The organism is Allomuricauda sp. CAU 1633, assembly GCF_017313225.1.
Lineage (GTDB): Bacteria > Bacteroidota > Bacteroidia > Flavobacteriales > Flavobacteriaceae > Flagellimonas.
The window spans coordinates 458,983-516,653 of record NZ_JAFLNE010000002.1; the positions used below are offsets into that span (position 1 = coordinate 458,983).

General features: G+C 41.4%; 54 protein-coding genes and 1 other RNA gene (2 of these 55 only partly in view). 15 read left to right on the forward strand and 40 right to left on the reverse strand.

Features of this window, described 5'->3' with window-relative positions; translation table 11 throughout:
* A protein-coding gene (locus J0X14_RS07040; protein WP_207097062.1) for a hypothetical protein crosses the window boundary here: on the forward strand, positions 1 to 560 show its 3' portion. It extends 895 nt beyond the left edge of the window; the window shows 560 of its 1,455 coding nt (coding positions 896–1,455); its start codon lies beyond the left edge, outside the window; the stop codon is at positions 558 to 560.
* A 93-nt stretch (positions 561 to 653) separates the two neighbouring features.
* On the opposite strand, the gene msrA is transcribed toward J0X14_RS07040, so the two are convergent.
* The gene (gene msrA / locus J0X14_RS07045) at positions 654 to 1,346 is read right to left on the reverse strand and encodes a peptide-methionine (S)-S-oxide reductase MsrA (protein WP_207097063.1); all 693 of its coding nucleotides are present in this window, start codon (positions 1,344 to 1,346) and stop codon (positions 654 to 656) included.
* A 405-nt stretch (positions 1,347 to 1,751) separates the two neighbouring features.
* Here msrA and J0X14_RS07050 point away from each other — a divergent pair, with 405 nt between their 5' ends.
* Positions 1,752 to 1,988 (forward strand): hypothetical protein, encoded by a 237-nt coding sequence (locus J0X14_RS07050; RefSeq protein WP_207097064.1) that lies wholly within the window; start codon positions 1,752 to 1,754, stop codon positions 1,986 to 1,988.
* Between the two features lie 165 nt (positions 1,989 to 2,153).
* On the opposite strand, the gene J0X14_RS07055 is transcribed toward J0X14_RS07050, so the two are convergent.
* From J0X14_RS07055 to J0X14_RS07090, 8 genes are all read right to left on the reverse strand, one after another.
* The gene (locus J0X14_RS07055; protein ID WP_317194428.1) at positions 2,154 to 3,197 is read right to left on the reverse strand and encodes a sensor histidine kinase; all 1,044 of its coding nucleotides are present in this window, start codon (positions 3,195 to 3,197) and stop codon (positions 2,154 to 2,156) included.
* Between the two features lie 339 nt (positions 3,198 to 3,536).
* A complete protein-coding gene (gene secA / locus J0X14_RS07060) occupies positions 3,537 to 6,899 on the reverse strand; it encodes a preprotein translocase subunit SecA (protein WP_207097066.1) in 3,363 nt (1,120 codons plus the stop codon).
* Positions 6,900 to 7,034: 135 nt separating this feature from the next.
* Entirely contained in the window at positions 7,035 to 7,259 is a 225-nt protein-coding gene (locus J0X14_RS07065) for a DUF2795 domain-containing protein (RefSeq protein ID WP_013551418.1), read from the reverse strand.
* A gap of 125 nt (positions 7,260 to 7,384) precedes the next feature.
* On the reverse strand, positions 7,385 to 7,942 hold the full coding sequence (locus J0X14_RS07070) for a cob(I)yrinic acid a,c-diamide adenosyltransferase (RefSeq protein WP_207097067.1): 558 nt from the start codon (positions 7,940 to 7,942) through the stop codon (positions 7,385 to 7,387).
* Positions 7,943 to 8,016: 74 nt separating this feature from the next.
* Positions 8,017 to 8,178 (reverse strand): hypothetical protein, encoded by a 162-nt coding sequence (locus J0X14_RS07075; protein WP_207097068.1) that lies wholly within the window; start codon positions 8,176 to 8,178, stop codon positions 8,017 to 8,019.
* Between the two features lie 16 nt (positions 8,179 to 8,194).
* The gene (locus tag J0X14_RS07080) at positions 8,195 to 8,578 is read right to left on the reverse strand and encodes a hypothetical protein (RefSeq protein ID WP_207097069.1); all 384 of its coding nucleotides are present in this window, start codon (positions 8,576 to 8,578) and stop codon (positions 8,195 to 8,197) included.
* A 169-nt stretch (positions 8,579 to 8,747) separates the two neighbouring features.
* Positions 8,748 to 10,619, reverse strand: coding sequence for an ABC-F family ATP-binding cassette domain-containing protein (locus tag J0X14_RS07085; protein WP_207097070.1), 1,872 nt, complete (start codon positions 10,617 to 10,619; stop codon positions 8,748 to 8,750).
* A gap of 21 nt (positions 10,620 to 10,640) precedes the next feature.
* A complete protein-coding gene (locus tag J0X14_RS07090) occupies positions 10,641 to 11,810 on the reverse strand; it encodes a DUF4105 domain-containing protein (protein WP_207097071.1) in 1,170 nt (389 codons plus the stop codon).
* 100 nt (positions 11,811 to 11,910) lie between these two features.
* On the opposite strand from J0X14_RS07090, the gene J0X14_RS07095 reads away from it, so the two are divergent.
* A complete protein-coding gene (locus J0X14_RS07095) occupies positions 11,911 to 12,642 on the forward strand; it encodes a CDP-alcohol phosphatidyltransferase family protein (protein ID WP_207097072.1) in 732 nt (243 codons plus the stop codon).
* Positions 12,632 to 13,066, forward strand: a complete 435-nt coding sequence (locus J0X14_RS07100; protein WP_207097073.1) for a PH domain-containing protein — start codon at positions 12,632 to 12,634, stop codon at positions 13,064 to 13,066. The genes J0X14_RS07095 and J0X14_RS07100 overlap by 11 nt, the downstream gene beginning before the upstream one ends.
* A gap of 4 nt (positions 13,067 to 13,070) precedes the next feature.
* Here the strand turns inward: J0X14_RS07100 and lptB are convergent, their stop codons facing one another.
* From lptB to J0X14_RS07120, 4 genes are read right to left on the reverse strand one after another with little or no spacing between them, the layout of a single operon-like run.
* Positions 13,071 to 13,811, reverse strand: coding sequence for an LPS export ABC transporter ATP-binding protein (gene lptB, locus J0X14_RS07105; RefSeq protein WP_207097074.1), 741 nt, complete (start codon positions 13,809 to 13,811; stop codon positions 13,071 to 13,073).
* 57 nt (positions 13,812 to 13,868) lie between these two features.
* Complete coding sequence (locus tag J0X14_RS07110; RefSeq protein ID WP_067033472.1) at positions 13,869 to 14,222, reverse strand: carboxymuconolactone decarboxylase family protein; 354 nt, start codon at positions 14,220 to 14,222, stop codon at positions 13,869 to 13,871.
* The gene (gene tatC / locus J0X14_RS07115) at positions 14,209 to 15,051 is read right to left on the reverse strand and encodes a twin-arginine translocase subunit TatC (RefSeq protein ID WP_207097075.1); all 843 of its coding nucleotides are present in this window, start codon (positions 15,049 to 15,051) and stop codon (positions 14,209 to 14,211) included. Before tatC ends, J0X14_RS07110 begins: the two co-directional genes overlap by 14 nt.
* On the reverse strand, positions 15,051 to 16,016 hold the full coding sequence (locus J0X14_RS07120) for an SIS domain-containing protein (RefSeq protein ID WP_207097076.1): 966 nt from the start codon (positions 16,014 to 16,016) through the stop codon (positions 15,051 to 15,053). The genes tatC and J0X14_RS07120 overlap by 1 nt, the downstream gene beginning before the upstream one ends.
* Before the next feature lie 186 nt (positions 16,017 to 16,202).
* Here J0X14_RS07120 and J0X14_RS07125 point away from each other — a divergent pair, with 186 nt between their 5' ends.
* A complete protein-coding gene (locus J0X14_RS07125) occupies positions 16,203 to 18,404 on the forward strand; it encodes an ATP-dependent DNA helicase RecQ (RefSeq protein WP_207097077.1) in 2,202 nt (733 codons plus the stop codon).
* On the opposite strand, the gene J0X14_RS19235 is transcribed toward J0X14_RS07125, so the two are convergent.
* The 4 genes from J0X14_RS19235 to J0X14_RS07145 form a co-directional block, all read right to left on the reverse strand.
* Positions 18,401 to 18,799 (reverse strand): DUF2752 domain-containing protein, encoded by a 399-nt coding sequence (locus J0X14_RS19235; protein WP_410548700.1) that lies wholly within the window; start codon positions 18,797 to 18,799, stop codon positions 18,401 to 18,403. The genes J0X14_RS07125 and J0X14_RS19235 overlap by 4 nt on opposite strands.
* Positions 18,783 to 19,070 (reverse strand): CD225/dispanin family protein, encoded by a 288-nt coding sequence (locus J0X14_RS07135; RefSeq protein ID WP_242527945.1) that lies wholly within the window; start codon positions 19,068 to 19,070, stop codon positions 18,783 to 18,785. The genes J0X14_RS19235 and J0X14_RS07135 overlap by 17 nt, the downstream gene beginning before the upstream one ends.
* Positions 19,071 to 19,198: 128 nt before the next feature.
* Positions 19,199 to 19,531 (reverse strand): CCC motif membrane protein, encoded by a 333-nt coding sequence (locus J0X14_RS07140; protein ID WP_207097079.1) that lies wholly within the window; start codon positions 19,529 to 19,531, stop codon positions 19,199 to 19,201.
* Positions 19,532 to 19,546: 15 nt separating this feature from the next.
* A complete protein-coding gene (locus J0X14_RS07145) occupies positions 19,547 to 19,864 on the reverse strand; it encodes a DUF2752 domain-containing protein (RefSeq protein ID WP_317194436.1) in 318 nt (105 codons plus the stop codon).
* Between the two features lie 76 nt (positions 19,865 to 19,940).
* On the opposite strand from J0X14_RS07145, the gene J0X14_RS07150 reads away from it, so the two are divergent.
* A complete protein-coding gene (locus J0X14_RS07150) occupies positions 19,941 to 20,483 on the forward strand; it encodes a Smr/MutS family protein (RefSeq protein WP_207097080.1) in 543 nt (180 codons plus the stop codon).
* A 5-nt stretch (positions 20,484 to 20,488) separates the two neighbouring features.
* On the opposite strand, the gene J0X14_RS07155 is transcribed toward J0X14_RS07150, so the two are convergent.
* Positions 20,489 to 21,007, reverse strand: a complete 519-nt coding sequence (locus J0X14_RS07155; RefSeq protein ID WP_207097081.1) for a hypothetical protein — start codon at positions 21,005 to 21,007, stop codon at positions 20,489 to 20,491.
* A gap of 110 nt (positions 21,008 to 21,117) precedes the next feature.
* On the opposite strand from J0X14_RS07155, the gene J0X14_RS07160 reads away from it, so the two are divergent.
* A complete protein-coding gene (locus J0X14_RS07160; RefSeq protein WP_207097082.1) occupies positions 21,118 to 22,266 on the forward strand; it encodes a cysteine desulfurase family protein in 1,149 nt (382 codons plus the stop codon).
* Here the strand turns inward: J0X14_RS07160 and J0X14_RS07165 are convergent, their stop codons facing one another.
* The 3 genes from J0X14_RS07165 to J0X14_RS07175 are packed head-to-tail and all read right to left on the reverse strand — an operon-like array spanning position 22,267 to position 27,091.
* Positions 22,267 to 22,917, reverse strand: a complete 651-nt coding sequence (locus J0X14_RS07165) for a hypothetical protein (RefSeq protein ID WP_207097083.1) — start codon at positions 22,915 to 22,917, stop codon at positions 22,267 to 22,269.
* A gap of 9 nt (positions 22,918 to 22,926) precedes the next feature.
* A complete protein-coding gene (locus tag J0X14_RS07170; protein ID WP_207097510.1) occupies positions 22,927 to 25,359 on the reverse strand; it encodes a TonB-dependent receptor in 2,433 nt (810 codons plus the stop codon).
* A gap of 40 nt (positions 25,360 to 25,399) precedes the next feature.
* Positions 25,400 to 27,091, reverse strand: coding sequence for a M23 family metallopeptidase (locus J0X14_RS07175; RefSeq protein ID WP_207097084.1), 1,692 nt, complete (start codon positions 27,089 to 27,091; stop codon positions 25,400 to 25,402).
* 167 nt (positions 27,092 to 27,258) lie between these two features.
* On the opposite strand from J0X14_RS07175, the gene J0X14_RS07180 reads away from it, so the two are divergent.
* From J0X14_RS07180 to rny, 4 genes are all read left to right on the forward strand, one after another.
* The gene (locus tag J0X14_RS07180; protein WP_207097085.1) at positions 27,259 to 27,549 is read left to right on the forward strand and encodes a hypothetical protein; all 291 of its coding nucleotides are present in this window, start codon (positions 27,259 to 27,261) and stop codon (positions 27,547 to 27,549) included.
* A gap of 14 nt (positions 27,550 to 27,563) precedes the next feature.
* Positions 27,564 to 27,857 carry a cell division protein ZapA gene (locus tag J0X14_RS07185; protein WP_036379142.1) on the forward strand — a complete coding sequence of 98 codons (294 nt, stop codon included), beginning with the start codon at positions 27,564 to 27,566 and terminating at the stop codon, positions 27,855 to 27,857.
* A gap of 54 nt (positions 27,858 to 27,911) precedes the next feature.
* Positions 27,912 to 28,021: non-coding RNA, 6S RNA (gene ssrS / locus J0X14_RS07190), on the forward strand.
* A 54-nt stretch (positions 28,022 to 28,075) separates the two neighbouring features.
* Complete coding sequence (rny, locus tag J0X14_RS07195) at positions 28,076 to 29,647, forward strand: ribonuclease Y (protein WP_207097086.1); 1,572 nt, start codon at positions 28,076 to 28,078, stop codon at positions 29,645 to 29,647.
* 1 nt (position 29,648) lies between these two features.
* Here rny and J0X14_RS07200 read toward each other — a convergent pair whose 3' ends face one another.
* The 16 genes from J0X14_RS07200 to J0X14_RS07275 all read right to left on the reverse strand — a co-directional run bounded on the left by J0X14_RS07200 (position 29,649) and on the right by J0X14_RS07275 (position 49,456).
* Positions 29,649 to 30,473, reverse strand: coding sequence for a class I SAM-dependent methyltransferase (locus tag J0X14_RS07200; protein WP_207097087.1), 825 nt, complete (start codon positions 30,471 to 30,473; stop codon positions 29,649 to 29,651).
* Positions 30,474 to 30,522: 49 nt separating this feature from the next.
* A complete protein-coding gene (locus J0X14_RS07205) occupies positions 30,523 to 31,188 on the reverse strand; it encodes a cation transporter (RefSeq protein ID WP_242527946.1) in 666 nt (221 codons plus the stop codon).
* 35 nt (positions 31,189 to 31,223) lie between these two features.
* On the reverse strand, positions 31,224 to 33,281 hold the full coding sequence (locus J0X14_RS07210) for a DUF349 domain-containing protein (protein ID WP_207097512.1): 2,058 nt from the start codon (positions 33,279 to 33,281) through the stop codon (positions 31,224 to 31,226).
* A gap of 142 nt (positions 33,282 to 33,423) precedes the next feature.
* Complete coding sequence (locus J0X14_RS07215; RefSeq protein WP_207097088.1) at positions 33,424 to 34,176, reverse strand: shikimate dehydrogenase family protein; 753 nt, start codon at positions 34,174 to 34,176, stop codon at positions 33,424 to 33,426.
* Positions 34,130 to 35,167 carry a DUF368 domain-containing protein gene (locus tag J0X14_RS07220; RefSeq protein WP_207097089.1) on the reverse strand — a complete coding sequence of 346 codons (1,038 nt, stop codon included), beginning with the start codon at positions 35,165 to 35,167 and terminating at the stop codon, positions 34,130 to 34,132. The genes J0X14_RS07215 and J0X14_RS07220 overlap by 47 nt, the downstream gene beginning before the upstream one ends.
* 17 nt (positions 35,168 to 35,184) lie before the next feature.
* Positions 35,185 to 36,102, reverse strand: a complete 918-nt coding sequence (locus J0X14_RS07225) for a DUF368 domain-containing protein (RefSeq protein ID WP_207097090.1) — start codon at positions 36,100 to 36,102, stop codon at positions 35,185 to 35,187.
* A 27-nt stretch (positions 36,103 to 36,129) separates the two neighbouring features.
* The gene (locus J0X14_RS07230) at positions 36,130 to 37,530 is read right to left on the reverse strand and encodes a tetratricopeptide repeat protein (protein ID WP_207097091.1); all 1,401 of its coding nucleotides are present in this window, start codon (positions 37,528 to 37,530) and stop codon (positions 36,130 to 36,132) included.
* A gap of 86 nt (positions 37,531 to 37,616) precedes the next feature.
* A complete protein-coding gene (locus J0X14_RS07235) occupies positions 37,617 to 38,813 on the reverse strand; it encodes an aspartate aminotransferase family protein (RefSeq protein WP_207097092.1) in 1,197 nt (398 codons plus the stop codon).
* Positions 38,814 to 40,508 carry an OstA-like protein gene (locus J0X14_RS07240; protein WP_207097093.1) on the reverse strand — a complete coding sequence of 565 codons (1,695 nt, stop codon included), beginning with the start codon at positions 40,506 to 40,508 and terminating at the stop codon, positions 38,814 to 38,816.
* A gap of 90 nt (positions 40,509 to 40,598) precedes the next feature.
* Positions 40,599 to 41,075, reverse strand: coding sequence for a Dps family protein (locus J0X14_RS07245; RefSeq protein ID WP_207097094.1), 477 nt, complete (start codon positions 41,073 to 41,075; stop codon positions 40,599 to 40,601).
* 96 nt (positions 41,076 to 41,171) lie between these two features.
* Positions 41,172 to 43,286, reverse strand: coding sequence for a glycoside hydrolase family 97 protein (locus J0X14_RS07250; protein WP_207097095.1), 2,115 nt, complete (start codon positions 43,284 to 43,286; stop codon positions 41,172 to 41,174).
* A gap of 107 nt (positions 43,287 to 43,393) precedes the next feature.
* On the reverse strand, positions 43,394 to 44,662 hold the full coding sequence (locus tag J0X14_RS07255; protein WP_207097096.1) for an adenylosuccinate synthase: 1,269 nt from the start codon (positions 44,660 to 44,662) through the stop codon (positions 43,394 to 43,396).
* A gap of 12 nt (positions 44,663 to 44,674) precedes the next feature.
* Complete coding sequence (locus J0X14_RS07260) at positions 44,675 to 45,130, reverse strand: Fur family transcriptional regulator (protein WP_207097097.1); 456 nt, start codon at positions 45,128 to 45,130, stop codon at positions 44,675 to 44,677.
* Positions 45,131 to 45,170: 40 nt separating this feature from the next.
* Entirely contained in the window at positions 45,171 to 47,375 is a 2,205-nt protein-coding gene (locus J0X14_RS07265; RefSeq protein ID WP_207097098.1) for a RelA/SpoT family protein, read from the reverse strand.
* Positions 47,376 to 47,419: 44 nt separating this feature from the next.
* Positions 47,420 to 48,652: a M48 family metallopeptidase gene (locus J0X14_RS07270; protein ID WP_207097099.1), complete on the reverse strand. Its 1,233-nt coding sequence runs from the start codon at positions 48,650 to 48,652 to the stop codon at positions 47,420 to 47,422.
* A 3-nt stretch (positions 48,653 to 48,655) separates the two neighbouring features.
* Complete coding sequence (locus J0X14_RS07275; RefSeq protein WP_207097100.1) at positions 48,656 to 49,456, reverse strand: TrmH family RNA methyltransferase; 801 nt, start codon at positions 49,454 to 49,456, stop codon at positions 48,656 to 48,658.
* A gap of 68 nt (positions 49,457 to 49,524) precedes the next feature.
* On the opposite strand from J0X14_RS07275, the gene J0X14_RS07280 reads away from it, so the two are divergent.
* Complete coding sequence (locus tag J0X14_RS07280; protein WP_207097101.1) at positions 49,525 to 50,328, forward strand: DUF6503 family protein; 804 nt, start codon at positions 49,525 to 49,527, stop codon at positions 50,326 to 50,328.
* 12 nt (positions 50,329 to 50,340) lie between these two features.
* On the opposite strand, the gene J0X14_RS07285 is transcribed toward J0X14_RS07280, so the two are convergent.
* On the reverse strand, positions 50,341 to 50,838 hold the full coding sequence (locus J0X14_RS07285; protein WP_207097102.1) for a hypothetical protein: 498 nt from the start codon (positions 50,836 to 50,838) through the stop codon (positions 50,341 to 50,343).
* A 302-nt stretch (positions 50,839 to 51,140) separates the two neighbouring features.
* On the opposite strand from J0X14_RS07285, the gene J0X14_RS19195 reads away from it, so the two are divergent.
* From J0X14_RS19195 to J0X14_RS07300, 3 genes are all read left to right on the forward strand, one after another.
* Complete coding sequence (locus tag J0X14_RS19195; protein WP_207097103.1) at positions 51,141 to 51,998, forward strand: helix-turn-helix domain-containing protein; 858 nt, start codon at positions 51,141 to 51,143, stop codon at positions 51,996 to 51,998.
* A gap of 68 nt (positions 51,999 to 52,066) precedes the next feature.
* Positions 52,067 to 52,936, forward strand: coding sequence for an SDR family oxidoreductase (locus tag J0X14_RS07295; protein WP_207097104.1), 870 nt, complete (start codon positions 52,067 to 52,069; stop codon positions 52,934 to 52,936).
* Between the two features lie 230 nt (positions 52,937 to 53,166).
* The gene (locus J0X14_RS07300; protein WP_207097105.1) at positions 53,167 to 53,538 is read left to right on the forward strand and encodes a hypothetical protein; all 372 of its coding nucleotides are present in this window, start codon (positions 53,167 to 53,169) and stop codon (positions 53,536 to 53,538) included.
* Between the two features lie 94 nt (positions 53,539 to 53,632).
* Here the strand turns inward: J0X14_RS07300 and J0X14_RS07305 are convergent, their stop codons facing one another.
* Positions 53,633 to 54,919 (reverse strand): amidohydrolase family protein, encoded by a 1,287-nt coding sequence (locus J0X14_RS07305; protein WP_207097513.1) that lies wholly within the window; start codon positions 54,917 to 54,919, stop codon positions 53,633 to 53,635.
* A gap of 72 nt (positions 54,920 to 54,991) precedes the next feature.
* Positions 54,992 to 57,671 carry the 3' portion of an amidohydrolase family protein gene (locus J0X14_RS07310; protein ID WP_207097106.1) on the reverse strand. Its footprint extends 260 nt past the window's final position, so 2,680 of the gene's 2,940 nt are visible here — the last part of the coding sequence; its start codon lies beyond the right edge, outside the window; the stop codon is at positions 54,992 to 54,994.

Consider the following 57,671-nt stretch of genomic DNA (forward strand, 5'->3'; position numbering starts at 1 on the left):
TTAAAATGGACGTAAGGCACGGAGAGGTAAAATTGGCAGCAAATACAAAGAACATTAATGCAAGCTTGTCTTACGCAAGCTTGCATGCTTCTACGATTGATGGTGACAAAACCAATATTAGAGCCTCGTATTCGCCCGTTGAGGTGCAACAATGGAACTACGGGCAGTTAAAAACCGATTATTCGGATAGGGTAAACCTTAGGGAAGTAAAAGACTTGAAACTAAATTCCGTCTCATCCAATGTAAGTATTGGGAAATTGATGAACAATGCCTTTGTAACCAATAGTTTGGGTGCCTTGAACATTGATTCTGTCTCTTCAGGATTTTCCAATATCGACATTACTGTGGAAAATGGAGAGGTGGACTGTGCGGTACCTTCAGTACCTTTTACAATTTATGTGAATGAAACCGCTTCTGAATTTAGTTACCCGAAAAGCATGGCTATAGGCACCTCCAAAAACTACAATACCAATGTGCACAAAGGCTATCACATTGCCAATACAGGTGGAAAATCCATTACCATCAATTCCAAGTATAGTGATGTGGTGCTAAAAGAATAGTACGGTTTTTTGTGTTCGTGTCCCAATAACTACTCCCTTCCCCGACCAAATCCTTGGTCCAAAAACAACAACAATAGTTTCCTTTTGGTTTACTTAATGGGCATCCTCTTTTAAATAGGATTGAAAATTGGCTTTAAACCGATTTAATCTAGGGATGGAAACATTCCGGATATACGAATTGTTGGGATGGTTCCTCTCATAATCCTGATGGTAGTCCTCGGCCCTATAAAATTTGTCAAATTTCTTCACTTCGGTGACAATGGGCCTATCATACACAAGCTCGGATTTCAACTTGGCCATATAATCGGTAATGATTTTTTGTTCCGACTCATTCTTATAAAATGCTATGGAGCGGTATTGGGCACCTCTATCCGGCCCTTGACGATTGAGCGTAGTGGGATCATGTGAACCAAAAAACACCTGTACCAATTGGGTAAATGAAATGACTTTTGGGTCATAGTATACTTCAACGGCTTCGGCATGTGTGGTCTTGCCATAGGAAACCTGCTCATAAGTGGGATTTTTTTCAGTGCCACCGGAATAGCCCGAGTAAACTTCCTTTACCCCTTTTACGCTTTCAAAAATGGCCTCAACGCACCAAAAACATCCACTGGCGAAATAAGCGGTTTCGTATTCCTGCAATTCCGTTTCGGTGAAAGATGCTTTTACAGGAGCTTCCGATTGTTCTTTTTGGGCCAGTTCTTGTTTTTCTGATTTGTTTTTGGATTGACATCCGAAAGAGGTCAATAGTAGTAGCAGTAAAAAAGGAATTCCCACGGTTTTCATTTTAGAGTTTTTTGTTTAGTGGGAATAAGGTAGCAACTATTACTTGGAACCATGTTAAAATTTGTTAATCCTGATGACTTATTAGAAAGATTCACGGTTCACCAATTAGGAAGTTGAAGGATTATATTTCATTGAATATTACATCTTATTCTTACAAAATGTATTCTTTTTCCTACAAATAAATCATTTTATATCAGTGAGTTACAGATGAACGGTCATTTGAATGATCGATGAAATGCACATGTGGTCGGCATGTTGTTTTTAACCCTAAAAACGTTCATCGACAATAAAAAACACTTCACCCGAAAAAAGTTTTTACACCGAAAAAAAAGGAGGGTTAAACGACACAAATCTGTCTTGGGGGTCATGTGAGGGTAGCTTTACCATGTAAATAAAACCCAAGTCATGAAAACAATTTTAACCATCATCGCAGTAACTTTTTTCGGAACAATGGCCATGGCCCAAGATATTTCTAAAGAGGTAAAGGTTGAAACCGTATCTGCTGATGTAGAGTTGAACGTTGCAATTCAAAATGAAATTAAGAAGGACAGAAAAATGACCAGATTGTACAAGTTCAAAAACTCTAGGGTTAAAAAGGAGCTTTCTTTCACCACTAAAAGAAATAAAGCAAAATTGGCTTAATTATGATTACAGGACTACTTATCCCATTCACGCTTTTCTTAAGTTTTGCTTTTGTTGTAGCCTCGATAGTGTTTTCGTTTCGGGCTAAAAAGTTTAGGTAATACTTCCTAAACAGCCTTGTCTGTAGAGATACACTAATAAACTTGTAGAGGTCTTTTCAAGAAATCAATCTACCGAATTAAAGTCTTCAATGACTTCTTCAAACTCAATACGATAATAGGTGCCCTTTTTGTCGTAATCCCTTGTTATGGAACCCCGTAGTTGCCTTGCTAGGTTATAGATTAACTTTAGGCCCAGGGAATTGGAAGTCCTGGGATTGATATCCTCCGAATAGCCAATGCCATTATCCCCAAGGTACATTTCATAGCGGTTATCGGAAAGTTTGCGCAATGAAACATGTATCTCGCCATTACTGCCTTCAGCAATTCCATATTTTAGGGCATTGGTAATAGTTTCATTTATGATAAGCCCAAGGGGGATTACGGTATCAATACTGAGCTTATTGTCATCAATATCCAAGTCCACTTTAACCGTATTGGTGCTTCCTTTTACAGAGCGTACTAAATAGTCGCAAAGCTCTTTCACATACGGTTTTAGCTCTACTTTTGAAAGGTAGTCATCACGTTTATAGAGCATTTCGTGTACCATGGCCATGGAAACCACCCTATTTTGACTGCTCTTTATGATGTTGCTGATTTTTTCATCATCAAGGGCCCTGGATTGCAAGCTCAAAAGACTGGAAACGGTCTGCAGATTGTTCTTTACCCGATGGTGTACCTCTTTCAATAACATTTCTTTTTCCACAATGCGCTCCTGTATCTCATTCCTGGATTTATAAAGCTTGTGATGTGCCATCAAAAGATTTTTTCCAAAAACGCCTCCCAATAGGTAGACTGCAAAAACGGCACTTAAAAAGGCAAACCAGCTTCTGGATTCCAATGGAACCGTATTTTCCGAAATCTGAAAATCCCCGGTGTCATATAAAAATAAGATAGCAAGCACAGATAGGTTGACAATGAGGTAGAGTTGTCCAAAAACCTTGGTGGTCACATATCCGGCAAAGACCACAATGGCCAAAACAAATATAAACGGACTCTGTATTCCACCACTATAGATGGTGACAATGGTTGCCCCTATCATGGAGAGGATAGTGGTGATATTGTATGTTAAAATTAACCTTTTATGTTGCTTGTAAAGGAGTGTGTTCACCAAATTCAAAAACGCGTATATAAAACAAGCATAGGGTATAACGCCTTCAATATTTAAAAAAAATAGGCAAAGAAGGCCCAAAATGAACGCAAATAACGAAGAATTATAGTTAACCTTAAGTATCAATTTAGCTTTGTCTTGCAAAAGTTGTCTATCCTTAATAGGAGTCTTCATATACTGCGCTTGGTTGTTCTTCTCTACTACGATAAGGGTTGAAAAGGAGTAGTAAAAGTAGCTTGTTACGGGGTGTTTTCGTTGTAAATCTAAATATGTTTTTTGATATAATCAAAAGCGGCAGCTATAATTAGCTGCCGCTTTACTGAAGTATTTTATTTGGAATCAATCCTCAATGAGTACCCATTCACCCTTGTCAATAAGAGGTTCTGCTTGTTTGTACTTGCAGGTTTTACTCTCTCCGGACATGACATTTTTTATGGTGACGCGGTCGTTTCTGCCAATTTTCGGCTTTTCACGAACAATGGTCTCGGTTATTTGTGGTCTTTGCCGCTGGGTCTGTCCTGCAGCCCTGTTCTGGGCGGCCAGCTCATCGCTGTTTGGAATTTCTTCCTTAGAGGTTTTGATATTTTCCTTGGGTCTGCGCACATTTCTAGCCTCTTGGATTTGATTGGTGTTCTCTGATGGCAATTCTCCTTTGAACAGGAATGAAATCACTTCTTTGTTCACCTTATCAATCATCTCTTTAAAGAGTTCGAAAGCCTCAAATTTATAGATTAACAAAGGGTCTTTTTGCTCATGTACGGCCAATTGCACGGACTGTTTCAATTCATCCATCTTACGCAAATGGGTCTTCCAAGAATCATCGATGATGGCCAAAGTGATGTTTTTCTCAAAATCAGTGATCAACTGTTTGCCATCTGTGTTGTAGGCCCTTTCCAAATTGGTGACCACATTCAAAGTTTTAATGCCATCGGTAAAGGGTACCACAATGCGCTCAAACTTATTGGTCTGATCCTCATAGACCTTTTTGATGACCTGAAAGGCCACCGTGGCACTACGCTCCATTTTTTGCTTATAAAAATCGTAAGAAGCTTTATAAATGGTATTGGCAATGTCTTGGAAGTTCATTTTTTTGAACTCCTCTTCGCTAATGGGGGAGGTTATGGAGAAGTATTTGATCAACTCAAACTCAAAGTTTTTGTAATCATCGGCCATTTTATTGGTCTCGGCAATTACCTCGCAGGTATCATAAATCATGTTGGCAATGTCCACTTTTAGACGTTCGCCTTGCAGGGCGTGCCTTCTTCTCTTGTAAATCACCTCACGCTGGGCGTTCATGACGTCATCATACTCCAACAGACGTTTACGGATACCAAAGTTGTTTTCTTCAACCTTTTTCTGGGCGCGTTCTATGGATTTGGTCATCATGGAATGTTGAATAACTTCACCATCTTCCAAGCCCATGCGATCCATCATTTTGGCCACACGGTCCGAACCGAACAAACGCATCAAATTATCTTCCAAAGAAACGTAGAACTGTGAACTTCCCGGGTCTCCCTGCCGTCCAGAACGACCTCTCAACTGTCGGTCTACGCGTCGGGAGTCGTGACGTTCTGTACCCACAATGGCCAAACCGCCAGCTTCTTTAACCACCGAGCTTAGCTTAATATCAGTTCCCCTACCGGCCATGTTGGTAGCAATGGTAACGACCCCTGCATTTCCTGCTTCGGCTACAATATCAGCCTCCTTTTTGTGCAATTTGGCGTTCAATACATTGTGTGGTATTTTACGAACACTCAACAATTTGGACAATAATTCAGAAATCTCAACCGATGTGGTACCGATCAATACAGGTCTTCCTGCTTTTGAAAGGTCTGTGACTTCATCAATAATGGCGTTATATTTTTCACGTTTGGTTTTGTAGATCAAATCGTGTCGGTCATCCCTTGCAATAGGTCTATTGGTTGGAATTTCCATCACATCCAACTTGTAGATTTCCCAAAACTCACCTGCTTCGGTAACGGCGGTACCTGTCATCCCTGCAAGTTTGTTATACATTCTAAAGTAGTTCTGCAGGGTGATGGTGGCGAAGGTTTGGGTCATGGCCTCAATCTTCACATTTTCCTTGGCCTCAATGGCTTGGTGTAATCCGTCAGAATAGCGTCTACCGTCCATGATACGGCCGGTTTGCTCATCCACGATCATTACCTTGTTATCCATGACCACATACTCCACATCTTTTTCAAAGAGGGTGTAGGCTTTCAACAATTGGGTCATCGTGTGGATACGCTCACTCTTTACGGCAAAATCCTTAAAGAGGTCTTCTTTAAGTTCGGCCTCTTTTTCAATTTCGAGGTCCTGATTTTCAATTTTGGCGATTTCACTACCAATATCGGGCATCACAAAGAAATCTTTGTCCTGATCCCCGGAAATATAATCCACACCTTTATCGGTCAATTCTATCTGGTTGTTCTTCTCATCAATCACAAACAACAAATCGGCATCTACCTTGGGCATTTCCCGGTTATTGTCTTGCATGTAGAAGTTTTCCGTTTTCTGCAACAACTGTTTTACCCCTTCTTCACTCAAAAATTTAATGAGTGCCTTGTTTTTAGGTAATCCACGGTGTACCCGAAGCAAGAGGAATCCTCCTTCTTTGGTATCTCCAGAGGCAATGAGTTTTTTGGCTTCGGCCAAAACCCCTGTTAAATGTTGTCTTTGTTTTTGTACGATGTCCGAAACCTTTGGTTTCAGCTCGTTGAATTCGTGTCGGTCACCTTCAGGAACGGGACCGGATATGATCAAAGGGGTACGGGCATCATCAATCAATACAGAATCCACCTCATCCACAATAGCATAGTGGTGGGGACGCTGCACCAAATCTCCTGGGGTGTGTGCCATGTTATCACGCAGGTAGTCAAAACCAAACTCGTTGTTGGTTCCGTAAGTGATGTCGGCGTTATAAGCAGCCCTTCTTCCATCAGAATTGGGTTGATGCTTATCAATACAATCTACCGAAAGTCCATGGAATTCAAAAATGGGTGCCATCCATGCACTGTCCCTTTTGGCCAAGTAATCGTTCACGGTCACCAAATGGGCTCCTTTTCCGGCCAATGCGTTCAAATAGAGCGGGAGTGTGGCCACCAATGTTTTACCTTCACCGGTCTGCATCTCGGCAATTTTTCCTTGGTGGAGACATATACCACCTATCAACTGCACATCATAATGAACCATATCCCAGGTGACTTCCTTGCCTGCAGCATCCCAGGAATTGTTCCAAATGGCTTTGTCGTCTTCCAAGTTGACGTAATCCTTGGTTCCTGAAATGGCACGGTCAAACTCCGTGGCGGTAACCGTAAGAGTTTCGTTGGCGGCAAAGCGTTTGGCGGTTTCCTTCACCACGGCAAAAGCTTCGGGGAGTATGGTGTTGAGCGTCTTTTCCGAAATTTGATAGGCTTCTTCGTTGAGCTTGTCTATTTCGGCGTAGATTTCTTCATTTCGGTCTATGTCGTTGGAGTTTTCCACTTCTTCCTCCAAGCTTGCAATCTTGTCATTGATTTCTTTGCAATCTTCTGCTATCTGGGCCTTAAAGGAAGCGGTTTTTTGTCTCAGTTCATCGTGGCTCAACCCTTCAAGTGCTTGCTCAAAGGATTTTATCTCTTTTACCAAAGGTTGTAGGGCCTTAACGTCCTTTTCCGATTTATCTCCTACAAAAACCTTTAGTACGGAATTAATCAAACTCATGAAATGTCTTTTCGTTAGAATGGCAAAAGCTGTTCCATTGATGGGAATATGGCGGAATTCTTTTGCTGGGCTGTCAAAATTACATAAAAAAAAGCCTCTGATGAGACTTTTTAACGTGCTTTGTGTTTTCCAAAATTAATATTCATCCTCATTCCAAAGATAGTCTTCTTCGGTAGGATAGTCGGGCCATATTTCCTCAATGGACTCATATATCTCGCCGCCCTCTTCTTCCATGGATTGCAAGTTTTCTACAACTTCCAATGGTGCTCCGGTACGGATTGCGTAATCTATCAGTTCGTCTTTGGTGGCTGGCCAAGGCGCATCACTTAAATATGAAGCTAGTTCTAGTGTCCAGTACATAGTAACGGTTTGATTTTAAATTTTTTGCAAAAATAATTTTTAAACTCAATTAGTCAAGTAAAAACAGTATTAATTAAAAATTATTTTGGAGTTGACAAAACTATTGCGTTAAAAAAACGATTTTTTTAGTCCTTCTCCTTCGGAATCCACTTTACTTCTTGGGCTTTTAAGTCGTTTGACAACTTCCGTGCCAATACAAACAAATAATCGGAAAGACGGTTGATGTAGGACAGCAATGCTGCTGGAACGGGTTCATTTTCGTGTAAATAGGATATCATGCGCTCTGCCCGGCGGCAAACGGTTCTGGCAATATGACAGTATGACACGGTTGTGTGACCGCCTGGAAGGATAAAATGTGTCATTTCAGGAAGACTTTCGTTCATGTGGTCTATTTCCTTTTCCAAAAGCTCGATATCCTCCTCACTAATTCTGGGAATCTTGAGTCGATGGTCCCTTTTAGGTTCGGTGGCCAAGATAGAACCGACTGTGAACAACTTTTCTTGGATGAGTATTAAAATTTCTTTGGAATGACCATCTATTTCTTGATCCCTGAGCAACCCCAAATAAGAATTAAGCTCATCAATGGTGCCATAGCTCTCAATACGGATGTGATGTTTGGGTACCCGGGTGCCGGTGAACAATGATGTGGAGCCTTTATCTCCGGTTTTGGTGTATATCTTCATTTTTCAGTAATCAATTAGCAATTATCAATTAACAATTACCCATTGTTTATTGTTTACTGCCCATTGTAAATTGTTTATTGTTCATTGTCTCGATCACGTTTTCGTTTTCCTTCCATGAACCTACGGGATTTTCTGCGACGGGTAGCTCTTTTGTTTCGGTATAGCACAATTAAGTAGATCAGTCCCAAAACTACGAGTACATACCAAATGGTGTTATCTGTTGCTGCACTTTCCATACTTAAAGTTACTTTTTTAAATTCGAATAGTGAAATGTTCTTTCACCTGCTCCTTACGGATGAATAGGGCGCCGCAGTGGAACATATCTATACTTACCGTGATATTGGGTGAAGCAATCAGATTTTCCCACTCCTGTTGTTTTTGTCTGTCTTGATGTATCCCGTTGATTAAAATCATACTGCCATTATGAAGCCTTCCTTCGGAAAAAAGCGTAGCAAACTTTGATGCATTCATTTGTTCCGTAAATAGGAAGTCAACTTGTATCTCATCAAAATTTATATTCTGGAATGTATCCTTTACAAGCGATTCAATCTCTTGGGAACTCTCGATTTCCACATTTTTAAAATTGAAGTGACTGATACTTTTCAACAACACATTCACGGTCTTTTTGTCGTTCAAATTTTGTTTGGAATACAAACATTTTGTTACAAAATTAAAGACGAAAGGGGAGTGGACCCCATGTGCATTGGTAGATTTGAGTAGAAATTTGAAATAAGACATCAACTTGTAGTACATAAAACACCCCTTAGGTCCCCTGCCTGCCGTGGGCAGGCCTCAAGGGGACAATTCATCCCTCTAAAATGGCAGAAAGTTCAAACCAGCGCTCTGTTTTTGTTTCTATACCGTCCTCCACTTCCTTCAGTTCAATGGATAATTTTGCAATAGCATCGCCATCCAATTCGGGATTCATAAATTGACTTTGAAGCTCAGCTTTCTTTTCTTCCAGTTTTTGAATATCCTTTTCCAACTGCTTGTATTCTTTCTGTTCCAAATAAGAAAGTTTGCCCCCGCTAGTGTCCCTCCAATTGTTTTCTGTCTTTTCCGAAGAAGCGGTTTTGTTCTCCCGTTCTTCAATGACTTTACTGTTCTCGTAAACCCGATAATCGGTATAGTTGCCAGGGAAATCTTCTATCACACCATCGCCTTTGAAGACAAACAAATGATCTACAATCTTGTCCATAAAATAGCGATCGTGAGATACTACAATCAAGCATCCGGGAAAATCCAATAAAAAGCTTTCCAATACATTTAGAGTAACAATATCCAAATCGTTGGTAGGCTCATCCAGAATCAAAAAATTTGGATTTTGGATAAGCACAGTACAGAGATAGAGTCGTTTTCGTTCCCCGCCGCTAAGTTTTTCCACAAAGTCGTACTGCTTTTTTCGATCAAAAAGAAACCGTTCCAGCAATTGCTGTGCAGAAATTTGTCGTCCCTTTTTCAAGGGAATATAGTCCCCAAATTCCCGGATGACATCAATGACCTTTTGCCCTTCTTTGGCTGGAATTCCTTTTTGGGTATAGTAGCCAAATTTTAGCGTGTCGCCTACCACTACTTTTCCACCATCAACAGGTTCTTGCTGGGTGAGGATATTTAAAAAAGTGGATTTCCCGGTGCCATTTTTTCCGATGATTCCAACTCTTTCACCCTTGTTAAAGTTGTAGTCAAACTTGTTCAGGATGATTTTGTCATCATAGGATTTGGAAACATTGTGTAGTTCCAAAATCTTGCTGCCCAAGCGTTCCATGTTCAGTTCCAGCTCTACTTCGTGATCCTTTCTCCGTTGGTGGGCCCGTTTTTTGATTTCAGTAAAATCATCAATTCGGGATTTGGATTTGGTAGTTCGCGCTTTGGGTTGTCTGCGCATCCAATCCAGTTCCTTTTTGTAAAGTTGTTTGGATTTGTGTTGCTCAACAGCTTCGCGCTCCATTCGGGCATCTTTCTCTTGCAAATAATACGAATAGTTCCCTTTATAGGTGTACAGCTGATTGTTGTCCAACTCAATAATTTCATTGCAGACACGATCCAGAAAATAACGGTCATGCGTCACCATAAAAAGCGTAATGTTCTCCTTTGAGAAATAAGCCTCCAGCCATTCAATCATTTCCAAATCCAAATGGTTGGTGGGCTCATCCATAATGAGCAAATCTGGTTTGTTTAGCAATACATTGGCCAACGCCAAACGTTTTTTCTGGCCTCCAGAGAGGGTGCTGACCTTGGCATCCAACTTGGTCAGTTGCAATTTGAACAGAATTTGCTTGTATTGGGTCTCAAAATCCCAGGCATTATGACGCTCCATGGCTTCAAAGGCTTTTTGGTAACGAGCCGTATCCTCAGGATTTTCCATGGACTTTTCATAAGCGGCAATTACCTTAAGGGTTTCGTTGTCCGTGGTAAAAATGGTCTCTTCAATGGTCAAGTTGGGGTTCAGATTGGGTTCCTGTTCCAAAAAGGCCACTTTGGTGTCCTTTCTTACAGTTACTTGACCTGTTTCTGAGGTATCCTTGCCGGACATGATGTTGAGAATGGAGGTTTTTCCACTTCCATTTTTGGCAATCAGTGCAATTTTTTGGTCCTTATTTATTCCGAAGGAGATGCCGGAAAAAAGAACCAATTCCCCATAAGATTTAGATATGTTCTCTACCGTTAGTAAGTTCATGGTATGGATTATAAGCCAATCCTAAAGTTTGGAATATCGAATCAGATAGACGTATCGGATGGCAAGGGTCAAAAGTAAGGGAATCACCACGGGTGAAAAAATTTGGACACGGAATATCCATAAGACCAACATAAGTCCAATGAGACCTAAGGCACTATACAAATATTTGGCAGACCATTCTGGCAGTTTGACCTCAAAGGCAAAAATAAAGGCCACAACAGCATTGAGCGGAAAAGCCCACAGAATATTGAAATTGTTAGGGGTTGAGGTATGGTCGGTGGCAAACCACAGGAAAAATAGAAATATTCCAATCAATCCGGTAATGAGGAATAGTGAAAAGTCTAACCAACGGCTTCTGACCTTGTGCTTGTAATCAAAATACGTGACGATGCCCGTGAACACCAAAAGCAACATAAACCAGAACAGTGGTGAAAGTGGAAAAAAGCTTTGTCCTGTATGTTCATTATAGTCTAAAATGGTGCGTTCCCTTTTTAAAAGGGGCTTTCCATCTTTAGATGTATGGCGTATTTGAATCATCGCATAATACGGTAGAAACATGTGCTCCTGAACGGTTGCCGTTCGGTCCACTCTAGATCCAAAAGCGAGGTCTATACCAAACATGGACCAAGAATTCGTATCCATAAACTGTCTCACCAATTGTCTGAAACTATATGGCTCTTCCAAATAGGAACCATCAAAGTCGATAGTTTCGCCAAACTGTTCCTTTAAAATGGTTCCCGTAATACTGGAGCAATTATTCAGCAAAGGGTCGTACAAATAATCCCGGTTTTGCGGTAGGTAATTTTCCTCAAAAAAAGCGAGCATCTGGTTTCTTTCTTCCAGAGTTAAGTCAAAAATCTGTTCTTTCACCCATCTTTTTTCCAGTTCATACTCAAAAAGAAAATTGTCAAAGCTTCTTCGCGAAAGGGAGTAAATCATTCGTCCTTTAACAAAATTGAGGTAGAAATTAGGCTGATTGAAATCAAAGGTCCCATAGTTGTAGACCACATCAATGCCCAATTCGGGATCCTGAACCCGGAACGCACTGTGGCCAAAGGCATAGTACAGTTCATCCCCAGCAGCACAGGTAAGTAAGCTTATTTGGGATTTCTCAGAGAGTTGGGGGGTCTGGGAAAATGATCGGAACCCAACTCCGAGTAACACTAAAAAAAAGAAAAGCTGTTGTTTCATTTTTATTGTTGTCCCGCAAATATCAGAATAAATACGACTCAGCCGAAGATCAAAATCCAACAGTTTGTTTTTTACTGTATTTTTACGGAAACCGAACCGTATGAAGTCCTATATTCCCAATTTGCTAACCCTGCTGAATGTTTTTAGTGGTTGTGTGGCCACTGTTTTTGCCGTGCTCAACCATTTGGAATTGGCGGCGCTCTTTGTTTTTATCGGTATATTTTTTGACTTTTTTGATGGATTGGCGGCACGCGCACTCAAGGTTCAGAGTGAAGTTGGGGTGCAGTTGGATTCTCTGGCCGATGTGATCACTAGTGGATTGGTGCCGGGCATTGTCATGTTTCAATTGTTGAATATCGCCGAGCGGGGTGGATGGAACCTTGGTTTTTTTGGGCATGATGATGATATGACCGTGATGCCTTTTTTTGGGTTTGCCATTACGTTGGCCTCTGCCTATCGATTGGCTAAATTTAATGTGGATGAGAACCAAGTTTCTTCATTTAAAGGGTTGCCCACGCCTGCCAATGCCTTGTTGATTCTTTCCTTACCCCTGATTTTGTTGTACCACAACAACGAGGTGCTCAGCGGCATTATTCTCAACCAATGGTTTTTACTGGGGTTGACCGTGGTCAGTGCTTATTTGTTGAACTCACCCATAGAACTCTTTGCCCTAAAATTCAAAAATTGGAGTTTTAAGGACAATGGGGTAAAGTATTTGTTCTTGATTGGAAGTTTGGTGATGCTGTTGACCCTGAAATTTTTGGCCATACCGCTGATTATTGTCTTCTATATCCTAGCATCAATTTTGATACCTAAAAAAGATGGAAAGTAAAATTCCTAGAATATATTCATCAAAGGTGGACTTGTGGCTACTTGCATTTATACTCTTGGTCTGTGGAGGTGGAATAGTTTATTCAATTGGGCAGGCCCATTGGGTTAGTGTTGCCATTCAGGTAGGGATTCTACTTATTATTGTTCTTTTTTTGGATTCCTTTTCCTATGAAATCAAGGAAAAAATTGTGTTGGTAAAATCCTTTTCTTGGATTGTGAAAGAAATACCCATTGAATCGATTACCGAGATAATAGAAACCAATAACCCAGTCGCATCACCAGCCGCATCTCTAGATCGGCTGGAAATAGTTTATGGCAAATACAAGAGCATTATTATCTCCCCAGAGGACAAAACGGGTTTTATTGATCATCTAAAATCAATTTCCCCAACGATAACTGTAAAAATGAGGGAGCGGAACAAATGACTGTTTAAAAATCCAATTTCTTTTTACGAAGCTCGAAGTTTTGCCCCAGATACACTTTACGGACCATTTCGTCCACGGCCAGTTCCTCTGGAACGCCAGCTTTTAGAATTCCACCTTCAAACATCAAATAGGAACGTTCGGTAATGGCCAAGGTTTCCTGTACGTTGTGATCGGTAATTAGAATACCAATGTTTTTGTTCTTCAATTGGGCCACAATTCGCTGAATGTCTTCCACGGCAACCGGGTCAACCCCGGCAAAAGGCTCATCCAACAAAATAAACTTTGGATCCGTGGCAAGGGCGCGGGCAATTTCGGTTCGGCGTCGCTCCCCACCCGATAATAAATCTCCCCGGTTCTTGCGAATATGCCCAAGACCAAATTCATCAATGAGCGATTCCATTTTCATGTGCTGCTCTTTCTTGCTCAAATTGGTCAGTTGTAGAACGCTAAGGATGTTTTTTTCAATACTCAACTTGCGAAAAACAGAGGCTTCTTGTGCCAAATACCCGATTCCGTTTTGGGCTCTTTTGTACATGGGGAAAGAGGTAATATCCATCTTATCTAGATAGATGTTCCCTCCATTGGGCTTGATCAGCCCCACAATCATGTAGAATGAAGTGGTTTTTCCGGCTCCGTTTGGACCCAAAAGCCCTACAATTTCCCCTTGGTTTACCTCGAGCGATATGCCCTTTACAACCTTTCGACCCCGGTAGGCCTTCATGATATTTTCTGCGCGTAGCTTCATAGGAATTCGCCAAAACTAAACATATTCTCCTTCAAGAAAAGGGTCTTTGGCATTTTTTTAAGCTTCGTTTTCCTCTAAGGCTTCCCAAAATTCGTAAGCCCTGCGTAGATGGGGAACCACAATTGTACCACCCACCAAAGTAGCGATGCCCAAGGTTTCCATGACTTCCTCTTTATTGGCGCCTGCTTTTTTGGAGCTTTCCAGGTGGTATTTTACGCAATCATCGCAACGGAGCACTGCGGAGGCCACCAAACCTAAGAGCTCCTTGGTTTTTACGTCCAAAGCCCCTGCCATGTAAGCATTGGTATCTAAATTAAAGATACGTTTGATTAGCTTATTATTGTCGGCTAGGAGCTTTTCGTTCATTTTGGAACGATAGGCATTGAACTCGTCTACTTTATGATTTGGCATTTTTTCTTTCTTTTTCTTTTTTAGCTTCCCTTTTTAAAACCACTTTGGAAATGTAGATACTTATTTGATACAAAATCAAAACCGGAATGGCCACCACAATTTGACTGGTAATGTCTGGAGGTGTAATGATTGCCGATAGGATCAATACAATGACCAGTGCTATTTTCCGATACTTCTTAAGGATTTCTGGAGTTACCAATCCCACTTTGGTCAAGAAGAAGATAACAATGGGTAGCTCAAACATAATTCCGCAGGCAATAACCGCCGCGCGAACAGTTCCAATGTAGGAAGCTAAGTCAATCTCATTGTTTACCACGTCACTGACTTGGTAGGTGCCCAAAAAGTTGATGGACAATGGCGCAACTACGTAGTAGCCAAATAATACCCCAAGGAAAAACAATAAGGAAGCGGTAAAGATAAATCCTCGGGAATATTTTCGTTCTTTTTCGTAAAGACCTGGACTAATGAATCGCCATATCTCCCACAAAATGTAGGGAAAACCAATGATAACACCCGCCCAGATTGAGGTCCAGATGTGCGCAGAAAACTGACCGGCCATCAATCTACTCTGAATGGTGAACGGAAGCTCATCCCCGCAAAACTCAGAATCAATACCGAAAGAGGTTGCAATGTTGCAGAAAAAGCGATAGGTGGGGAAATCCATGTTCTTGGGACCAAAGATGATTCCAAAGACAAAGTCTTTCATTACAAATGCAACGCAGGCAATGATTACGATTGCCAATGTAGACCGAATTAAATGCCACCGTAATTCCTCCAAATGGTCCAAAAAGGACATTTCATCTGGGTTTTTCTTGTCTTTTTTTGCCATTATAGGATTCCCTCGTTTATAAGGTTATGGATATGGACCACTCCTGCATAATTACCATTTTCAAAAGCCAAAAGCTGTGAAATTCCACTTTCTTGGAGCATCTTCAACGCTTTTACCGCCAAGGTGTCCACATCTACTGATTTTGGATTGGAGGTCATGATATCTTGGGCCGTTAATCCGCTAATATTGTCATATTTACTCAGCATCCTACGGATATCTCCATCGGTAACCACACCTACAACCTTTCCTTCCTTCATCACTGCGGTGACTCCTAACATCTTTTCAGAAATCTCCACAATCACCTCTTTAACGCTGGAGTTGATATCGACCTGCGGTTTTTGATTGTTCATCACAATATCCGCCACCCGCAAATATAGTTTTTTACCCAGTGACCCTCCTGGATGGTATTTGGCAAAATCAGCACTGCTAAAACCTCTCAGTTCCAAAAGGCATATAGCAAGGGCATCGCCCATGGCCATCTGGGCCGAGGTACTGGTGGTAGGGGCCAAATCATTGGGGCAAGCTTCTTTTTCAACATAGGTGCTCAATACAAAATCGGCCTGCTTGGCCAAAATGGAATCCATATTGCCAGTGATGCCTATCAATTTGTTTTTGGCGATTTTAATAAGAGGGAGCAATGCCTTAATTTCTGGAGTGTTGCCGCTTTTGGAAAGACACACCACCACATCGTTTTCCTGAATAGTGCCCAAATCCCCGTGGATGGCATCCGCAGCATGCATAAAGGAAGCCGGGGTGCCCGTGGAATTAAGGGTGGCCACAATTTTTGAGGCCACAATGGCACTTTTTCCAACACCTGAGACTACAACCCGTCCCTTGGATTCCAATATATATTGCACCGCATGGGCAAATTGGTCATCAAGTTGGTCAATCAAGTTGAAGATGGCCTTGCTTTCTGTCTCAAGGGTTCTTTGGGCGATGGATAAAATAGACTTGGCGTCGTTCAAGGTAATATTAAGATTATCTAATTGTATTCCTAAAAGAATGTGTTATATTTAAGATTACAAAACTAATCAAACTATCTTTTATGTACCATGATGGAAGATAGAATACTTCCTACTTTTGTTCGATGTGAAAAATAAAAGCGTCAACTACCTTTTGAGGTGGCTTGCAATAAATTGAAAAATGCGGAAATGAGTTTGACGGATACCGATTTACATGCTTCCCTGAAAAAATATTTTGGTTTCTCAAAGTTTAAAGGGCTCCAGGAAAAAGTAATTCAGAATATACTTGACAATAAAGATACATTTGTAATCATGCCCACCGGAGGTGGGAAATCCCTTTGCTATCAGCTCCCGGCCATTATGAAGGATGGTACGGCCATTGTGGTCTCTCCTTTGATTGCTTTGATGAAAAATCAGGTGGATGCCATTCGGGGAATCTCCGAACAGACCGGAATAGCCCACGTGCTGAACTCCTCCCTTACCAAGACCGAGATCAAACAGGTAAAGGAAGATGTCATCAATGGTGTCACAAAACTGTTGTATGTGGCGCCAGAATCCCTTACCAAAGAGGAGAATGTAGAATTTTTACGAAATGTAACCCTGTCCTTCGTGGCTGTTGATGAAGCCCACTGTATCTCGGAATGGGGGCATGATTTTAGGCCTGAGTATCGAAACCTTAAAGGAATCATCAATAGATTAGGGGATGATATTCCCATTATTGGCCTTACCGCTACCGCAACCCCAAAAGTGCAGGAGGACATCATCAAAAACTTGGGAATGACCGATGCCAAGGTATTTAAGGCGTCTTTCAATAGACCCAATTTGTTTTATGAAGTCCGACCCAAGACCCAAAATGTGGATGCGGATATTATTCGGTTTGTCAAACAGAATCAAGGTAAATCTGGCATCATTTATTGTCTGAGTAGAAAGCGTGTGGAGGAATTGGCCCAAGTACTTCAGGTTAATGGGGTTAGTGCGGTGCCGTACCATGCTGGTTTTGATGCCAAGACCCGATCTAAGTATCAAGATATGTTCTTGATGGAAGAAGTGGACGTGGTGGTGGCCACCATCGCCTTCGGAATGGGTATTGATAAACCTGATGTTCGCTTTGTCATCCATCATGATATTCCAAAAAGCATTGAAAGTTACTATCAAGAAACTGGTCGTGCTGGAAGAGATGGTGGTGAAGGACATTGTTTGGCCTTCTATGCCTATAAGGATGTTGAAAAGCTTGAAAAATTCATGTCGGGAAAACCCGTGGCCGAGCAGGAGATAGGCAATGCACTGTTGCAGGAAATTGTGGCCTATGCCGAAACTTCCATATCCAGAAGAAAATTCATTCTCCATTATTTTGGAGAGGAATTTGACGCCGTCAATGGTGAAGGTGCCGATATGGATGATAACTCCAGAAATCCAAAACCCAAAGAGGAGGCAATGGATGAGGTGGTGAAACTCCTGAGCGTGGTCCGCGATACCAATGAAAAGTTCAAGACCAAAGAAATTGTTCGGATTTTGGTAGGAAAGACCAATGCCATGATTTCGTCCCATAAAACTGATGAAAAGGATTTTTTTGGTAGTGGCGCAGAGAAGGATAAATTGTATTGGATGGCCTTGACCAGACAAGTCTTGGTGGCCGGATTGCTGAAAAAGGAGATTGAACGCTACGGTATTCTACATTTGACCAAGGCTGGTGAGGAATTCCTCAAAAAACCGGAATCTTTCCAAATGACGAAAGATCATGAATATTCTGAGGAAAGTAACGACAATGTGGTGACTGCTGGTAAGTCTGGAGGGGCTGTGGCCGATGAAAATTTGCTCAAATTACTTAAAGACCTACGGAAAAGGGAGGCCACAAAGTTGGAAGTTCCCCCTTTTGTAGTGTTTCAAGACCCTTCTTTGGAGGATATGTCCCTTAAATATCCCATTACCATGGATGAGCTTCTGAACATTCAGGGGGTAGGGGAAGGGAAGGCCAAAAAATATGGCAAGCCCTTTGTTAGTCTTATTGCTCAATATGTGGATGAAAATGATATCATCCGTCCAGATGATCTTGTGGTAAAAAGTACTGGGGCCAATTCAGCTTTAAAACTGTACGTAATCCAAAGCGTGGACAGAAAACTGCCTTTGGATGACATAGCCTCGGCAAAGGGATTGGAACTGCCAGAACTCATCAAAGAAATGGAGCAGATTGTATTCAGTGGTACAAAACTGAACATTGGGTATTGGATCGATGAAATCCTGGATGAAGACCAGCAAGAAGAAATTCACGATTATTTCCTGGAAGCGGATACCGATTCCATTTCAGATGCTGTTGAAGAGTTTGAGGGCGATTACGAGGATGAAGAACTGAGGCTCTACCGCCTAAAATTCATTAGTGAAGTGGCCAACTAAGGAGCCAAATACGCAAACGGGTACATCTTTAGATTCCGGAGGAGCATGAAAACGAGTACTATGATCAATACGATAATGGGTGCGAATCTATAATTGAGGAGACTTCTTGTTTTTAGAACCCCAACCTTCACGAGTCCATGTTGCATCAACACAAACAAAGCAGGTAGCAAAAGCATATTATGACTTATGGCATCGCCAATGCGTAAGTGAAGCAAATCGTGTATGGCCCTTTGGCTTCCACAACCCGAACAATAGATACCCAAGTATTGATAAGATGGGCATTTTGGAAAAAATAATCCCTTTTCAGGATTGAAAGAAAAGTAAAGGAGTATTGCCATTACTGACAATACTCCCATTCCTATGATCCATACTGATTTTTTAATAATTGCCTGCATTGGCCAAACTTCCAAAAATTGCCAAGCCGAAGAAAATAAAATAGACAACCCATATCAGTGCTGCTGCACCTACACCGATCAATCCCCACATTTTCGCATTCTTTGATGCGGTTTGTGCTGCTTCATACTCCCCTCGTGCATAGTGCTCATTTACTTTGGATGCATAAATAATACTTGCAATTCCGGTTGCTATACAGCAAAAAATAGTACTTAAAATGGCCAAAACCATATAATTGTTCGGCTTTGGTGGCATGTTTTGGTTGTTTTCCATTGGTTATTGTGATTATTGGTGTTGTTTTTAAACTAAATTCAATTTCCTCTCAGTTTTTGCAAAGTTTTCCTTCCCGGCCGCAACTTGATTGGACCGCCAAGCAAGAGATTAACACAGAAATGAATCAATTATTGTCCAAATAAATCTTCAAGTGCTTCACGCAACGCTTCTGGGTCTTGCATGGTATCCCATCCAAATGTGGTATAGATCCAAACAATATATGCTACAAAAATAAGATTGAGGACTATTCCAATAATGGCCAATATTCTGCCGGTCTTCACATTTTGTACACCTTCATACATTTCTGGGTTTGTAGCATATAGTTTTAGGGCCTGATTAGCCAAAATTAATGCGATTACACCAAAAATAAGCCCAAGGATACCATAACAGCAGCAGGTTACAATGGAAACAATGCCAAAGATTAGGATTAGTGTTGCATTAGGGAGTTTTTGTTTTTCCATAATTTATTTTTTTGGTTAAAAAAGGATGTTCATTTTTATCAAGTAGCTTATCAATATAGCTCCAGCCGTTGTAAGCATTAAGATTAACTTTATCTGGTCTGCAAATTTGAATTTTATAAATAGGGTGGAGATTAAAAAGACTAATAATACCATTAGCGGGTAAATGGCAGGATACATCTTAAAAGCTCCCAAAAAATCACCCTGAAAAAGCAATTGTACCGAACGTTGCATACCACAACCGGGACATTCCACCCCAAACAATTTCTTGTTGAGACAGGGTAGCATATAATCCTTTAGACTGATTAAAAAAATGGTTGGTTGTAGGTACATCATCACCGTAACTGTCAAGAAAAATACTATTATTTTTGCTTATGGGATTAACTTTTCAAGATTTTTTTAGTGAAGATTTATGAGTGGGATAACTATTGGAGATAAGGTTGAAGTATTGGATGAAGCCATTTCAGGAAGGGTGGAATCCATTGATGGAAACATGGTCACCTTGATTACCCCTGACGGTTTTCCCATGAAATACCCCATTAAAGAGTTGGTAAAGGTGGAAAAGGGCATAAAAGTCTCCAGTTTTGAAGTAGCCCAGATTAAAAAGGAAAAAGAGCAGCCGAAAAGAAGGCAAACCCCAACCGTAAAGCCCAAGGAGCGAAATGCTCCTAAAATGGAGGTGGATCTCCATATTCACCAATTGGTGAAATCAAGTAAGGGGCTCAGTAATTTTGATATCCTCAACCTTCAGTTGGAAACCGCCAAACGTCAACTCGATTTCGCCATGAAAAAACGTATCCAGAAAGTGGTTTTTATTCATGGGGTAGGGGAAGGAATTCTTAAGGAAGAACTGCACTACCTCTTCAAGAAATACGACAATCTAAAATATTATGATGCCGAATACCAAAAATATGGGTTGGGTGCCACAGAGGTCTATATTTATCAGAATGGCTAGTGGGGTTATTCCGGAACGGCCGTACTAACTTCACCAAACTCACTAATGGTAAGGTCGGTGATTCGTTCGTCGGTATCAGTTACAAAAGATACGCCACTCAAGCGTATGGTGTGCACAAACTCCGTATTGTCTTCGTTGGCGGTGGTTTCAATTATTACAGTACCATCTTCGGCTTCAATTTCCTCCACAACTATTGGTTCTGTAGCGGGGATATCGTCGCAAAAATAAGTTTTGGTGACACCGTCAGAAAAGATACGATAGGTAACTTGAGATTGACTGGGAATAGTACTTTCCGTAGTTATGGTTTCTCCAATAACACCTTTGTTCAATACACCACTTTGGAGCTCCAAAATCAAAGCCTCATCATCATTTATTTTGAACATGATGTTCTTGGTGTTTCGTATTGGTGCCGTACAATACTGAAGGGCGACACTATCAAAATCTATGGTCTCAATCTGTAGATCACCATCACTACAAGAAAGGAGCATCCCTGCGCAGAGGGTCAAAAAGAAATATTTTCCCATGTGCCAAATTTAAAGCAAATCCATTTTAATACCCCAATCCTACCGAATACTTTAAAAGAAATTAACTTTATTTCCCGTATTTTTGAACCCTCAAAAATCTACTGCAGCCCATGCAAAAAGTGTATTTGGATAATGCGGCAACTACCCAAGTAAGGGATGAGGTCATTGCAAAAATGCAAGAGGCCTTGGCCGTGTATTACGGAAACCCATCGTCTACCCACAGCTTTGGAAGATCGGCAAAGACCGCTGTTGAAAAAGCTAGAAAAACTATAGCCAAAACTTTGAATGCACAACCCTCGGAAATTATTTTCACTTCTGGGGGAACGGAAGCAGATAATATGATTTTACGTTGTGCGGTCCGTGACTTGGGGGTAAAGACGCTAATTACATCCAAAATTGAGCACCATGCGGTGCTCCATACTGCGGAAGAATTAGAAAAGGAATATGGCATTTCCGTAAAGTATGTCGATTTGGATGAAAATGGAAATCCCAAATTGGACCACTTGGAAGCCTTGTTGACCCAGGATGATTCCAAAAAGTTGGTCAGTTTAATGCATGTCAACAACGAGATTGGGAACATCAGTGATATTAATGCCATTGGAAAATTGTGCCAGGAGCATGATGCACTTTTCCATTCCGATACGGTACAGTCCATTGGCCACTACCCTTGGGATGTGCAAACCGTTCCCATTGATTTTATGACAGCAGCGGCGCATAAATTTCATGGGCCAAAAGGCATCGGCTTTGCATTTATTCGTAAAAATTCTGGATTAAAGCCTTTAATTTTTGGTGGGTCGCAAGAACGTGGCCATAGAGCGGGTACAGAGGCCTTTCATAACATAGTGGGATTGGAAGAGGCTTTTGTGAAGGCGTATGAGCATTTGGATGAAGAAACCAAAACCGTGAAAGAACTAAAGCAATATTTTATTGATAAGGTAAAACAAGAAATTCCCGATGCTGTTTTTAACGGTCTTTCGGAGGATTTGGAAAAAAGCACCTATACTTTGGTGAATGTGCGCCTGCCCTTTGATAAACAAAAAGGACTAATGCTCTTGTTCCATTTGGATATGAAAGGTATTGCCTGTTCCAAAGGAAGTGCTTGTCAATCTGGAAGTAACCTAGGCTCTCATGTGCTTACGGAAATCCTTTCTGATGATGAATTGGAAAAACCTTCATTGCGCTTTTCATTCTCCATGTACAACACCAAAGAAGAATTGGATTATACCGTTCAAGTGCTTAAGGAGTTCGCCGAGAGCTGATTAGTTCTTGTTCTTTCGTTTCTTTTCCTTGTCGTAGGGAAATTTGCGGGAAGCGGTCTTCATCATCTTGTCGATGAGTTCGGTGGTATTCTTTCCTGTTTTTTTGGAGATTTGGTTTTCGAATTTCCAAAGTAATTTTCCAGTTTCCCCATCGCTGATTTTTACTCCGATTCGCCCATAATTGGCATCGCCACTAAAATAATCGAGCAGGTTAAAATCTGTGGGAACCCCTTCTGAAAGAAGAATATTCAAGTTGAGGTTTCCGCTGATAATGCCATCCACATCAAGAATCTTGCATAGCTCTTGGGTTGTGTGAATGTCAATATTCTCATAATCTATACCATTTTGGACCAGAATGGCATTGGTGTTATTGATGTTCTGAAAGTCTACGTTGAATTTTTTTCGCTTCTTCCGCTTGGAAAAATAGGTCTCCAGAGCATTTTGTACGGCATACCCTTCCCTTTGGGCCAATACCTTCAACTCATCACGATCCACAACCTCTTTCAGTTCCAGATGGGCAATAAAGGGCATAATGGCCAATACATCATGTTCTTCGGTAAGTTCGTCAAACTTTCTGTTCTCATAAATGTTTTTCTGGGCCGATGCCAAGGCAACGGTTAAAAACACAATCATGGAAACGATTTTTCTCATCGGTATCATTTAAAAGCGTGCTCCAAATTTTAGATTCAGAATACGGCCTGTTAAATAGTTGGGCACAGCAAACTGTCTTTGGGTATCCACATCCCTGACCCATGTATTGGTAATGGAATTTTGGTTGTTGAACATATTAAAAATCTCAAAACCTACACTAAATTCCTTGAACTTGTGGAGCCAATGCCCTTTGGGGTGTTTGTTTTTTTCGTCTGCAAAAATATGGGAAATTCCCATATCGGCCCTTCTATAATCTCTTAATCTATTCTGAAAATTATAAGGATCGGCATAATTAGGACTCCCACCTGGGACCCCAGTGTTGTAAACAAGGTTAAGATATAGTTTTACATTGGGGATACTGGGAACGTAATCCTGAAACAACACTGCAAATTTAAAACGTTGGTCCGTAGGCCTTGAAATGTAGCCACGGTCATCCCAATTTTCTTCGGTTTTCAGATAGCCCAAACTTACCCATGACTGCGTACCGGGAACAAAGGCTCCGGTAAGTCTAAAATCGAAGCCGAGAGCATAAGCTGTGGCATTATTTTGGGCAGCATATCGAATACGAACATCTTCGACGGTATATGGATTAACATTCGTTAGATCTTTGTAGTATGCTTCACTGATAAGGGTAAAAGGCCTGTTCCATAGGATAAAACTGTATTCGCTTCCCAATACATAGTGGATGGATTTTTGCGCTTCCACATTGGGGTTGATGTTGCCATCGCTATCGCGAAGTTCCCTGTAAAAAGGAGGTTGTTGGTAGCTTCCAACAGCCAATCTGAACAGCATATCCTTTTCCCAGTTAGGTTTAATAGAGAACTGCCCCCTTGGGCTCAACAGCGTTTGCGCATTTTTCTCAAATCCATCACCCTTTAACACCCAATGCTGGGCCCTCATTCCCAAGTTAAAATACACATCATGTTCACCCCATTGGGCATGCTTTGCATATTGTACAAAGCCCGAGAGTCGGTTTGTTTGTGTTTTATTGATGGCTTGGACGCTTTCGTAAGGAAGAATATCCCCTGTGAAGGGTTCCTCTGGTTGATTATTCACTAATTCCGAATTGGGTGGCCGAATGATGTATCCTGCAGAATCGATAAATTCCGATTCTCTGATTCGGTCATTGATGTCCTCATGCACAAATTTTACGCTCCATTCCAAGGTTTTTCCCTGTTTGGAAACCTTGCCTCGGTGTGAAAGATTAAAAATCAAAGCGTCCAGTTGGTTTCTGGCCCGGTTAAATTGGGAGCCTATACCCTGTGGGTTGACTACTTCCCCAAGGGTTTCACTGCCAAGATTGGTATCCACATCGCCTAATTCATAGGATGCAATCACATCAGAGAATTCCTCTTCTTGGGTATGATAGGTTGAAGTGATAAATTCAAGTTTTGTATGGTCGTTGGGAAATAGATCAGCTTTTAAGGCGCCCAGCGCATTGGTATATTTATTTTTCTCCCTTCCTTGATAATAGACGAGCAAAGCTCTTGGGTCATTCAATGTTCCAAAATTGGTCTGTCTGGTCAAGGGTTCGTTTTTGTAATCATTTATGGAAAATGTCTGTAAAAAATTAAGATGGAACTTTTCGGAAAATCGATACGTGAGGTGGCTCTGGATATCCAAAAATCTTGGATTAAAATTGCCCTGTGTTTCGAGACTGTTCAAGAATAGTCCATTATTCCGGTAACGCACACCGGAGATGCTGGTGAATTTCTTGTTCTTGGATAGGGTTTCCAAACTCCCACTGACACCGAGCAAACTCCCATCTACCCGTAATTCGAATGAGGTCGGGGCCTTGTAGGTAATATCCAAAACCGAGGATAGTTTGTCCCCATATTTAGCTTGAAACCCTCCGGGGGAAAATTGTAAATCGGAAATTAAGTCACTGTTCACAAAACTCAGTCCTTCTTGTTGAGCCGAACGTATCAAAAAAGATCGGTATACCTCAATGCCGTTCACATACACCAGATTTTCATCAAAATTGCCACCGCGCACGTTGTATTGGGTACTCAATTCATTGTTGAAAGACACACCTGGCAACAACTTTAATATATTTTCCACTCCAGCATTGACTCCGGGAATTTTTCGAACTATTTCTGGTGGAATTGTGGTAATCCCTTCCACACTTTTTGTTCCAGTGGCGGAAACATCGACACCAGCTATTTGTATGGCATCCACTTTCATTACAGGATTGAACTCAAAGGTCTCGTTGGTTGTTAGGATAAGATTTTGCAAGACTACATTTCCATGACCAATATGGGAAAAGGTCACGGTATTTGGAATATCGGCAATTAGTTCAAGAACATAATAACCATTTTCATCGGAAACCGTACCGGTATCCCCAGAACCAATGTTGACATTGGAAATGGGTTCGTTGTTTTCATCCAAAACTGTTCCCAATATAGTGGAGGTCTGCCCTTGGAGAACAGTGGCCCAAAGCATCAAGAAGAATAATGTTATGGGCTTTGGTGGGATCAATAGGTTATTTTCTGAAAAAGGTACTGATAAAAGTACTGCTGTTGCCTACATTATCCGTAACGGTGACTTTGAGTTCGCATTGTGTTTCGTTCACTATTTTGTCATCAAAATTATAGGTTATGGTATTGGTCTTGGGCTCGTATTCCATAAGAATCCATTCCCCGTTCAAGGTAGCCCTGTAGGTGTCAATGCCACTTAAATCGTCCGATATTTCCAAGCTGAGATAGCTGTAGTTGCTCAACCATTGCTTTTCTTTGAAGTTCTTCGGGGAAATAGTGGGGGCAACACTGTCCCGGACCAAAGTATAGGTCCCAAGGTCACGTGTACGGGTGGTAAAAGAACCGTCCCGTTTGTAGGTTGTGGTGTAGGAAGGTCTCAAATCTTTATCCAATCGGGCAATAAACAGTTGTTTTCTTTCTGATAGTGGATATTGGGAAGGATCAAAGCTAATCGTAAAGTTTCGGTGTGCCGCTACACTGTTATCGTGAATGGTAACAGTGTCCTTACCTTTTTTTAGGTTGATGTAAAAATCTTGGTAAAAGGTATTGGCAGGAAAATAAACCTTGGCAACACCCAGATCAAAATTATTGGGCTTGCTGGCAAGGATGAAATTTTCGGTGATTTCATCACCCTTTTTGATTTTTGGTATTTCCCTTTTCCCTTCTACGGGAATCACCAGTTTGGTCTCATTTCCTTCAATATCGGAAATGAGAATTTCAACAGAGTAGGAGAGACCTTCTTCAATGTCAACTTTTCCATTATTGTAAAGGGTTTTGTATATGCCGAGGTAATTATAGGGTTCCTTAAAACATTTTTGGATACGCTGTCTGAATTTGCCAAAATGTTCATAATCAATCAAGGTGTTGATGTAACGGGTCTCCCCAAAGGAAAAGGTTTCAAAATCGTATTCCGAGTAGACCCTTCCGTTCACGGTTTGTTTTACAGCATACACTCCATTTTGATTGGCAGCCATGTCCAAGCGGTCAAAACTGTTGATGCCAAACCCAATAGTGCCAATGGCGGTTACTTTATCGGCCAAAAAAGTGCCATCTGGTTGACGGGTAAAATTGAGTTGTATCTTTTGGGCACTCTGGTTTATCAGGGCGCCATCAGATAAAGGATATCCATAGAGCCCAAGTAACGTAGGATTTGTAGCATCTCTAACATCATAACCATAAAGCAGGGGATTGGTAGGTTTTTCGGTTACGCTGCTGCGAATCTCAAAATGAAGATGGGGCCCGGCAGAGCTGCCTGAATTTCCAGAATAGGCAAGGATACTGCCCTTGGTAACCTTTAGTTCACCATAATCTGGAAAGGCTTCAACTTCATAAGATTGTTTGGCATATTGCATTTTTTTGATGTACTCTTCTATTTCTGGGCCAAATTTTCTGAGATGGGCATATACGGAAGTATATCCGTTGGGATGCGCCACATAAAGTGCCTTACCATAACCCCAATGTGAAATTTTAATACGCGTCACGGTTCCATCCGCAATGGCATAAACGGGCAAACCTTCCCGTTGTTGGGTCTTGATGTCCATCCCCGAATGAAAATGATTAGATCGAAGCTCTCCGAAAGTACCGGCAAGCACCAATGGAATATCCAATGGAGGTTGAAAAACACCTTTAGGATATTTTTCTTGCGCGGTTAGGGCTACAGCCAATAAAAAAAGAACTCCGAAAGTATTAAGGCGCATATTGTTTTTATTATTACTTACGAAAGTAACCAATGTTTTCTTTTGTAAAAAGGGATTTAAGATAGCTTATTGGACTTAAACCAATACTTCAAGAATATATCCAAAAACTATTGCGAGGTTACCCAAGGATGGTTAACTTTGTGTCATACGCATTGATGTTTGCAATTATGGGCGAACTAGTTGAGATTGTTGATTCTTTGGAGAACAAGGTTAGCAAACTGCTGCACAAAATGGAATTGATGCATCAGGCCAATGCCAAGTTGAAAGAGGAATTGAGCCTCGCCAAAGAAGAGAACAAAATACAACAGAACGCTGTTTTGGAATGGGAAGAAAAGTACAATTCCTTAAAAATGGCAAGCTCAATGCTGGGTGGTAATACTAGCAAAACAGAAGCTAAGCTCAAAATAAATACATTGATCCGCGAATTGGATATTTGCATAGCCAAACTCGCGGATTAGTTTGAACTGAAATTATGGATGAGAAGCTCAAAATAAAGCTTTCCATAGCCGATAGGGTGTATCCTTTAACGATAGACCCCAAGCAAGAGGAAGGATTGCGAAAAGCGGCCAAGAACATTGAAAATTTGGCCAAAAAGTTTGAGCAAAACTATGCGGTGAGGGACAAACAGGACGTTTTGGCCATGTGTGCCCTTCAGTTCGCCTCAAAAATAGAGCAAAGTGGAATAGACCGTACGGAAAGTACCGAAGCAGCGTTTGAACGCCTTAAGGCGTTGGACGATTTGGTGCATTCCAAGCTCGGCGAATAAGTTCTTTTAAATAAAATATTGTTACTGCCCACATTGGTAATTATTTTTTGACAAACTCAACACTATAACATTTAAAAAGGGTGAGTTTAGGTTGTAAAAGCAGGCCCTACCTGTATAGGGATCCTTGAGCAGCTTGTTAGCCCTAAACCTGTAATTAGGAGTTTGTACAAAACTTCCACCAATGTGGGCTTTTTTTATATAACCAAATAGAATTCAACATGGATAATATCATATTTGTTGCCGTAGCAGCTGTTGTTGGATTGGCGATAGGATTTGCAATTGCCAAGATGATGGAGAAGGGAAAAGCGACCAAAACCATTGCAAATGCCAAGAAAGAAGCAGCGAGTATCGTAAATGAAGCAAAGAAGGAAGGGGAGAACATTAAAAAAGACAAGATATTCCAAGCCAAGGAAAAATTCTTGGAACTGAAAGCGGAACATGAAAAGGTCATCAACAACAAGGATAAAAAAATTGGTGAGGCCGAAAAACGGACCCGGGATAAAGAATCCCAGATAAGTAGTGAACTGGCCAAAAACAAAAAACTGAATGATCAGTTGGAACAGCAGATCAAGGAAATTGATTATAAGAGTGAAATCCTTGACAAGAAACAATCCGAAGTAGAAAAACTACATAAAAGCCAAGTTCAGCAGTTGGAAGTTATTTCTGGACTGTCTGCGGAAGATGCCAAGAGCCAATTGCTCGAATCTTTAAAGGAAACGGCAAAGTCTGATGCCATGGCCTACATGCAAACGACTTTGGAGGAAGCTAAGCTTACCGCCCAACAAGAGGCCCGTAAAATTGTAATCAATACCATTCAGCGTATCGGAACAGAAGAGGCCGTTGAAAACTGTGTGTCGGTGTTTAATTTGGAATCTGATGATGTAAAAGGACGTATCATTGGTCGTGAAGGGCGAAATATACGTGCCTTGGAATCCGCTACGGGTGTTGAAATAATTGTTGACGATACACCAGAAGCCATCATTCTTTCTTGTTTTGACTCAGTTCGAAGGGAAGTGGCCCGACTGTCGTTGCACCGATTGGTGACCGATGGGCGAATTCACCCTGCCCGTATTGAGGAAGTCGTAAAAAAGACTGAAAAACAAATCAACGAAGAAATTGCCGAAATAGGCAAGCGAACCGTCATCGATTTGGGAATCCATGGCCTACATCCTGAATTGATCAAGGCTGTGGGACGAATGAAATATCGTTCTTCTTATGGACAGAACCTATTGCAACACTCCCGTGAAGTGGCCAAACTTTGTGGAGTAATGGCTGCTGAATTGGGGCTTAATCCCAAATTGGCTAAACGAGCAGGACTTTTACATGATATTGGAAAGGTTCCAATGGCCGAAGTGGAGGTAGAAACCCCCCACGCTATTTTAGGGATGCAATGGGCCCAAAAATATGGAGAGAAGAAGGAAGTTTGCAATGCTATTGGTGCCCACCACGATGAAATTGAAATGACCACTTTGATTTCGCCCATTGTTCAGGTATGTGATGCCATCAGTGGAGCCCGACCAGGCGCAAGAAGACAGGTTTTGGACTCCTACATTCAACGATTGAAGGATTTGGAGGATATCGCCTTTGGATTCAATGGGGTGCAAAAGGCCTATGCCATTCAGGCAGGTAGGGAGCTTCGTGTGATTGTGGAAAGTGAAAAAGTGAGCGACGACAAAGCCGCTGAACTTTCCTTTGAGATTTCACAAAAAATACAAACGGACATGACTTATCCTGGTCAGGTAAAAGTTACCGTTATTCGCGAAACTCGATCTGTAAACGTGGCGAAATAGGTTATTTTTGGTAGACCCCACTCTCCAACATCAACAACCCTTTTTCTAAATGGGCCAATAAGTTGGTGAGTTTTGAAACTGTGGATTCTCCCATCAGCACGTTCAACCCTAGTTTGGGTGGCCCATATTGCTTTACTTTTGCTAAGAGTGACGTAAAAAATTCAATACCTGTCTCGGTTTGACTTGTCTTAGAAAGGGGCTTAAATCCTAAGTTTTCAACAATTTGAGCCATTTCATCATTTTTGATGAGAAAACTCAAAGCTTCTTCTGATGCCCATGGCATAGGATACAGAATATCACCATCCTTTTTACGGAAAATATCGTAATACAAAAAATGTCCGCCAGATTTCAATACTCTATGGGCTTCTCCGTAAAATTTTTGTTTGTCGGGGATATTCATCTGAACATGTTGGGTCCAGATCACATCAAATGAGTTGTCTTCAAAGGGGAGTTGGGCTGCACTACCTTGAATAAAAAACGTTTTATCCTCCAGCCCCACCAATTTTGAAAGTGCGTTGGCCGTTCGCACAAATTCTGGACTTAAGTCGATACCTGTAGCGGTACAATTAAATTCGTCGGCGAGCATTCTGCATGGACCGCCAAGACCACTTCCCATATCAAGAACCTTTTTGCCTTCAATATCAATGGTCTTTGCCAATTCTTTGGAAACTGCAGCACCTCTAACATGAAATTCATCCACACCGGCAATATCGGTTCGTTGTAAGCGCTTTAAATCTATATTTTGATTTTCAAGACGGGTCAAAATTTCTTCAAACAGCCCTTCTTTGTGGTAATGTGCTTCTATTTTTTGGTCAAGAGGATTCATTCTAAATGTTGTTGTTCAAAACATATTGGTAGCAAAAGCTTTCTTTGGCTTACTCACAACCGCAATATTTGTCACTATTTGCTTTCTCAAAACATTCTTTTCCTTCATTAAAGGCAAAATAGGCAAGACCCAAGGTTCCAAGGCTATCAATGTACCCAATCCCCCAAAGTTCATAGATGCCACTACTGATGAGCAATATTATGGACATGTACACGCAGACCATGGTGCAATTGGCATCGGCCAAAATAGGGGCAGAGTCCAGTTTTTTACCTACTTTTCTTTTTCCTAGGACCAAAGCCCACATCACCAAAATGGAAATTATGGAAATCACCACGCCCCAAAACGTGGTCAATGGTTTGTGTCCTGTATAAATATTGTAAATACTGGTTGTCACAAGTGCTATGACCAAAGCGTAAAATGCAAAACCTGTAATTTTTAGTGCGGTGCGTTCAAAGTTGTCCCGATTACTATTGGGATTCTTCTGTATGCGAACAATCATGTGAGCGATTCCCAGCCCAGAGATGACTTCTATAAAACTATCTGCACCAAAGCCGAATAGGGCCAAACTTTCGTCTTCAAAACCAAGATAGGTGGAAATGAGCCCTTCCAATACATTATAAACAATGGTAAATAAGGCAAGTGCAAAGGCAATTCTATAAAATTTTCCTGTATCCGTCATTTTGAAGTTACTTTTCTGAGCGATAAGTAGCGTCAACAAACATCACTTTAAAAAAATAAGAAAATGAAGTTCTATTCTTCCTCAGAAGCATCCTCATCTTCCTCAGCTTCCCGATTCAGCTTATTTTCGAGGATGTTCAGTTTTTTGAGTTTTTCTTTCCAGGTTTGGAGCGCCTCTTTTTGTTTGTTTATGTTATTGATGACCTCTTTTACCAATGGGTTGTCCTCAGAGTCATCGGAGAAGAACTGCAAATTGTTTTCCAATTGGCGTATCTCCGATTTGCTATCGTTGATTTTCCTTCTGATAAAGACCCGTTCGTTACCAATGGCGTGGTTGTCTTCAGTTTTCGCCAACTCCTGGACTTTGTTGCCATACTTGAGCAATTCCGATTCTTGTTTGCTCACCCCTACTTTTTTGAAAAGGGCATCAATGATTTTGTTAAACTTACCATTAATGTGTTTTTTATTGTAGGGAATACGGCCGTGTTGTTTCCATTCGTCAAGGAACGCTTTAATGGAAGCAAGATCTTTTTTCTTGTCCCCACTCAATTGAAAGGCCTTTAAACGATTCAGGCAGTCATTTTTCTTATCAAAATTTTCGTACTCCTCTTTGTGGGCTTCATTCTTGTCAGCATGCAAACGATCAAAATAATGGTTGCAGGCATTTTTGAATTCATTCCAAATTTTGTCGGAATATTTTCGGGGTACATGGCCTATCTTTTTCCAATCACTTTGTATGCGTTTCATTTGGGGTGTAGCTTCCGCCCAATCGTCACTATCTTTCAATGATTGGGCCAAGGCCAATAATTCCTTTTTCTTTTCAAGGTTTATATGCTGCTCCTTTTTTTGGTTTTTGTAGAAGGCATTTTTGTTTCTGTTGAATTTCCGAACTACATCCTTAAAGGCGCTCCAAGTATCCTCATTTACTTTTTGGGGCACTTTTCCTGCTTTAAAAAAGGTATCTCTTAGTGCTTCAACTTCCCGGATTTGTTGCTGAATCCCTCTGTGGTTATCCGAAACATTTTCAGCAATCTTGGCTATATTGCCAATGATTTCCTGTTTTTTCTCCAGATTTTTCTCGAAGACTTTTTCCAATTCTAGAAAATGTTCCTGTCTACGTTGGTGCATGGCCTTGGTGGCATTGCTAAAACGATCCCAAATCTCCTCACGCTGCTCTTTGGCCACGGGGCCAATGTCTTCTTTCCAGATTTTATGGAGGGTTTGGAGTTCCCGGAATGCCTTGCTCAAATCAGGTTCATCTGCCAAGGCTTCGGCGCGTTCCGCCAATTTTTGTTTTTCTTCAAGATTGTGTTTAAAGTCTAGGTCGCGCAGTTCTCTGTTCAAATGAAGGAAATCATAAAAGATTTCCATATGATGATGGTAGGTACGCCACACATCGTTGTAGCTGCTACGTGGCACCGGCCCGGCATTTTTCCAATTTTCTTGGAGTTCCTTAAAGTTTTTGTAGGTGGTGTTGATATCCTCCTCAACATCAATGAGCCCTTTCAGTTGCTCAATGATTTCCAAGCGTTTATGCAGGTTGCTTTTTAAGCTTTGCTCTAGTTGTTTGTAGTATTGGTCGCGTTTTTCACGATAATCACTATAGACCTCATTGAACTGTCTTTTGGCAACCGAATTGTACCTGAAATCGATTTCGTTACCCCCTTTGGAGACGAATTCTTCCTTTTTGTGCTCCAAAAACTCCTGGAATTTTTGGTCGAACTCGTATTTTATGGAACTGACATGCTTGTGAATAGCCTGCACTTTTTCATTTTTGACCAAACGCTGCAATTCACCCACAAGGTTTTCCATGGACATGGCATGGTAGTCCAACATGGGGATGTAGTGCCGTTTTTCATTATCGGCATCCTCAGCATCTTCCGCATTGGATTCATCTATTTCGTCAATGGCTTCGTCTGGGTTTTCCTTGGGTGTGGATTGTTCAGTTTCTTCTTTTGATTCGGGGGGTGAACCAGTTTCGGGTTTAGTTTCTTCGGCTTGTTCAGATACAGGGGTATCGGACTCTTTTGGTTCAGAAATGGGGCTTTCTTCCAATGGAGTTTTTGTGTTGTCCGATATTTGTTCAGTACCACCTTCAGCTTGCTGAAGTTTACGCTCATTTTCCTGCATTAGTAGTCTCCTTTCCTTTGGATTGATGATAATTATAGCCAATTTAACAACTAAATTGCCTAATAACAAAAGTATTGAACCTTCTTTTGCACAAGATTTTTATTGTGCAGATTGATGGAAAAGCTATATTGGTAGTCGTTTTTTAGGGCGTGTTCCAAATTTCCCATGCCTTTTCCGCTTGCCCCAGCAACATTTCCAGTCCGTTGGAAATTGTAGCCCCATTAGCTTCCCCTAGGGCCAAAAAGGTAGTTTTTTCGGGGTTGTAGATCAAATCGAAGAGAAGATGCTTGTTTCCAATATGTTGGTAGGGTAGTGCAGGTTTGTTCTGAACATTGGGATGGGTGCCCAAAGGGGTACAGTTGATGATTACCGTATACTCTTCCATGAGATTTTGGGTGAGTTCCTCGTAGGTGAACTGGTTTTTCTTTTTATTTCGGGAAACATAGGCGTGGTCAATGCCCAGCTCATCCAGCACAAAACAGATAGCTTTTGAGGCGCCGCCAGTTCCCAAAACCAAGGCTTTTTTATGATGGGGTTTTAGGAATTTTTGAAGCGATTCACTGAAACCATAGGCATCTGTATTAAAACCTTTTAGGCCATTTTTCGTGAACTTTATAGTGTTCACCGCACCAATCTTGGCCGCTTTCCCATCCAGTTCATCCAAAAAGGGGATAACGTCCTGTTTGTAGGGAATGGTAACATTGAGACCCTTTAGGTTGGGCTCGTCCAATACCGATTTGAATTGGGAAATGTCTGGAATGTCAAAGTTTTCATAGCTATGGTTATTCAGACCAAGCTCCTCAAATTTTTTGGTAAAATAGCCTTGCGAGAAGGAATAGGAGATATTTCTACCGAGCAGTCCGTACCTGTTTTCTTTCTTTTCTGTTTTTCCCATACCAATCTAGTAGCAATAATACCAAAATTCCCAATAGCACAAAAAGAACGGCCCACCAAGTTTCTGCATGTCCTAAATTGGGAAAGAAACGCTCATAATTGCGAACAATTTTATCTCCATTGGAATCCAAAATCAGATTGCCCATGGCATCTGCTTTGTACATGGTGCGTTTCCAAGGCCAAACAACACCCAAAGAACCGATGATAAATCCTAAAATGACAGCAGTGGCCGTAGCTTTATAATGTTTGAGCACGTAGCTCAGCAAATGCGAGAAGGTTACCAGTCCGGTTGCGGAGCCCAAGGTGAAAACCGCAAGAATTTTGAGGGTTTGCATACGCTCAGGGTTTTTTAAAAAACCAAAATCTCCCGAAAAGATTTCGGAAAAAGTATCATACAATGCATTTACGGAATCAACCAGCAGCAATACGTAATTTCCTAAAAGAATCAGAATGAACGAACCTGAGAGTCCGGGCAATGTCATCCCCGAAACGCTTATGATTCCACAGAAAAAAATAAAGAACAGGTTGTCGTTTTCCCTAGCGGGACTCAAAAAACTGATGGAGACGCCTATGATCAACCCCAAAATCCCAAAGGGAATGGTTCGTTGGTTCCAAGAGTTATAGTCCTTAGCAATGTAATAAATGGAGCCCAAAATCATTCCAAAGAAAGTGGCCCAGACAAAGAGTTCATTATGGTCCAAAAAATAATCGAGAATTCGGGATACACTAAAATAGCTTACCAACATCCCAAAAATGAGCAGCCCCAAAAATTGGGCGTTGGTGTATTGGTAAAAACTCTTGAACCTTCCGTTAAAGAGCAGTTTTACCGCTTTGGAATTCAATTTTTGCAGCGAGTAGATGAATTCTTCATAAAAACCACCCACAAAAGCAACAATACCCCCTGAAACACCGGGTACCTTATTGGCGGCACCCATGCACAGGCCTTTGATGACCAAAAAGAAATTATCCAGAAATGATCTAGGCTGATGCATGTGGGCAATAGGTTTTCTTATTTTTTGGAAGCAACTTTTTCCAAGATAAAAATAAGTGAAAAACCTATCATAGCTAGGATAATGGCAAGGATTAACTGATTGTCGCCCTCAAAAGCGGATGGCCACACGTTCATGTCGTCCACAACAATGGTTTTTTCCCCGAATGTTTTGGTTTGCAATACTTTTTTCCAAGGCCATATTTTGTTCAGAGAACCAAGGATAAAGCCCGTTAGAAGGGCTAGAGTTATGTCTTTGTAATGGTTGAACATCCATTTAAGCAATCGAGCGAAGCTCAAAAGCCCAAAAATGGCACCGACGGCCACAGTGAGTATGATTTTAATGTCCCGCTCGTGGACGGCATCCAAAATGGTTTTGTAGGACCCCAAAAGCACTAAAATAAAAGCTCCGGAGATTCCAGGAAGAATCATGGCACAAACCGCCAATGCCCCGGAAAGAAAAAGATAGGGCAAGCTGTCTACATTTTCGCTGGGTGGCAATTCGGTGATGAAAAAGGCCACCGCGGCACCCAGAATCAGCACCACAACAGCTCCAAGATTCCATTTTGTGATTTCTTTACCTACAAAAAAGATACTGGCGAGTACAAGTCCGAAGAAAAAGGACCACAATAAAATGGGCTCATTCTCAAGCAGCCAACTCAAAAATTTGGCCAGGGAAAGTACACTGATGAAAATCCCTAGAAAAAGTGCCAGCAAAAAGTTTCCGTTTACCTTGTTCCAGGCTGCTTTGAGCCCTTCTTTTTTTAGGGTTGTGAAAAGGGACAGGTTTATAGCATTGATGGAGGTAATGAGTTCCTCATAAATACCAGAGATAAAGGCAATGGTACCTCCCGAAACACCGGGAACCACATCTGCCGCCCCCATGGCCATTCCTTTTAGGGTAATAAAGATATAGTCAATTAATCGACGTGTTTTCATGAATTGGGTACGTATGGAAACGCAAAGTTAAGTAGAAGTCTTTTTAATTTGGGAAACCAAGGCTTGCAGCCATTTTACCTCGTGAAATTCGGGAAATTCTTCATCGAATAATTGCAATTTTTCAATATCCAATTGCATGGCTTCCTTCAATTTTTCCTTGGCTTCTTTGGGCTGGTTGTTTTTTAGATAAACCCCAGCCAATTTATAAGTTAAAACTGCATTATCTGGGTAGAACTCCAGTCCTTGGAGTAAAACTTGTATGGTGGAATCAAAATCTCCGATTCTTTTTAAGACTTCTGCCCAGTTTCGCCACGTATCCGATTCATAGTTGCCTAAATCAACAGATTGTTTGAAGGCAAAATCAGCTTCATCCAAATTATCCATAGCCAAATAGATTTTGGCGGCCTTTTTCCAATACAACGGATTTTCACCATCAATATTTATGGCTTTGTTGATATAGTACAGGGCTTTATCGTGGTCCTTTAGCTTGTAATGGAAATTAGTGATGGCCAGCCAACCCTTGTCCAACAAGGGGTCTTCATGTACTGTGTTGTAATAATAGTATTTGGCCAAATCGTTATTACCCAATTTTTCATGACATTTTCCTATACGAAGGAAGGCATGTGAAGTTGGGTCATCTATGGAAATAGTGATTTCATAATTTTCTATGGCCTCGTTATATCTGCCCAATTTTTCTAGAACTTTTCCTTTTTCAAAATAGGCGCCAATGAAGGAATCATCCGAAATGATGGCGAAATCAAAAGCGGTCAGTGCTTCTGGAAACATATCCATGGCATAATACATTTTGCCCAATTGGTGCCAAGCCACCTCACAATACGGATTTCGTTCCAAATAATCGTTCAGATAAAAAATGGCTCCATCAAAATCTTCCAAAAACTCAAAGCAATACACTACATTGTATAGGGAGGAGTAATCACTGTCATCAAACTCAACGCAACGCATAAAGCTGCGTTTGGCCTTTTCATAATCATCCATAAAAAGGTATTCCATGCCCAATAGCGAATGGATGTCAAAGCTGTCATCACTGATATGCAAGGCTTCCAAAAGTAGATTTACAGCTTCTTGGTGGTTGTCCTTTTTGGATTGAATATTGGCCCGTTGGATATAAATCTCCTCATTATGGGCATCTATAATCTGAATTTCATCCAATAAGCGTTCTGCATCTTCATACTTGTCCTCGAAAGTTAAAACCTCTACACGCAACAGTTTTAATTCCAAGGAATTGGGGTGCTGTTCCAAACCAATTTGAATGGCTTTTTTGCCCAAGGAGATTTTGCCGTTGTTCAGGTAATGGTGTATGATTTCCTCAAAGTCCTCTGCATCAAAGAAATAGACGTCATCCGTCTTCAGCATGGACTCAAATTTGCTAATGGATTTATCAGGATACTCGTTAGAATCTAACGCCATAGGAACGTGTTTGGTTTTACTATGGACTTAAAATTAACCCTTTGCTTAGGTGTTTTAGTCCAATTTTTGGGTATGTTATCAACAAATTAGTTAACAGTAGCAGGTTTGTAGCGATTTAAAATAGCAATGATTTGGTCGCAACCTTTCTCAATTTCTTTCATGGAAAGGGTCAATGGTGGTGAAATTCGAACAGCTTTTGGCTCAAAAAGCAACCAAAAAAGAATAAGCCCTTCCTTGGCAGCTGTAAGTATTAAAAAATCTGCAATTTCTTTGCTCTTTACCATTAATGCCAACATTAATCCCTTGCCACGTATCTCTTCAATCAAAGGATGTACCAAAAGCTTGCGGAACAGTTTTTCTTTCTCCAGTGTTTCTGTAATCAACTTAGATTCAGTTATTTCCTGAAGTGTTGCCAGACTGGCAGCGGCTATGACCGGATTTCCGCCAAAAGTGGTAATATGACCTAATTTTGGGCTATCCTGCAGGGTCGCCATCATTTCCTGAGAGGCCACAAATGCGCCTACGGGCAATCCAGAGGCCATGCCTTTTCCTATAACCAAAATATCGGGGATACAATTGAAATGTTCAAAGGCAAAAAGCTTTCCAGTGCGGCCAAATCCGGGCTGGATTTCGTCCAGGATAAGAAGTGCACCGACCTCGTCACAGCGTTTCCGCACTTTCTCTAAATAGCCATCCTTGGGAAGGATAAAACCAGCTCCACCCTGAATGGTTTCAAGCACCACTGCCGCGGTTTTCTCTGTAATCTTGGTCAAATCCGTTTCAACATTAAAGGAAATAAACCGAACATCTGGAATTAAAGGCCGAAATGCACTTTTTCGCTCTTCAAAACCCATGATACTCAAACTGCCCATGGTATTTCCGTGGTAGGCTTTTTCAGCTGCAATAATTTCTGAGCGACCCGTGTACCGTCTGGCCAATTTTAGCGCACCTTCCATAGCTTCCGTACCCGAATTGACCAGATATGTGGTCTCCAATTTTTCAGGGAGGTGGGAAGCCAGTAATTTGGTAAATTCCACGGCAGGTTGTTGCACGTATTCACCATACACCATCACGTGCATATATTTGTCCACCTGCTCTTTAATGGCATTGATGACCCTGGGATGGCCATGTCCCAACCCGCATGCAGAAACTCCTGCCACAAAATCCAAATGGGCATTGCCCTCCACATCAAAAATGTAGCTTCCTTTGGCGTGGGATATTTCCAAGCCTAGAGGGTGGGGAGTGGTCTGCGCTTGATATGTGAAAAAGTCGTTTTTGGACATTTAGGGGCTCTGGGCTTTCTTAACTTGGGTCTTTTTGGGCTTTACAGCTTTAACATTTCTGGCATTTACCGGGTCATTTTCATTTTTTTGACGCTCTTCTTCCTCCGCATCAATATCGATGGGATTGTCAATCCCTCGAATTTTTACCAGTTCGATGTTGTTGTCGTCCTCATCAAAAATTTCGTCCTTACTCATGATACGTTCCTCCCCGCGCCACACAAAGCCTTTTAATTTTCTGCTCTCTGGTGGAAGCTCGGTTTCTGGAAAAATATCCCCATCGGGATTGACAAAAAAGGTAATGTCCTCAATATCGCTATCGGCCATGAGCAATCGTATTTTACTGCAAATGGTCTTGTCAATGCCAACCAACTCATCATCATCATTGTATACGTAGTATATTACCTCGGTGTTTTGGATCAAGTCTATGATTTTCAGTTCGTTTTCAATGAATTTTCCAAGCAAGTTTTTTCCTTTGGCTTGATTGTACCCCGTTTTACTGATGGTGTCCAATGAAATGATGAAGGCATTTTCAATGACTTTGAGGGAGTCCAATTTTTCGGTTTCCAAATCCGAAAGTAAATGGATGCTATCCCCGGTAATTTGATTGTCCACATTCCAAAGAATAGGATCCGTGATCAGTTGGGTTATTCCGGTTTTTTCGTTAAAGTGGATTGAATCACATTTTCCACTCAAATCGGTTTTGTAAAATTTGGCATTTCGAAAAGCACGCAAAATCCGTTCCTCTTCCTTTCCGGTAATCATAAGGGTATCGCCATGCATATAGAGCGAATCTTGTTGCACCAAACTTATGGAAACAGCACGTTTTGTAGCGAAAACAGAGTCTTTTGCTTTGAAAACCTCTGCATAATGGGCTTTAATGACCCCATTGTTGATGGTGTCTGTTATTTTGATGTTGTTCGTGGCCGATGCAAATTCGGTGGCCTTGTCAAAGTAAAGACTGTCGCCCTCTATGATTTTGTTGTCATAATCGATACGGGTATTTTTTATGCCATAACCCTGTTCAATTTTAGTATCGTAAAATCCACGTTCACAGTAAATTTTGTATTCCTCTCCCGTAATGGTCGAAGGGCCATACATATACGCATTTTTGGAAGTGGTATAGTAGTCCAACTGTTCTGAATCTATGATGTAGTCAGGATTGTCAATATGGACATCCTCTTGAAATTGATATTTTTTTGGAGTCATGAAATACGTACCGACCTCACTGGTGAGCACGTTGGCGGAATCCACCACTTTTCCACCTGAATTATAGTAAGATTCCTGCTTTTCACGATCAAAATAGAGGGTATCCGTGGTGAGGTTCATCTGGCCGTTGGTCAAGTACACACTTTCCCATGCCTTGGCCAGCTTTGTGTTGCCATCATAATCCATCTTGCCACTGTTCATCTCAATGGAATCTCCCTGTTGCAAGCGAATGTTACCTATGGCCTTGAGTCGGTTTTCTTTGGTATAAAAAATGGCGATATCGCACCAGAGGTCTGCCCCTTGATGCTCAAACTGAACCTGACGTTCATCATCCTTACTGAAAATGGACGCCCCTGGAAATTGTGCCTCATCCTTGGTGAAGTTGGCTCCATAAACAATGTTTATTTGTCTACCCTGAGGTTCTTCCTGGGCAGTCGCCATAAAAAAGGTGAGGAACAGAATGAAAAAAGAAATCCTTTTCAAATCCATAGAATTTTGCCCAAAAGTAGGGTTTTTAACCAAAGTGGCATACACCCTTTAGAAAGGTTTGGGATTTGAAAAGGATTTGTTGCTGTATGTTCAGCCCAAATAGGCTGAGTACATCCAAATCAGTTTTTCCTGCTCACGAATGTAATCGCTCATCAAAGCATTGGTTCCTTCATCATTGGAATCTCCAGACATTTCCAACAATTCCCTTTCCAAGGGCAAGAGCACCTCATATCCATTTAAAATCTCTTTGATGGCTTCATTGCCACTTGAAACATTTTTGGCCGCCTTGATTTTGGAAATTTTGGAATAGTCCGCGTAGGTGTGCAGGGGGGTAAAGCCGAGAGTCAAGATCCTTTCGGCTATTTCATCGATTTTCACCAGCGAATCGTTATAGAGTTCCTCAAACTTAAGGTGCAGTTCAAAAAACTTATCGCCTTTTATGTTCCAGTGAAAACCTCTGGCATTCATGTAGAATTGCTGATAGTTTGCCAAAAGTTCATTCAGTTTGTCCGATAGGGAACTGGAAGCCTTTTTGTCCAGCCCAATTTGATTTAAGTTACTTCCCATGTTTATTTTTTTTATATCCTACTTTCCATTTTAAAGATATGGAATATGCAATGCACCTGAAGTGACCAAAGTCACACAAGAATGGAGAAAAAGCCCTTATTTTTTCTGAATCAAACTAATGGCAAAACCACCTCCTTCCACCAAGGGTATATGAAGTGTTTCTCCTTTAGTGATTTCCGTGTTTTCAATGGTAATAGCGGTTGGATTGGTCATAAAATGGGCATCTTCGGCATCTTTGTAGACAATGGCATCATATGTAGTTCCTTCGTCCAAAAAATTAAAATCGATACTGATTTCTCTTTTGTTTTCATCCGTTATTCCGCCCACGAACCAATTGCCCGTTTCCCGTTCTTTTCGCGCAATGGTGACAAAGTCGCCCACTTCTCCGTTCAATACCACCGTTTGGTCCCAATCCACACCGACATCCCTAATAAACTGAAACGCCGGTTGACCTTCATAATTTTCTGGAAGATCGCAGGCCATTTGAACAGGACTATAAACGACCACATACAAAGCCAATTGCTGCGCTAAGGTGGTGCTGATATGGTTATCTTCCTTAGTAGGAAGACCAATGTCAAAAACCCCTGGAGTGAAATCTATGGGACCTGCCAACATGCGGGTGAACGCCACAATAGGTAAATGTTCCGGAGGATTGCCTCCATCTGCAGACCAAGCATTAAATTCTTGGCCCCGCAAGCCTTCCCGGGCAATGGCGTTGGGATAGGTCCTTCGGATTCCGGTCGCCTTAATGGGTTCATGGGCATTAATAGCTACTTGGTATTTGGCACCGGTTTCCAATACTTTTCGGTAGTGGTTCACCATCCATTGTCCATGATGGTATTCGCCTTTGGGGATAATTTTGCCTACATACCCTGTTTTTACCGAATGAATGCCCAATTTTTTCATCAATTGATATGCGGTATCCAATTGTTGTTCATAGGTGCGTGGTGCCGCGGAAGTTTCGTGGTGCATAATAATTTCAACTCCTCTATCCTTGGCATATTGGTTGAGTTCCTCCAAATCGTAATCAGGGTAGGGGGTGACAAAATCAAAGACCCCCTCCCGATCTTCAAAACCAATCCAATGTTCCCAACCGGTATTCCAGCCTTCAATCAAAACACCGGTTATCCCATTTTTGGCCGCAAAATCAATATACTTTTTAGTGTTTTCGGTAGTGGCCCCGTGTTTTCCGGTAGGCTTTAAATCTTTGCTGAAGGTGTTCATGTCTTGGGAACCGGCATAGTCCCAAGTTGACTTGCCAATGTGCATTTCCCACCAAATGCCGACATACTTCTTGGGCTTGAACCAACTTACATCCCCAATTTTATTGGGTTCGTTCAGGTTGACAATTAGTTTGGAATCTATCAACTCGGTGGCCTTTTCTGCTATTTGAATGGTGCGCCAAGGCGTCTTGAAGGGCAGTGCCCGTTTCACTTTATACCCCAATCTATCCGAACCGACCAATTCACTGGTCAACTTAAGCGACTCGTTGTCAACTTTTAAGGTCATCCCTGCATAATCGGTAAGATTGGCTTCATGAAAGCTTAGGTGAATACCATCATTGCCTCGCATGGTGACAGGCGTGTTCAAGGCATTTTCGGGAATATAGGTTTGGGCCAAATTGGGGTCGTTCCGTTTTGTGGTAGCATCAATCTCAGAGACTTTTGTGGTGCTGTACAAATGCTCATAGATATCCCAATCTCCTGGAAGCCACCAAGCCGTATAGTCTTCAGTGAGTTGAAACTCGGTGTTCTCGTCCATGATAACCAAGCTGTCCACACCTGGTTGAGGCAGAAACTCATATCGGAAACCAATACCGTCATCATACGCTCTAAAATACAGATTGATTTTGCGATGCGGTGCGGTGTCTTCTTCCAACTCAATCATCAATTCATTATAAGCGTTAACGACTTCTTTTTGTTCGCCCCAGGGCATTTCCCAAGTCTTATGTACCGCTTTTTTTTCTGAGTTAATCACTTTGAGATTATCCTTAAGGGATTTTTGATCTTTAAAATCAAAACCCATTGAGGAAGCATCAATGATGACTTTTTCGTTATGGCTTACAAGATAAATAGGCTCTCCTGATGGCGAGAGTTGAAAATCAATGGAATTGATTTTGCCGGGCGATGTAACAGAAAGCGTTACAGTTTCTTGTTGACTACAGGAAATGAGAAATCCTGCAATGCAAAAGAGTGCTAGTAGTTTGTTCATGATAGCATTGTTTGAATAGTTAGTTTGTGCAGAAAGAAGCATCACAAACAACGTTGAGAGGCTTCCATCCTCTTAAAAATACTAAAAAAGAAACAATGCCAAAGGGATTACCGATGTATGGTCTGCAATCGGTCTGGCCCTACGGAAACAATTTTAACAGGAACATGTAATTGTTCTTCCAAGAAAGCAATATAGTCATTGAGCGCTGGAGGCAGTTCTTCGGCCTTGGTCATTTGGGTGAGGTCTTTGGCCCAACCTTTCATTTCCGTATAGACCGGTGTTACATTCTTGCTCTCAATGTTATAGGGTAGATGTTGTATTTCTTGACCTTTGTATTTGTAAGCAGTACAAACTTTTATGGTTTTGAATCCGCTCAAAACGTCAGCTTTCATCATCATCAATTCGGTTACGCCGTTGATTTGTACCGCATATTTTAATGCAACCAAATCTAACCAACCACAACGTCTTGGTCTTCCTGTTGTGGCGCCAAATTCATTGCCTACACGTCCCATGGTCTCCCCATCTGCATCAAAGAGTTCGGTAGGGAAGGGACCACTCCCCACACGGGTGGTATAGGCCTTAAAGATTCCCAACACCTTTTCAATTTTATTGGGAGCCACGCCCAATCCAGTACAGGCACCTGCCGCAGTGGTATTCGAGGAGGTTACAAATGGATATGTTCCAAAGTCGATATCCAACAAAGAACCTTGAGCACCTTCAGCGAGTATCTTTTTTCCCTCGGCCTGTGCCTTAAAAATGTACTCCTCACTATCAATAAAGGTCAGTTTTTTAAGGGCTTCCACAGCTTCACAAAATTCGGCCTCCAATTCGGCAAGGTTGTATTCGATTTCAACATTGTAGAAGTCGATCATGGCTTCATGCTTGTCAGCAAGGGCTCGGTATTTTTTCTTCCAGTTGTCAAACTCCAAATCCCCTACACGCATTCCGTTACGCCCAGTTTTATCCATGTAGGTTGGCCCAATACCCTTTAGGGTAGAACCAATTTTCGCCTTTCCTTTGGAAGCTTCAGATGCGGCATCCAACAAACGATGTGTTGGTAAAATAAGATGTGCTTTTCGGGAGATTAGCAGTTTGGAAACAAAATCGATATTGAATTTGTCCAGGTTATCCAACTCCTTTTTAAAAATCACGGGATCAATGACCACGCCATTGCCAACCACATTCATGGCATTTTCATGGAAAATTCCGGAAGGGATGGTGTGAAGAACGTGTTTTATGCCATCAAATTCCAAGGTGTGCCCTGCATTGGGACCTCCTTGAAATCGGGCTATGATATCGTATTCCTTGGTTAATACATCAACAATTTTTCCTTTTCCTTCGTCTCCCCATTGGAGTCCAAGCAATAAATCTACCATGAAATGTTTCGGTTATTCAGTTAGGTTTTCTTCTTTGTTTCGGGTCCCGTAAAAATACAATGAGTGATTATTGATTTTAATATCAAAAACCTCCTCAATGGTTTTTTTGATGGATTGGATACGGGGATCGCAAAATTCAACAACTTCACCAGTGTCTGTTAAAATAACATGGTCGTGTTGGCGATCAAAATAAGATTTTTCGTATTGGGCCTGGTTTTTCCCAAATTGGTGCTTGCGAACCAGCTTGCACTCCAGTAAAAGCTCAATGGTATTGTACAACGTAGCGCGACTTACACGGTAGTTTTTGGTTTTCATTTTAATGTAGAGGGATTCCACATCAAAATGATCATCACTGTCATAAATTTCCTGTAAAATGGCGTAGCGTTCAGGGGTTTTACGGTGTCCTTTTTCCTCAAGGAAGGAAGTGAAGACGTTTTTTACAATTTCCTGATTTTTGTTGTTTCCCATGGCTTTTACCTATGCTAATGCACAAAGGTACAGCTAAAAATTAAATTCTGGTCACTTTGTCGATACCCTCTACCTGCTTTAAGTTGTCCATCAATTTTTTAATGATGTTGTTGTTTTTTACCACAAGGGTGATTTTTCCTTTGAAGGTACCCCCATCAGCCGTAAAATTTAGGTTTCTCATGTTCACGTGCATGTTGTCTGAAATGATATTGGTGATATCATTGACCAATCCCAAATTGTCAATCCCGGTAAGTTGAATGTCCACTGAAAACTCCTCTTGGGTGGAATCAATCCATTTGGCACTGATGATTCGGTAAGCATAATTGGATTGGAGCGAAATGGCATTGGGACAGTTCTTTTTGTGCACTTTTATCCCATCGTTCACACTAACAAAACCAAAAACATCATCCCCGGGAATGGGATTGCAACACTGTGAAAGCTTGTAGTTCAGCTTTTCTTCCTCTTTCCCAAACACGAGCATGTCATACTTGGTAGTGATCTCATCCTTATCCACATCCTTGGGAGTAGGTGTCCTTCGGATTCGGTTTTTAAAGAAATTAAGGAAGGCGTTATGGTATGAGGAAGCAAAATCCTTCAGCTTGTCATTGTCGATAACCCCAATGCCTACCCTATAAAAGAGGTCCAAACTAGTTTTCAGTTTGAAATACGTCACCAACTTGTTGACCGTATCCTCGTTGAGGTTGATTTTTTGGGATTTGAGTTTACGGCGCAGGATTTCCTTGCCTTCTTCTGCAACGCTCTTTTTTTCTTCTTTTAAAGAAGATTTAATTTTTGATCGTGCTCGTGCGGTCTGTGCATAATCCAACCAGCTTTGCGTGGGTTTAGCCGTTTCTGAAGTAATGATTTCTACCTGATCACCACTTTGTAGTTCAGAACCTAAGGGCACCAGTTTTCCGTTGACCTTGGCGCCTCGTGTTTTCATACCGATTTCAGTGTGGATATGAAAAGCAAAATCCAGGGCTGTTGCCCCTTTGGGCATGGATTTGAGCTCACCTTTGGGGGTAAATACAAAAATTTCCTTGGAATAAAGATTGAGTTTAAACTCTTCTACAAAGTCCACCGCGTTGCCATTGGCACCTTCCAAAGCCTCTTGGAGTCGGTTCAACCATTCCTCAATACCCTGTTCTTTCTGGTCACCATGTTTGTATTTGAAGTGGGCCGCGTAGCCTTTTTCGGCAATTTCGTGCATTCGCTCACTTCGGATTTGCACTTCCACCCATTTTCCCTTGGGTCCCATTACCGTAATGTGTAGGGCTTCATATCCAGTGGATTTTGGAGAGGTGATCCAATCCCTCAGGCGGATAGGGTTAGGAGTGAAGTGGTCCGTTACAATGGAATAAATCTTCCAAGCGAGGAACTTTTCGTTCTTTCTATCCGATTTGTAGATAATCCGGATAGCAAATTTATCGTATACCTCATCAAAAGGAATGTTTTGCGCCTTCATTTTCCTTCGAATGGAGAAAATGGACTTCATTCGACCTTTGATCGCATAATTGAGACCTTCTTTATCCAAGGAATTCCTTATAACATCAGAAAAAGCTTCAATATAGGCGAGGTTTTCCTCTTCGGTATCTTCAATTTTACCCTGAATGTCGTAGTAGACATCGGGTTCGGTATATTTTAAGGCAAGGTCCTCTAAATGCGTTTTTATGTTGTAGAGGCCAATCCTATGGGCTAGGGGCGCGTAGATGTAAAGTGTTTCCGAAGCGATTTTTACCTGCTTGTGCTCTGGCATGGAATCCATGGTGAGCATGTTGTGGTAACGATCCGCAATCTTAATGATGATTACCCGGACATCATCGTGCAGTGTCAACAACATTTTCCGGAAATTTTCCGCCTGCTGACTAATGTCTTTGTCCTTTTTTAAGTGGGCTATTTTGGTAAGACCATCCACAATCCGGGCAACGGTCTCCCCAAACATGCGCTCGATGTCATCCAGCGTGTAGGGTGTGTCCTCAACCACATCATGAAGTAGGGCAGAGGCTATGGAAACTGCATCCAAACCAATTTTGGAAGCCACGATCTTGGCCACGGCAATGGGATGGAAGATATAAGCCTCCCCAGACTTCCGCCTTTGATCCTTGTGCGCATCTACGGCCACGTCAAAAGCAGAGCGTATCAACTTCTTGTCCTCATCGGTCAAGGTTTGATAGCTGATGCGAAGCAATTCCTTGTACTGCTTTGCAATCTCCTTGTTCTCTTTTTCAATAGCAGCCTCCGTCATAGTATATTAAAATTACCACAATCTTTACTGGTAAACAACAAAAATTATGCCTTAAGGTTTCTTATGCGCTCTATTAGTGGCGGGTGGGAGTAATGCACAAACACATACGCAGGGTGTGGGGTAAGGTTGCTTAAATTGTTCTTTGACAATTTTTTTAGTGAGGTCACCAAAGGTGTGGCGGCAAAGGTAGTTTTGGCATAATCATCCGCTTGAAACTCAAATTTCCGGGAAAGATAGTTCATGGCGAGCCCTGTGATTTCCGAAATGGGGCTGTACAAAAGGGCAAAACCTACCAGGCCAGCATGAAAACTGGGTGTGGAAACCCCAATGGCCAACGAAATCTCTGGATTGTTGATGAAGAGGGACAAAATATAAAGTGTGAAACCGGTCAAGGCAAGGGAGACGGTAAGGTTAAAAATAATGTGTTTTCGTTTGTAATGCCCAACCTCATGGGCCAAAACGGCCACAATTTCCTCTTCGCTTAGATCGTTAATCAGGGTATCATACAGCGTAATCCGTTTTTCTTTTCCAAAACCTGAAAAATAGGCATTGGCCTTGGTGGAACGTTTGGATCCATCAATGACAAAAATATTCTTCAACTCAAAGCCCACTTTTTGGGCGTAATTTTCAATGGCATTTTTTAAACTACCATCATCCAATGGAGTTTGTTTGTTAAATAAGGGAACAATAAGTCGACTGTAAAACAGATTGGTGAAAAGGATGACGACAGCCACCAAAATCCAGGTGTACACCCAAAAATGAGGTCCTGTCCATTGGTAAAAAAGAATAAACAAGGACAAAACACCTCCTGCAAGGATAGCTGTCAATAGCCCAGATTTAATTTTATCGAAAAAGAACAGCCTCATTGTGGTTTTGTTGAACCCGTATCGCTCTTCTATAACAAACGTTTTGTAGTAGGAGAAGGGAATGCCCAGTACTCCACTTCCTAAGGTAATGAAGCCAAAGAATAACAGTGCCATGGGAATGGTATCCGTAGTGATGGAACGGACGATTTTATCCACCCACTCAAATCCACCGAACCACAAGAAGCAGATGGTGAGAACCAGTGAAAAACCATCGGAAAAAAGGCCAAATCGATAGTTGGTCAGCTTGTATTCCTGGGATTTCTGATATTCTGTATCATCAAAAACATCGGTAAGTTCATCGGGAACCGTGGACTTAAATTTTTGGGCATTCAGGTATTCCAATACTTGGTGGATGATGTACTGCACCACTAAAATGATTAGAATAATATAGAACAAGTAGTTTTTTTCCATAGCTTAAAATCCGCGTTGCCGCTTCGCCTCAAATATAAGTATTGCGGCCGATACGGAGACGTTCATTGAGTCGATTTCACCCTGCATGGGTATGATGATGTTCTGGTCTGAATTTTGGAGCCATTCGTCTGTTAATCCAGTGGCCTCAGTGCCCACCACGATAGCAGTGCCCTGCGTAAAATCACATTCCACATAGTTTTTTGAAGCCGTTAGTGCTGCGCAATTGATTTTGATGTTACGTTGTTTCAGAAAATCGATGATTTCTCCAGTACTTCCCATTCCAATCTGGTTGGTAAACACGCAGCCCACACTGGACCGGATGATATTGGGGTTATAAAGGTCCGATTTCGGATTGGCAATCAATACCGCGTCCACAGCTGCGGCATCAGCAGTTCTCAGCAATGCCCCTACATTTCCAGGTTTTTCAGGGGCTTCAGCCACCAATACTAATGGGCTTTTAGTTGAAAACTGAATGTCTTCCAAGCTGTGCTTTTTTGCTTTCGCGATGGCCAAGACACCTTCCGTGGTTTCCCGATAGGCCACTTTTTCGTAAACCTGTTTGGAAATCTGCACGATTTCAGCATTCGGATTTTTTGAAATTAGGTTTAAATCCAGTTGCGGTAAAATCTCAGGGCAATATAGCAGGGTTTCGAAATGGTATCCTCCTTTTTGGGCCAGTTCCAGCTCACGCTGTCCTTCCACAACAAAAAGTCCAGCCTTCTTCCGTTCCCTTGATTTTTCCTTGAGGTGAAGTATTTTCTTGACCAACGGATTCTGGATACTGCTGATGATTTTGGCTTCCATACAAATCAAAAATAGAGATTCCTGTAATTTAAAAAAGACCTTTTCGACCAATCGACAAAATTATATCCGTGAAAAAAATAGCCATCCTATTGGTTGCAATGGCCTATGTGGCCTGTAAACCTACTCCTAAAAAAGAAGAAACCCCACAAGCTGTCCAAACGAAAACTGTTGAAACTAAACCACAATATCCAGAGGCATTGTCCAAAGTTTTTGGAGCCCATGGAGGACTTAAAAAATGGAAACAGCAACGCACTTTAACCTATGTACTGCCTAAACCTGAGAACCCAGAAACACACACAGTTGACCTTTGGTCAAGAATGGACCGAATAGACTCTGAAAAATTTACCATGGGGTTTGATGGTACCGAAATATGGCTTTTGGATGTTGATGATAGCTACGAAGGCGATGCGGCTTTTTATCATAATCTGATGTTCTATTTTTATGGAATGCCCTTTTTACTTGCCGATGATGGCATTGTGTACAGTGAAACAGAAGACTTGGTTTTTGAAGGGAAAAGCTACCCTGGAATCCATATTGGCTATAAATCCGGAGTTGGTATTTCCTCAAAGGATGAATATGTGCTCCATTATGATCCTGAAACCCACCAAATGGCTTGGTTGGGCTATACGGTAACCTACCGAACAGGTGAAAAATCGGATAATGTAAAGTGGATTCGTTATGATGACTGGCAAAATTTGAATGGGGTTGTACTGCCCAAATCCATTACCTGGTATAATTATGAGGGACGAAATATTTTAGAGCCAAAAAGCACGGTTTCTTTTGAGGAAGCTACCGTAAGTACCACCCCAAAATCGAATGATTTTTATGCCAAACCTGAGGGGGCCGAATTGGTTACTGCAAAAAAGAGTTGAAGTGTAAATTGACTATTGGGGTGCGTACCAACTTATATCGTATCCAAAAGGTTCCGACTCTTGGCTGGTGACTATACTGTCTCCCTGCTTAATGTTCATGGATTGCCGAGTGCCATTGGTTCCTAGAATCCATGATAGTTTTGTTGGAATCAGGGTAAAGGTTATGGTATCGCTGGTTAAATCAGGTCGCTGGCCATAAAACGGTTTCAATTGCGCAAAGACTTCGGTTTTATTGGCAATAGTGAGAAAATCGGCATCTATAGTGTGTTCTACTCCTTTTGTAGGGTCATTTTTTCTGAACGATGACCAACCCACCCTAATAGGACTTCCATTTCTTACAAGTTCCAGAAGGGCTTCCTTATCACCAAAAAGGGGTTTGCCATAGGTGTCGTTCTTGTAGACCAATTTCCATTGCGGGGTTGGGGTGGCTTTAGTTGTGGTATGTGGCTGAACACAGGCCATTAGAATAGTGCAAACAAATATTGCAGTTGAAGTTTTAAGGTGGTTCATCTAGTTTTCGTCTTTTTGTTTTAATAGAAATATAAGGCCAGTTTTAACGAGAGATGGTACTTGTTTTTTAGAAATACTATGGTTTCCCTAAGTACACCAACTTTCATAGAAGGTATTTATTTCTAACTAAAATCAAAAATTTTATTTGTCTTTGGAGCATTATCATATTCAGGTATACCTCTTTGCTGAATATATGAATCTTGGTTTTGCCACAGAAAAAATGGACTAAATTGGTAACAAAATGAACCGTTTATACAAATGAACCTCTTAAAGAATAGGTATTTTCACCATATATTGAGATTGTGTGTACAACCCATAAAACATTTGAACTATTTGGCAGAATACTTTTTGAGCGGACCATATTAAAACCTCCCTTCAAAAAATCGAATCTGCTGCATAACGAAGCCTGCTTTTTGTATATCATTGCAGGTGAATACGATTCCGTTTCCGAAGTGGATAAGTTGCGCATTGAGGCGAACGAATCTATTTTGATGCGATGTGGTAACTATATTGGTATGGTGCCTAAATCCAAGTCATCAAATATATATCATGCCGTTGCGGTACATTTTTATCCTGAAGTGCTTCTTAGAATTTACGATGACCGACCTCCCAAGTTTTTAAAAGCCCATGGAAAAGCTGAGGTGGGAATGTACAAATTGAACAGCGATGTCCTCATTAAAAAATATATTGACAGCATGTTGTTCTATTTTGACAATCCTAGCTTGGTCAATGAAGAAATCCTAGCTCTAAAACTAAAAGAGATTGTATTGTTGTTATATCAGACTAAAAATGCTCCGGCCATTCAGGTAATTTTGTCCAATCTTTTTAATCCAGCTTCGTATTCCTTTAGGGAAATTGTGGAATCGCATTACTACTCCAATATTACCTTGGAGGAATTAGCGCAGTTAACCAATATGAGCTTATCGACCTTTAAAAGAGAGTTTAAGAAAATTTATGGCGCTCCACCTGCAAGCCATATTAGAAAGACAAAATTGCAGAAGGCTATAGATTTAATGGGTTCCACAGATTTAAGGGCCACAGATATTGCTTACGAATGTGGATTCAATAACATTTCACATTTTTCCAAAACCTTCAAGCAAGTTTTTGGAGCTTCTCCCACCTCCTACAAGATGACCCATTTTGGCAAATCTTTGGGCTGATTGTAAAACTTTTCCTGTTCACTTCCTCTCATCTTTGTATCAACGTTAAACCTAAAAATGATTTAAAGTTGAAAAATGTACTTATAACAGGTGCCAGTAGCGGTTTTGGATATCTTACTGCGATTACTTTGGCAAGAAGGGGCTTTAAGGTTTGGGCGACCATGAGAAATCCTGATGGAAAGAACAAGCTTAAAGGAGATGAATTGAAAAATATAGCCAATACAGAAAATCTACATATCAGGGTTGCCGAATTGGATGTAACAAAAGATTTTTCAGTAAAAGAGCTGAAGAGATCAATAATAGGAGAGGATGGACAACTAGATATTTTGATCAATAATGCTGGTATTATGTTAATGGGTATTACTGAAGCATATAGTTTAGATCAGGTAAAAGACCAGTTTGATACTAATTTTTATGGAGTTATAAGAACCACTAAAGCCTTTCTTCCATTATTAAAGGAATCCAAGGATGGGCTCATTATAAATATTTCCTCGCTGGCCGGCAGACTTATCTTTCCTTATATGGGTTTTTATTGTGCAAGCAAATTTGCCTTGGAAGCCTATTCGGAAACAATGCGTTATGAACTTAAACCATTGGGGGTCGATGTAAGCATAATTGAGCCCGGGCCTTATCCCACAGGACCTGTGAACAGGGGGCCACAGGAAGAAGATACAGAAGCTCTGGAGACTTACGGGGAAATGCGCCAAGTACCCAAAAAATTGTTAGAAGGCTTCGAAGGCTTTTTTAAAAGTAGTGATGCTCCAAATCCCCAGGAAATACCAGATGCAATTTATCAACTAATAACCATGCAGCACGGTACAAGGCCAATTAGGAAAGTTGTGGGGATAGATTATGGAACAGATGAACTGAATACAAAGGTAGGTCCAATACAAGAGATGCATCTTAGAAATAACCTACAAATGGGAGAACTGATTTAGAAGGGTAATTCAAACTGAATTTTAATGAAGATAACCAATCGCATTGTATCCTATGGAGATAGGTTTCAATTTTCGTCAAAAAAAAGAAATACAAATCAAAAGGGAAATATAATGAATGAACTTTCCAACAAGGGTATAGTAAATCTTTTTAGGCCTCTAACAAAAGCTTAGCAATGGTTTGAAAGCAAACCTGTTCAATAATTTCATAATTAATCAATAAAAATAAAACAATGAGAAAAGTAATAGTTATGGTAGTAATCGCTTTTTCAGCAACAATGGGAAATTCTTTAAGTGCCCAAGAACCTAAGACAATCAAATTGGAGCAGTATCCCGGTGAGTTTACGGTAAAAGGGATGATATTGAATGAGGGTGTTTATATCTTCGAGATTACCAATAAAGGAGTAGACCACCCTGTTGGTTTTGGGCTCGCCACTGCAAATCAACCAGATGTGGAGCATGCTTTGGCGGTTGTAACCAATGGTGGAAGAGGATTGGATGATGGTGAAACGGATAGTACTGAGGCAATCACATTAAAAAAAGGAAAATACGTTTATTGGTGCCCGGCTAACCCCACAGCACAATACGATATTGTGGTTAAGTAGAAATTGTCCGATAATGGATTAAAAAGTTACCATTTACTAAGATGGTAGTTTAAGGTAAGAGGGGATGTTACACGGAGCATCCCCTCTACTGTTTTTATTCGCCTTCGTATTTGCCCATATACCGTTTCCACAGTTCGGTCTGATGGGTTTCCAAGGAAACATCTCGACCATCAATAAAAGCTTTGGAGAGTTGATTGGTACGCATATCCAGTGCATCTCCCTCTGAAATAATGAGCGTGGCACTTTTGCCAACTTCCAAGGTGCCATAATCGGCATCAATTCCCAAGATTTTTGCCGTATTGCCGGTTAGCATTTTAAGGGCTGTTTCTTTATCCATGCCCTGACCAACCACCTGACCGGCATAAAAAGCAAGGTTTCGGGTTTGGAAATTGGCCATGGATTCGTTTTGCAAGCCAACTAAGAGTCCAGCATCAACCAATAGTTTGGGCAACTTATACGGAAAATCGTAATCATCGTCATCAAATTTGGGCAGAGCATGGGTTTCACTGACCAAGACAGGAATGTCATGCTCCTTGAGAAAATCCGAAATCTTATGTGCCCTATATCCACCCACAATTACAATATGTTGTATTCCTGCTTTTTTAGCAAGGGTAACGGCATCAACCATTTCTTTTTCTCCATTGGAATGGATGTACAAGCGTTGGGAGCCGTCAAATAAACCTTGCATGGCAGCAAACGGTAGATTGATTTCTTTGGAAGCAGTTTTTCCGTAGGCTTTGGCATTTTCCACAAAGGTTTTGACTTCACCTACCTGTTCCTCATACTTTTTATTTGGAATGAAAGCATTGGGTTCACCCAGCCAAGTACTTCCTTTTCGGTAGAGCGCTGGCCAATTCAAATGGATGCCATCATCGGTTTTAACAGCAGCATCTTCCCAATTCCAAGCATCAAATTGAACAATGGTTGACGTTCCCGAGATTCTTCCACCTTGTGGTGTGGCCTGACCCAATAAAACTCCATTTGGACGCATGCTCTCCACTACTTTGGATTCTGAATTATATGCAATAATACTGCGTACATGCGGAATAAAATCTCCAATTTCATCTTCGTCCTTACTTGCACGAACGGCATCAACCTCTACCAGCCCCAATGATTTTGCTGGAGCTATAAAACCTGGATAGACGTGTTTTCCTTCGGCGTTGATCATAACTCCAATGGTGGGAGCCATAAGGTCTGTACCGATAGCGGTAATCTTACCATCCACAAAAATGATGGTGCAATTTTCTATGACCTCTCCGTTGCCAATGTGTGCCGTTGCCCCAAAAATGGCAACTTGTTCCGATTGGGGTGGAGCAGGGGTTTGCTGTGCGAAAGTTGTAAAACTCAACACAAGTGAGACCACAAAGGTGAGATGCCTCAACAACACCCCTAAAGTCCCCTCAAGGGGACAATGATTGCTTGAATTTATATCTGAAAATTTCATCATCTTACATTAAAGGGTTTCACATTCAAATCGTTCTTTTTTATTCTGGACAGGAGTTTGGGTTTTTGCCCCATTTTCCTTTTCGTTCAGCATCATGTTGATGAGTTGATTTCGCTCTTGCTGAACCGATTCGCGAAGCATTTTGTCTTTTTCCAAATCGAAATAAACCGCTCCTTCAATCAGTGTTTTTTCGGCTTTGGCATAAACAGAAAGTGGATGGTCGGTCCAAAGGACCAAATCCGCATCCTTACCTTCTTCCACGGTTCCCACGCGGTCATCAATATGCAATAGCTTGGCCGGATTTAGCGTAACGGTTTTCCAAGCCTCCAATTCGGACATGCCTCCGTATTTTACGGTTTTTCCCGCTTCCTGATTCAATCTGCGGGACATTTCAGCATCATCGCTATTAATGGCCACGGTAACCCCTTGACTGGCCATGATGGCAGCATTGTAGGGAATCGCATCGTTTACTTCAAACTTATAGGCCCACCAATCACTGAAGGTGGAACCGCCCACGCCGTGCTCAGCCATCTTATCAGCCACTTTGTAGCCTTCCAAAATGTGGGTGAAGGTGTTTACGGTAAAATCGAATTTTTCCGCCACTTTCATCATCATATTGATTTCACTCTGTACATACGAATGGCAGCTAATGAAGCGTTCGCCATTCAAGATTTCGGCCAAAACTTCCATTTCTTCATCATATCTATAGGGTTGACCGCTTTTCTTTTTGGCATCGTACTCCTTGGCACGTTGAAAATAATCAGTGTATACCTGCTCTACACCCATCCGCGTCTGCGGGAAACGGGAAACACTGCCCCAATTGGACTGTTTTACGTTTTCACCCAAGGCAAATTTGATGAACTTGGGCGCATTTGGGAAGATCAGACCATCCGAATTTTCACCCCATTTCAATCGCAGAATGGCAGAACGACCACCAATGGGGTTGGCCGAACCGTGCAAGAGCTGAATCATGGTAACTCCTCCGGCCAAGTTTCTGTAGATGTCCATATCCTCTGGGTCAATGGCATCCTTCATCCGAACTTCAGCAGAGGAATTATGGCCAGCTTCGTTAATGGTGACCGCCCCAATATGAGAATGTTCATCTATGATACCTGCGGTAAGATGCTTTCCTGTGGCATCGACCGTAGTGGCACCGCCAGCATTGAGCCCTTTACCAACCTTGGAAATTTTTCCGTTTTTCACTAAAACATCGGTGTTTTCCAAAATGCTGGTGCCCGTCCAAACAGTGGCATTTTTAAAGAGGATATTTTCTTGCTTGGGTTTGGTTTTATAGCCATACCCCACATTCGGATAGGAGACCGCCATCAATTTTGGTTTCTCTGAAGCGCTTTGTTTTGATTTTTCTTCAAATGGAGCGGTTTTGGTCAAGTTTGCATTAGTTTCCTGCCCATTTGAGAGTACGGCTTTGGCCGCGATGTTATCCGAAGTAGGAAGAACTTGGGCAATCAGTCGATAAGACGTGGTCTCATTTTCTGAAAAGGCCAAATTCAGCCAATCTGCACTGTAATCGATTTTGGATTCCAGTTTTTCCGTTCCTTTTTTGACCTCAACCTTTGGTTTGTTTGCTTCACCAGTTATGGAAACTGAAAAGGTTTGACCATTAACTGATAGGTTATAATCACCACGGATATCTTTTTGGTCTTTGGACTGAATTACATTTTTGGAGCCTTGCACCCAGTTTTCGTAAAGTGTGGTTCCTTTATCAAAGATGTCACCAGATGCAACTAAAAAGTTGGCCTGACTGCCCGCTTTTAAGGAACCGATTTCATCTGATTTGCCCAAAATGGATGCTGGGGCGGTGGTAAGCGCCTCCAAAGCCTTGGTCTTGGAAAGTCCATAGGTGATGGCCTTTTGTAATTTTGATTTAAGGTCCGAGGGAGATTTTAGGTCATGCAATGTAAACGAAAACTGAACGCCGTTGTCCTCCAATGCTTTTGGGTTGGAAGGGGCCAAATTCCAATGTCTCATATCCTTTAGGGAGACGTATTGGGCCTCGTATGGATTGGAAACATCATACGCATCCGGAAAGTTTACGGGAATAATCAATTTGGCATTGGTAGCTTTAATATCCTGAATGCGTTCGTATTCATCACCTCCACCTAAAATGGCATATTGTATTCCAAATTGGTCACCTATTTTATCGGCACGGAGTACATTTCCATTTTCACCAGCAGCATAAATCTGGACAAGCCCTTTGTTTTCAATCAAGGCCTCCAAGGAAAGGTCTTTGGTTTCCACATTGCCCTTACTATACCAATCCAAATCATAATACAATTGACGCATTAAGGCGGTGGCGCCCATAGTGGAGGTTGGATAGGATTGGGTTTTTGCGATGCTTTTGTCAAATGAAAAGTACTGGGCAGATTTATCCTCAAGGATACGTTGGGCCTCACTACCTTGATCGTTCAAGGCAACCAAAATACCTGTTCCACGGGCAATCCCGTCTTGAATGTGTGCATTCATTACCCCAAAACCAGCTTTTCTCAGCTCTTCGGCTTTCTTGGTATCATAGGAAAAGTTCGCTAGGGCATTATTTTCCGGCATAATGTGATCGTTCCAGTAATAGCCTTCCCGAGTGGGTTCATATTGGGAAGATCTACCTTGAGCATCAGCTTTTTCGGGTTTCTTTACCCCAAAATCGGAAAATACATCAATAAAAGAAGGATAG

Excerpts from the sequence above, each read along its gene's own strand:
- J0X14_RS07285 (WP_207097102.1), bottom strand. The coding sequence starts at position 50,838 with ATGAACCACCTTAAAACTTCAACTGCAATATTTGTTTGCACTATTCTA.
- rny (WP_207097086.1), top strand. The coding sequence starts at position 28,076 with ATGGATAATATCATATTTGTTGCCGTAGCAGCTGTTGTTGGATTGGCG.
- J0X14_RS07165 (WP_207097083.1), bottom strand. The coding sequence starts at position 22,917 with ATGAGAAAAATCGTTTCCATGATTGTGTTTTTAACCGTTGCCTTGGCA.
- J0X14_RS07170 (WP_207097510.1), bottom strand. The coding sequence starts at position 25,359 with ATGCTTTGGGCCACTGTTCTCCAAGGGCAGACCTCCACTATATTGGGA.
- J0X14_RS07095 (WP_207097072.1), top strand. The coding sequence starts at position 11,911 with ATGAAGTCCTATATTCCCAATTTGCTAACCCTGCTGAATGTTTTTAGT.
- J0X14_RS07225 (WP_207097090.1), bottom strand. The coding sequence starts at position 36,102 with ATGAAAACACGTCGATTAATTGACTATATCTTTATTACCCTAAAAGGA.
- J0X14_RS07200 (WP_207097087.1), bottom strand. The coding sequence starts at position 30,473 with ATGAATCCTCTTGACCAAAAAATAGAAGCACATTACCACAAAGAAGGG.
- J0X14_RS07245 (WP_207097094.1), bottom strand. The coding sequence starts at position 41,075 with ATGGGAAGTAACTTAAATCAAATTGGGCTGGACAAAAAGGCTTCCAGT.
- J0X14_RS07160 (WP_207097082.1), top strand. The coding sequence starts at position 21,118 with ATGCAAAAAGTGTATTTGGATAATGCGGCAACTACCCAAGTAAGGGAT.
- J0X14_RS07145 (WP_317194436.1), bottom strand. The coding sequence starts at position 19,864 with ATGATGTACCTACAACCAACCATTTTTTTAATCAGTCTAAAGGATTAT.
- J0X14_RS07185 (WP_036379142.1), top strand. The coding sequence starts at position 27,564 with ATGGATGAGAAGCTCAAAATAAAGCTTTCCATAGCCGATAGGGTGTAT.
- J0X14_RS07235 (WP_207097092.1), bottom strand. The coding sequence starts at position 38,813 with ATGTCCAAAAACGACTTTTTCACATATCAAGCGCAGACCACTCCCCAC.
- J0X14_RS07240 (WP_207097093.1), bottom strand. The coding sequence starts at position 40,508 with ATGGATTTGAAAAGGATTTCTTTTTTCATTCTGTTCCTCACCTTTTTT.
- J0X14_RS07210 (WP_207097512.1), bottom strand. The coding sequence starts at position 33,281 with ATGCAGGAAAATGAGCGTAAACTTCAGCAAGCTGAAGGTGGTACTGAA.
- J0X14_RS07065 (WP_013551418.1), bottom strand. The coding sequence starts at position 7,259 with ATGTACTGGACACTAGAACTAGCTTCATATTTAAGTGATGCGCCTTGG.
- tatC (WP_207097075.1), bottom strand. The coding sequence starts at position 15,051 with ATGGCAAAAAAAGACAAGAAAAACCCAGATGAAATGTCCTTTTTGGAC.
- J0X14_RS07075 (WP_207097068.1), bottom strand. The coding sequence starts at position 8,178 with ATGGAAAGTGCAGCAACAGATAACACCATTTGGTATGTACTCGTAGTT.
- J0X14_RS07255 (WP_207097096.1), bottom strand. The coding sequence starts at position 44,662 with ATGGTAGATTTATTGCTTGGACTCCAATGGGGAGACGAAGGAAAAGGA.
- msrA (WP_207097063.1), bottom strand. The coding sequence starts at position 1,346 with ATGAAAACCGTGGGAATTCCTTTTTTACTGCTACTACTATTGACCTCT.
- J0X14_RS07085 (WP_207097070.1), bottom strand. The coding sequence starts at position 10,619 with ATGAACTTACTAACGGTAGAGAACATATCTAAATCTTATGGGGAATTG.
- J0X14_RS07260 (WP_207097097.1), bottom strand. The coding sequence starts at position 45,130 with ATGGGAAACAACAAAAATCAGGAAATTGTAAAAAACGTCTTCACTTCC.
- J0X14_RS07275 (WP_207097100.1), bottom strand. The coding sequence starts at position 49,456 with ATGGAAGCCAAAATCATCAGCAGTATCCAGAATCCGTTGGTCAAGAAA.
- J0X14_RS07140 (WP_207097079.1), bottom strand. The coding sequence starts at position 19,531 with ATGGAAAAACAAAAACTCCCTAATGCAACACTAATCCTAATCTTTGGC.
- J0X14_RS07135 (WP_242527945.1), bottom strand. The coding sequence starts at position 19,070 with ATGGAAAACAACCAAAACATGCCACCAAAGCCGAACAATTATATGGTT.
- J0X14_RS07050 (WP_207097064.1), top strand. The coding sequence starts at position 1,752 with ATGAAAACAATTTTAACCATCATCGCAGTAACTTTTTTCGGAACAATG.
- J0X14_RS07270 (WP_207097099.1), bottom strand. The coding sequence starts at position 48,652 with ATGGAAAAAAACTACTTGTTCTATATTATTCTAATCATTTTAGTGGTG.
- J0X14_RS07220 (WP_207097089.1), bottom strand. The coding sequence starts at position 35,167 with ATGCATCAGCCTAGATCATTTCTGGATAATTTCTTTTTGGTCATCAAA.
- J0X14_RS07215 (WP_207097088.1), bottom strand. The coding sequence starts at position 34,176 with ATGGGAAAAACAGAAAAGAAAGAAAACAGGTACGGACTGCTCGGTAGA.
- J0X14_RS07265 (WP_207097098.1), bottom strand. The coding sequence starts at position 47,375 with ATGACGGAGGCTGCTATTGAAAAAGAGAACAAGGAGATTGCAAAGCAG.
- J0X14_RS07150 (WP_207097080.1), top strand. The coding sequence starts at position 19,941 with ATGAGTGGGATAACTATTGGAGATAAGGTTGAAGTATTGGATGAAGCC.
- J0X14_RS07070 (WP_207097067.1), bottom strand. The coding sequence starts at position 7,942 with ATGAAGATATACACCAAAACCGGAGATAAAGGCTCCACATCATTGTTC.
- secA (WP_207097066.1), bottom strand. The coding sequence starts at position 6,899 with ATGAGTTTGATTAATTCCGTACTAAAGGTTTTTGTAGGAGATAAATCG.
- J0X14_RS07180 (WP_207097085.1), top strand. The coding sequence starts at position 27,259 with ATGGGCGAACTAGTTGAGATTGTTGATTCTTTGGAGAACAAGGTTAGC.
- J0X14_RS07175 (WP_207097084.1), bottom strand. The coding sequence starts at position 27,091 with ATGCGCCTTAATACTTTCGGAGTTCTTTTTTTATTGGCTGTAGCCCTA.
- J0X14_RS07110 (WP_067033472.1), bottom strand. The coding sequence starts at position 14,222 with ATGCCAAATCATAAAGTAGACGAGTTCAATGCCTATCGTTCCAAAATG.
- J0X14_RS07155 (WP_207097081.1), bottom strand. The coding sequence starts at position 21,007 with ATGGGAAAATATTTCTTTTTGACCCTCTGCGCAGGGATGCTCCTTTCT.
- J0X14_RS07090 (WP_207097071.1), bottom strand. The coding sequence starts at position 11,810 with ATGAAACAACAGCTTTTCTTTTTTTTAGTGTTACTCGGAGTTGGGTTC.
- J0X14_RS07125 (WP_207097077.1), top strand. The coding sequence starts at position 16,203 with ATGAGTTTGACGGATACCGATTTACATGCTTCCCTGAAAAAATATTTT.
- lptB (WP_207097074.1), bottom strand. The coding sequence starts at position 13,811 with ATGAAGCTACGCGCAGAAAATATCATGAAGGCCTACCGGGGTCGAAAG.
- J0X14_RS07100 (WP_207097073.1), top strand. The coding sequence starts at position 12,632 with ATGGAAAGTAAAATTCCTAGAATATATTCATCAAAGGTGGACTTGTGG.
- J0X14_RS19235 (WP_410548700.1), bottom strand. The coding sequence starts at position 18,799 with ATGCAGGCAATTATTAAAAAATCAGTATGGATCATAGGAATGGGAGTA.
- J0X14_RS07300 (WP_207097105.1), top strand. The coding sequence starts at position 53,167 with ATGAGAAAAGTAATAGTTATGGTAGTAATCGCTTTTTCAGCAACAATG.
- J0X14_RS07230 (WP_207097091.1), bottom strand. The coding sequence starts at position 37,530 with ATGGCGTTAGATTCTAACGAGTATCCTGATAAATCCATTAGCAAATTT.
- J0X14_RS07250 (WP_207097095.1), bottom strand. The coding sequence starts at position 43,286 with ATGAACAAACTACTAGCACTCTTTTGCATTGCAGGATTTCTCATTTCC.